This window comes from Roseovarius salincola (assembly GCF_026891095.1).
In the GTDB taxonomy this organism is placed as follows: Bacteria; Pseudomonadota; Alphaproteobacteria; order Rhodobacterales; family Rhodobacteraceae; genus Roseovarius; species Roseovarius salincola.
The window spans coordinates 1-53,045 of record NZ_JAPTNL010000021.1 but is presented as its reverse complement, the minus strand read 5'-3'; the positions used below and the strand labels follow the sequence as shown (position 1 = coordinate 53,045).

At 63.2% G+C, this 53,045-nt stretch carries 49 protein-coding genes, 5 tRNA genes and 1 other RNA gene; 22 read left to right on the top strand and 33 right to left on the bottom strand.

Annotated features, from left to right (window positions below; translation table 11 throughout):
* Positions 1–241 precede the first annotated feature (241 nt).
* Positions 242–460, top strand: a complete 219-nt coding sequence (locus tag N5A93_RS17310) for a GDCCVxC domain-containing (seleno)protein (RefSeq protein WP_268956348.1) — start codon at positions 242–244, stop codon at positions 458–460.
* A 65-nt stretch (positions 461–525) separates the two neighbouring features.
* Here N5A93_RS17310 and N5A93_RS17305 read toward each other — a convergent pair whose 3' ends face one another.
* Positions 526–858 (bottom strand): SHOCT domain-containing protein, encoded by a 333-nt coding sequence (locus N5A93_RS17305; protein ID WP_268956347.1) that lies wholly within the window; start codon positions 856–858, stop codon positions 526–528.
* A gap of 293 nt (positions 859–1,151) precedes the next feature.
* On the opposite strand from N5A93_RS17305, the gene N5A93_RS17300 reads away from it, so the two are divergent.
* Positions 1,152–1,745 (top strand): EF-hand domain-containing protein, encoded by a 594-nt coding sequence (locus N5A93_RS17300; RefSeq protein WP_268956346.1) that lies wholly within the window; start codon positions 1,152–1,154, stop codon positions 1,743–1,745.
* Between the two features lie 68 nt (positions 1,746–1,813).
* On the top strand, positions 1,814–2,200 hold the full coding sequence (locus N5A93_RS17295) for a DUF302 domain-containing protein (protein ID WP_268956345.1): 387 nt from the start codon (positions 1,814–1,816) through the stop codon (positions 2,198–2,200).
* Between the two features lie 23 nt (positions 2,201–2,223).
* On the opposite strand, the gene N5A93_RS17290 is transcribed toward N5A93_RS17295, so the two are convergent.
* The 11 genes from N5A93_RS17290 to N5A93_RS17240 all read right to left on the bottom strand — a co-directional run bounded on the left by N5A93_RS17290 (position 2,224) and on the right by N5A93_RS17240 (position 15,274).
* Positions 2,224–2,571, bottom strand: coding sequence for a c-type cytochrome (locus N5A93_RS17290; RefSeq protein WP_268956351.1), 348 nt, complete (start codon positions 2,569–2,571; stop codon positions 2,224–2,226).
* A gap of 798 nt (positions 2,572–3,369) precedes the next feature.
* Positions 3,370–3,459, bottom strand: a tRNA-Ser gene (locus N5A93_RS17285).
* 115 nt (positions 3,460–3,574) lie between these two features.
* The gene (locus tag N5A93_RS17280; RefSeq protein ID WP_411289505.1) at positions 3,575–6,025 is read right to left on the bottom strand and encodes a DUF3772 domain-containing protein; all 2,451 of its coding nucleotides are present in this window, start codon (positions 6,023–6,025) and stop codon (positions 3,575–3,577) included.
* Positions 6,026–6,057: 32 nt separating this feature from the next.
* Positions 6,058–7,089: a cysteine synthase A gene (locus tag N5A93_RS17275; protein WP_268956343.1), complete on the bottom strand. Its 1,032-nt coding sequence runs from the start codon at positions 7,087–7,089 to the stop codon at positions 6,058–6,060.
* A gap of 57 nt (positions 7,090–7,146) precedes the next feature.
* Positions 7,147–8,220, bottom strand: a complete 1,074-nt coding sequence (locus tag N5A93_RS17270; RefSeq protein ID WP_268956342.1) for an NUDIX domain-containing protein — start codon at positions 8,218–8,220, stop codon at positions 7,147–7,149.
* 49 nt (positions 8,221–8,269) lie between these two features.
* Positions 8,270–8,728, bottom strand: a complete 459-nt coding sequence (locus N5A93_RS17265) for a TrgA family protein (protein WP_268956341.1) — start codon at positions 8,726–8,728, stop codon at positions 8,270–8,272.
* Positions 8,729–9,937, bottom strand: a complete 1,209-nt coding sequence (locus N5A93_RS17260) for an SAM-dependent methyltransferase (RefSeq protein ID WP_268956340.1) — start codon at positions 9,935–9,937, stop codon at positions 8,729–8,731.
* Between the two features lie 77 nt (positions 9,938–10,014).
* Positions 10,015–11,436 carry a cryptochrome/photolyase family protein gene (locus N5A93_RS17255; protein ID WP_268956339.1) on the bottom strand — a complete coding sequence of 474 codons (1,422 nt, stop codon included), beginning with the start codon at positions 11,434–11,436 and terminating at the stop codon, positions 10,015–10,017.
* A 52-nt stretch (positions 11,437–11,488) separates the two neighbouring features.
* The gene (locus N5A93_RS17250) at positions 11,489–12,709 is read right to left on the bottom strand and encodes an aminotransferase class V-fold PLP-dependent enzyme (RefSeq protein WP_268956338.1); all 1,221 of its coding nucleotides are present in this window, start codon (positions 12,707–12,709) and stop codon (positions 11,489–11,491) included.
* A gap of 129 nt (positions 12,710–12,838) precedes the next feature.
* On the bottom strand, positions 12,839–14,551 hold the full coding sequence (locus N5A93_RS17245; RefSeq protein WP_268956337.1) for a BCCT family transporter: 1,713 nt from the start codon (positions 14,549–14,551) through the stop codon (positions 12,839–12,841).
* Positions 14,552–14,878: 327 nt separating this feature from the next.
* Positions 14,879–15,274: a VOC family protein gene (locus N5A93_RS17240; protein WP_268956336.1), complete on the bottom strand. Its 396-nt coding sequence runs from the start codon at positions 15,272–15,274 to the stop codon at positions 14,879–14,881.
* A 159-nt stretch (positions 15,275–15,433) separates the two neighbouring features.
* Here N5A93_RS17240 and ssrA point away from each other — a divergent pair.
* From ssrA to N5A93_RS17210, 6 genes are all read left to right on the top strand, one after another.
* Positions 15,434–15,788, top strand: a transfer-messenger RNA (tmRNA) gene (gene ssrA, locus N5A93_RS17235).
* A gap of 98 nt (positions 15,789–15,886) precedes the next feature.
* Entirely contained in the window at positions 15,887–17,140 is a 1,254-nt protein-coding gene (gene chrA, locus N5A93_RS17230; protein ID WP_268956335.1) for a chromate efflux transporter, read from the top strand.
* A 70-nt stretch (positions 17,141–17,210) separates the two neighbouring features.
* Positions 17,211–17,684 (top strand): SspB family protein, encoded by a 474-nt coding sequence (locus N5A93_RS17225; RefSeq protein WP_268956334.1) that lies wholly within the window; start codon positions 17,211–17,213, stop codon positions 17,682–17,684.
* Positions 17,685–17,809: 125 nt separating this feature from the next.
* Positions 17,810–19,204, top strand: coding sequence for a class II fumarate hydratase (gene fumC, locus N5A93_RS17220; protein WP_268956333.1), 1,395 nt, complete (start codon positions 17,810–17,812; stop codon positions 19,202–19,204).
* 94 nt (positions 19,205–19,298) lie between these two features.
* On the top strand, positions 19,299–19,481 hold the full coding sequence (locus N5A93_RS17215) for a DUF4169 family protein (protein WP_268956332.1): 183 nt from the start codon (positions 19,299–19,301) through the stop codon (positions 19,479–19,481).
* 22 nt (positions 19,482–19,503) lie between these two features.
* Positions 19,504–19,740: a ribbon-helix-helix domain-containing protein gene (locus tag N5A93_RS17210; protein WP_268956331.1), complete on the top strand. Its 237-nt coding sequence runs from the start codon at positions 19,504–19,506 to the stop codon at positions 19,738–19,740.
* Positions 19,741–19,743: 3 nt separating this feature from the next.
* Here N5A93_RS17210 and N5A93_RS17205 read toward each other — a convergent pair whose 3' ends face one another.
* The 7 genes from N5A93_RS17205 to N5A93_RS17175 form a co-directional block, all read right to left on the bottom strand.
* Positions 19,744–20,385, bottom strand: a complete 642-nt coding sequence (locus tag N5A93_RS17205) for a class I SAM-dependent methyltransferase (RefSeq protein WP_268956330.1) — start codon at positions 20,383–20,385, stop codon at positions 19,744–19,746.
* 59 nt (positions 20,386–20,444) lie between these two features.
* Positions 20,445–21,227, bottom strand: coding sequence for a DUF2189 domain-containing protein (locus tag N5A93_RS17200; protein ID WP_268956329.1), 783 nt, complete (start codon positions 21,225–21,227; stop codon positions 20,445–20,447).
* A gap of 69 nt (positions 21,228–21,296) precedes the next feature.
* Entirely contained in the window at positions 21,297–22,709 is a 1,413-nt protein-coding gene (locus tag N5A93_RS17195; protein WP_268956328.1) for an amidase, read from the bottom strand.
* Positions 22,710–22,798: 89 nt separating this feature from the next.
* The gene (gene prfB / locus N5A93_RS17190) at positions 22,799–23,926 is read right to left on the bottom strand and encodes a peptide chain release factor 2 (RefSeq protein WP_268956327.1); all 1,128 of its coding nucleotides are present in this window, start codon (positions 23,924–23,926) and stop codon (positions 22,799–22,801) included.
* A 72-nt stretch (positions 23,927–23,998) separates the two neighbouring features.
* Positions 23,999–26,524: a penicillin-binding protein 1A gene (locus tag N5A93_RS17185; RefSeq protein ID WP_268956326.1), complete on the bottom strand. Its 2,526-nt coding sequence runs from the start codon at positions 26,522–26,524 to the stop codon at positions 23,999–24,001.
* 91 nt (positions 26,525–26,615) lie between these two features.
* On the bottom strand, positions 26,616–27,839 hold the full coding sequence (locus tag N5A93_RS17180) for an N-acetylmuramoyl-L-alanine amidase (protein WP_268956325.1): 1,224 nt from the start codon (positions 27,837–27,839) through the stop codon (positions 26,616–26,618).
* A gap of 151 nt (positions 27,840–27,990) precedes the next feature.
* Positions 27,991–29,142, bottom strand: coding sequence for a pyridoxal phosphate-dependent aminotransferase (locus tag N5A93_RS17175; protein WP_268956324.1), 1,152 nt, complete (start codon positions 29,140–29,142; stop codon positions 27,991–27,993).
* A 62-nt stretch (positions 29,143–29,204) separates the two neighbouring features.
* On the opposite strand from N5A93_RS17175, the gene N5A93_RS17170 reads away from it, so the two are divergent.
* The 3 genes from N5A93_RS17170 to N5A93_RS17160 are packed head-to-tail and all read left to right on the top strand — an operon-like array spanning position 29,205 to position 31,842.
* On the top strand, positions 29,205–30,545 hold the full coding sequence (locus N5A93_RS17170) for a M48 family metalloprotease (protein WP_268956323.1): 1,341 nt from the start codon (positions 29,205–29,207) through the stop codon (positions 30,543–30,545).
* 5 nt (positions 30,546–30,550) lie between these two features.
* Positions 30,551–31,297, top strand: coding sequence for a DsbA family protein (locus N5A93_RS17165; RefSeq protein WP_268956322.1), 747 nt, complete (start codon positions 30,551–30,553; stop codon positions 31,295–31,297).
* A 14-nt stretch (positions 31,298–31,311) separates the two neighbouring features.
* Positions 31,312–31,842, top strand: coding sequence for a thioredoxin family protein (locus N5A93_RS17160; RefSeq protein ID WP_268956321.1), 531 nt, complete (start codon positions 31,312–31,314; stop codon positions 31,840–31,842).
* Positions 31,843–32,115: 273 nt separating this feature from the next.
* On the opposite strand, the gene N5A93_RS17155 is transcribed toward N5A93_RS17160, so the two are convergent.
* From N5A93_RS17155 to hemA, 4 genes are all read right to left on the bottom strand, one after another.
* Positions 32,116–33,930 carry a peptidoglycan-binding protein gene (locus N5A93_RS17155; RefSeq protein WP_268956320.1) on the bottom strand — a complete coding sequence of 605 codons (1,815 nt, stop codon included), beginning with the start codon at positions 33,928–33,930 and terminating at the stop codon, positions 32,116–32,118.
* Positions 33,931–34,184: 254 nt separating this feature from the next.
* A complete protein-coding gene (gene ispG, locus N5A93_RS17150) occupies positions 34,185–35,321 on the bottom strand; it encodes a flavodoxin-dependent (E)-4-hydroxy-3-methylbut-2-enyl-diphosphate synthase (protein ID WP_268956319.1) in 1,137 nt (378 codons plus the stop codon).
* 129 nt (positions 35,322–35,450) lie between these two features.
* Positions 35,451–36,686 (bottom strand): helix-turn-helix domain-containing protein, encoded by a 1,236-nt coding sequence (locus N5A93_RS17145; protein ID WP_268956318.1) that lies wholly within the window; start codon positions 36,684–36,686, stop codon positions 35,451–35,453.
* A gap of 111 nt (positions 36,687–36,797) precedes the next feature.
* Positions 36,798–38,021, bottom strand: a complete 1,224-nt coding sequence (gene hemA / locus N5A93_RS17140; RefSeq protein WP_268956317.1) for a 5-aminolevulinate synthase — start codon at positions 38,019–38,021, stop codon at positions 36,798–36,800.
* 220 nt (positions 38,022–38,241) lie between these two features.
* Between hemA and N5A93_RS17135 the strand changes: the two genes are divergently transcribed.
* Both N5A93_RS17135 and N5A93_RS17130 read left to right on the top strand, forming a co-directional pair.
* Positions 38,242–39,618: a M20/M25/M40 family metallo-hydrolase gene (locus N5A93_RS17135; RefSeq protein ID WP_268956316.1), complete on the top strand. Its 1,377-nt coding sequence runs from the start codon at positions 38,242–38,244 to the stop codon at positions 39,616–39,618.
* Entirely contained in the window at positions 39,615–40,481 is an 867-nt protein-coding gene (locus tag N5A93_RS17130; protein WP_268956315.1) for an alpha/beta fold hydrolase, read from the top strand. Before N5A93_RS17135 ends, N5A93_RS17130 begins: the two co-directional genes overlap by 4 nt.
* On the opposite strand, the gene N5A93_RS17125 is transcribed toward N5A93_RS17130, so the two are convergent.
* The 9 genes from N5A93_RS17125 to tgt form a co-directional block, all read right to left on the bottom strand.
* Positions 40,462–40,731 (bottom strand): RND transporter, encoded by a 270-nt coding sequence (locus N5A93_RS17125; RefSeq protein ID WP_268956314.1) that lies wholly within the window; start codon positions 40,729–40,731, stop codon positions 40,462–40,464. The genes N5A93_RS17130 and N5A93_RS17125 overlap by 20 nt on opposite strands.
* Positions 40,732–40,743: 12 nt before the next feature.
* Positions 40,744–40,820: transfer RNA gene (locus tag N5A93_RS17120), tRNA-Asp, on the bottom strand.
* A 35-nt stretch (positions 40,821–40,855) separates the two neighbouring features.
* Positions 40,856–40,932, bottom strand: a tRNA-Asp gene (locus N5A93_RS17115).
* 162 nt (positions 40,933–41,094) lie between these two features.
* A tRNA-Val gene (locus N5A93_RS17110) sits at positions 41,095–41,170 on the bottom strand.
* Positions 41,171–41,228: 58 nt separating this feature from the next.
* Positions 41,229–41,807, bottom strand: coding sequence for a hypothetical protein (locus tag N5A93_RS17105; RefSeq protein WP_268956313.1), 579 nt, complete (start codon positions 41,805–41,807; stop codon positions 41,229–41,231).
* A gap of 147 nt (positions 41,808–41,954) precedes the next feature.
* Positions 41,955–42,029, bottom strand: a tRNA-Val gene (locus N5A93_RS17100).
* 19 nt (positions 42,030–42,048) lie between these two features.
* Positions 42,049–42,519 (bottom strand): HU family DNA-binding protein, encoded by a 471-nt coding sequence (locus N5A93_RS17095; RefSeq protein WP_268956312.1) that lies wholly within the window; start codon positions 42,517–42,519, stop codon positions 42,049–42,051.
* Between the two features lie 172 nt (positions 42,520–42,691).
* Positions 42,692–45,103, bottom strand: coding sequence for an endopeptidase La (gene lon, locus N5A93_RS17090; RefSeq protein ID WP_268956311.1), 2,412 nt, complete (start codon positions 45,101–45,103; stop codon positions 42,692–42,694).
* A gap of 233 nt (positions 45,104–45,336) precedes the next feature.
* Entirely contained in the window at positions 45,337–46,461 is a 1,125-nt protein-coding gene (tgt, locus tag N5A93_RS17085) for a tRNA guanosine(34) transglycosylase Tgt (protein WP_268956310.1), read from the bottom strand.
* Positions 46,462–46,567: 106 nt separating this feature from the next.
* On the opposite strand from tgt, the gene N5A93_RS17080 reads away from it, so the two are divergent.
* The 8 genes from N5A93_RS17080 to tpiA all read left to right on the top strand — a co-directional run bounded on the left by N5A93_RS17080 (position 46,568) and on the right by tpiA (position 52,394).
* Complete coding sequence (locus N5A93_RS17080; RefSeq protein WP_268956350.1) at positions 46,568–47,461, top strand: SPFH domain-containing protein; 894 nt, start codon at positions 46,568–46,570, stop codon at positions 47,459–47,461.
* Positions 47,458–47,730 (top strand): NfeD family protein, encoded by a 273-nt coding sequence (locus tag N5A93_RS17075; protein WP_268956309.1) that lies wholly within the window; start codon positions 47,458–47,460, stop codon positions 47,728–47,730. The genes N5A93_RS17080 and N5A93_RS17075 overlap by 4 nt, the downstream gene beginning before the upstream one ends.
* Before the next feature lie 92 nt (positions 47,731–47,822).
* Entirely contained in the window at positions 47,823–49,244 is a 1,422-nt protein-coding gene (gene rimK / locus N5A93_RS17070) for a 30S ribosomal protein S6--L-glutamate ligase (RefSeq protein ID WP_268956308.1), read from the top strand.
* 164 nt (positions 49,245–49,408) lie between these two features.
* Positions 49,409–49,771: an SUF system Fe-S cluster assembly protein gene (locus tag N5A93_RS17065; RefSeq protein ID WP_085816562.1), complete on the top strand. Its 363-nt coding sequence runs from the start codon at positions 49,409–49,411 to the stop codon at positions 49,769–49,771.
* A gap of 78 nt (positions 49,772–49,849) precedes the next feature.
* On the top strand, positions 49,850–50,497 hold the full coding sequence (locus N5A93_RS17060; protein WP_268956307.1) for a MarR family transcriptional regulator: 648 nt from the start codon (positions 49,850–49,852) through the stop codon (positions 50,495–50,497).
* A complete protein-coding gene (locus N5A93_RS17055; RefSeq protein WP_268956306.1) occupies positions 50,497–51,216 on the top strand; it encodes a DUF3307 domain-containing protein in 720 nt (239 codons plus the stop codon). Before N5A93_RS17060 ends, N5A93_RS17055 begins: the two co-directional genes overlap by 1 nt.
* A gap of 28 nt (positions 51,217–51,244) precedes the next feature.
* Entirely contained in the window at positions 51,245–51,595 is a 351-nt protein-coding gene (locus tag N5A93_RS17050; protein ID WP_268956305.1) for a HesB/IscA family protein, read from the top strand.
* A gap of 52 nt (positions 51,596–51,647) precedes the next feature.
* A complete protein-coding gene (tpiA, locus tag N5A93_RS17045; RefSeq protein ID WP_268956349.1) occupies positions 51,648–52,394 on the top strand; it encodes a triose-phosphate isomerase in 747 nt (248 codons plus the stop codon).
* 4 nt (positions 52,395–52,398) lie between these two features.
* Here tpiA and N5A93_RS17040 read toward each other — a convergent pair whose 3' ends face one another.
* Entirely contained in the window at positions 52,399–52,860 is a 462-nt protein-coding gene (locus N5A93_RS17040; RefSeq protein WP_268956304.1) for an Lrp/AsnC family transcriptional regulator, read from the bottom strand.
* Positions 52,861–53,045: the final 185 nt, after the last annotated feature.

The following is a 53,045-nucleotide window of genomic DNA, read 5'->3' as shown; positions in this document are numbered from 1 at the left end:
TCATCGAAGGCGTCACATTCACCGACGGTGTCGCCACAAACGACACTGCAAACCGCGCCGCTTGATCAGGCCGCGTCACCCAAAATCACGCATAGCTCTCTGACCCTGCTTGTCAGGCCGACGCGACCGGCCCAGAGCCGCCGTTCGTGACTTACGCCGTGAATGACGCGAATTAGCCCAGAGAGAACGTTGAAGCCCGCTAAGAAGTATACTGTCTATCCTTTTATGATATTATTAGATTATGTCGGAGATTACAGTTGTCTTAGAAAGCACTATCACCTGCCCACAATGCAGCTTTTCTGCGATCGAGACGATGCCGACCGATAGCTGCCAGTGGTTTTACGAGTGCAAATCCTGTGGATCGATCTTGAAGCCGCTCCCAGGTGCTTGTTGTGTTTTCTGCTCCTATGGCACGGTGCCGTGCCCACCGATCCAACAAGGCGATAGCTGCTGCGGGTAAATCGCGTCCGTGGCTTCCCTCGAAAAAAAGCCGTTCCAAACACTGGTCTTCAGGTCGCGAGCAAGTCAGCTGTCTTCGCGTAGGGTTTTCATCCGCTCCCGGTATTCCTCCGGCTCGATTTCACCTTTCGCAAGCCTGTCCTGCAAAATCTGCTCGGCTGAACTATTACCTTGGCCGCTAGAGCTCCCATTGTCGCGATCGATGAACCACTTAACAGCCAGTATCGTGATTACGATCAACGCGCCCCAGAAGAGCAGCATGAACATTCCTCCAAAAAAACTGTGACCGTAACCGCCACCCCCCCACATATGGCCATAGTACTCTCGGCCATCTCCCGGTGAGGCATAAGCGGGCAGACTGGCGACAAGGGCTGCTGTTGTGAATGCGAAGAGTTTCATTGCAGGATTCCTTTTGTTTTTCAGAAAAGGATCCGCTTGGTGTCAGACACTAAGCGCGATCCTTCGCGCAAAATCTCATACAGGGAGCAGGCTCTGCGCTTGGCTTGCAAGACAGCTCACGTAATCGTGTGCGAAAAGATGAGGCCACTTAAGTTCTCCACGATCATACCTTTGATGGACCTGCGGATATCGGAGTGAAGCACACAAATCGCATTTTTTGAATGCGAGGGGTTGGGGCGCCCAGATGCGTTTCATACGTGATAAGCTACGAACGCAATAAAGGAGGAGCTGCTATGAAACGGATCACCACACCGACGCTTGCCCTGGCCGCGCTTTTGGCCATGGGCTTTTCAGCCGGGTCCGCGATGTCCCATGAAACTGGCCGGGAGGGATCTGTCGCCACAATGCCAATGCACGGCATGGGCATGGGTGATGCCCACGGATGGGAGCATGGCCAAGGCTACATGCATGGGTCCGGAATGATGCAAGGCTACGGTATGATGGGCGGTCCCGGCATGATGGGTGGCCCTGGCATGATGGGAAACATGTTCAGCCGCTTTGACAGTGACGGCGATGGAAGAATGTCGCCAGGTGAAATGCGTGAAGGGTTTGCTGAACGTATGAAAGAGTTCGACAGCGATGGCGACGGCAGCATGACTCTCGAAGAGTTCGAGGCCTTCCACGCTGCGATGATCCGCAACATGGTCGTGGATCATTTCCAGGCACTTGATGAAAATGGTGACGGCCGGATCACCGGCGACGAGATGAGTGCGCCAGCGGACCGGATGGAACGCTTTCAGAACATGCAACAACGCTGGCGTGAAAATCACATGCAGGGTGGTCAGCCGCGCGGCATGGGCAATGGTCGCATGATGAACGACGACTAAGCCTTTCCACACGAAACACGATTACGGACCGCCTCAGCGCGGTCCGTTTTCCTTAAAGGAGAACCAAAATGAGCTACACGATAAACCGCACCATCACCGAAGCCACGATCGAAGATATTGATACGCGGACCCGGTCGGCGCTGTCAGACCACGGCTTCGGGGTGCTGACCGAAATCGACGTCAAGAGCACTTTGAAGAAGAAAATCGGAGCCGAAATTGATGGCTACCGTATTCTTGGCGCGTGCAACCCAAACATGGCCTATGAAGCACTGCAGGTCGAACCGCAAGTCGGGGCAATGCTGCCCTGTAACGTAATCCTGCGGAAGGTTGACGATGGTGTGGAGGTCAGCGCTATCGACCCAGTTGCCTCGATGCAGGCAATCGACAACGATGACCTTAAGCATGTAGCGGGCCAGGTGCGAGAGATGCTCTCACAGGTCGTGAACGAAATCTAACGCGGTGCCGCGCTTTCCCAGGGCTATCTTGGCTCTGGGAAGCCTGCCCGCATGTAGGTAATGATTTTCCAAATTTCTGACCGTGACAGGGTATGCTTAAACGCCGGCATGTCCGTGCCGAAGTTCGCCCCTTCTTCGGAGATGGCCCACATAAGATATCCGTCAGCCGCCATTGGCGACTGCACGAAGTAGGTCAGGATCGCCGGCGACGGTTCCAAACTGCGGGCCGCCATGCCATTTCCAAGGCCGCGCGGCCCATGGCAGGAAGCGCAGTTCTGACGATACAGCGCCGCGCCCGATCGTACGGAGCTCTCAGTCGCCTGAAATGGGTTCCGCGCACGTTGGTAGGCACTCGGAACACCTTGGTTCATGTAGGTCCAATGACGAATGGCGCGCTGTCGCTGGCTTCCATGCATCTCTTGCCATTGCCAGCCATGGTGGTGTCCCATGGGTCCAGGCCCCATGTGGCCCCCTCCCCACCAGTCGGACGAGTGACGAATGCGCTCTTGATTGCAGCCAGCGATTGTCACCGAGCTGATTGAGAGCGCTGTCAGTAAAGAAATTCTTTTAAGAGTTCGAAGCATCTCGCCCTCCCTTCGAGCAGAATTTGCGTCAGGACAGAAATATCCAAACGCATGATTGCTCTTCTTAATGGTGCCGGTTTTGGAGGCTTAAAGCAATCTCGCATGTTTTTTCACTTGAAATGCTTGGATTTCACTACAAATGGCACACCGCGAGTTGAAAGCCCGGCATTTCGACGGCTGCGGCCAGAAGCTAGTCGATGTAAATCTCATCGATCAAAACCTACGCCCGACAAGTCCGCTGAGCCGCCATTGGTGCAGAGCGCAGCGAACGACTAGTGTCCGCCCGAGTGACCACTTCGCCTGCATTCCTGCGACAGTGAATATTCGATTTCTGTTCCACATGACCGGCTGCCACCGGGGTCGAAGTGCTCAGCTTAGGTGCGCACAAAACCCTTAATTTCAGTGTCCTACAGGCTCTGCACCAAACCGGGGGGAGTCATGAGGTTCGGAGAATACCCAGCCTATGAGACCGCATCCGGGCCTCCTGCCGCATGGGCCAGTACTCAGTCCCTCCCGCATAACCCTCGAAAACAACGAGAAAATCCGGCTGCAGCCGGATCGGGAGAAGTCTTTCGCGAGGGCAAGTGGCGGAGAGACAGGGATTCGAACCCTGGAGACGGTTACCCGCCTACACGCGTTCCAAGCGTGCGCCTTCGACCACTCGGCCACCTCTCCGTGCGGCTCTCTTTAAACGTCCACAAACGGGCAGTTCAAGGGGTTTCTGTCACTCGGCTGTATTCCCCCTGCCGCCACCCGACGCGGCCTGCGCGGGGAAACCGGCGGGGCGCGATCAGCGCCCGTCGCCGCCACCGTCCGCGCCATCCTCGCCCTGGCCCGCATCCTGGTCACGCTCGGTCTCCTCCAGATCGCCTTCGTTCAGATGCGCCGTGGTATCGGTCCGCGATATCTTGCCAGCCTCGCGCGACGCGTTGGCGTCGCGTCTCAGGGTCTCGGGATTTCGCAGCCACAGATCCTGCTGCGGGAACGGAATCTCGACACCTTCCTCGGCAAAGCGGCGGGCGATCTCGTGGTTCATGTCCGACCGGACATTCAGAACGAAATTCACATCCCGCAGGATCGCCCGGATCTCGAAATCCATCGAGCTGTCGCCGAACCCCTGGAACACCACTGCGGGCTTGGGGTTGGCCAGAACCATCGGATGCGCTTCGGCGATCTCCTGAAGGATTTTCTCGACCTTGCGGGTATCGGTGCCATAGGACACGCCGACCGGCACAATGACCCGCCCCACCGTATTGCCACGGGTGTAATTGGTGACGGTTCCACTGACGAAATCCGCATTGGGCACGATCACATCCGTGCGGTCAAACGTCTCGATCCGGGTCGAACGCACCGAAATGTCGCGCACATAACCGTGCTGGCCGCCCACCTCGATCCAGTCGCCTTCCGAAATCGGACGCTCGATCAACAGGATGATCCCCGAGACGAAGTTCGACACGATATTCTGCAAGCCGAAACCGATCCCGACCGACAGAGCACCGGCGACAATGGCCAGGCTGCTCAGGTCGATCCCGGCACTGGTGATGGCGATGATGGCCGCAAGGAATATCCCCAGGTAGCCCACACCTGCGACGATCGCATTGCGCCCGCCGGGATCCATCCTTGTCTTGGGAAGGATCGAATTCTTAAGCGCCCCCTGCGTCAGGCGCGTCACCAGATACCCAAGCGCGAACACCAGCGCGAAGGTCAGGAAGATCGTTGGCGAAATCCGCGTTCCCCCGATCGAGACACCTTCCACGAAGCGCGTCCAGAGTTCGGTCAGGTCGGCCACCCGCGCGCCCCAGATCAGCGCAAAGAGCGGCATCGACAGCAGCACCAGCACAAAGCCGACCATGACCGGGATCAGCGACTCCGCCGCCCCTTCGACATTGCCCGTCAAAAGCGCATAGAGTTCAAGCACGACCCGCTGAAGCACCAACAGCGCCGCAATCAGCATCAGCGACAGAAGCGACGGGAACAGCAGGAATTTCGCAAGTGAGAAATACCCCGCCGCCCCCAGAACCGGCACCAGCACCGCCAAAATGATCATGGTGCGTGTCATGATCCCGGCAAGCCGCGAATTGTGGGCTTCCTCGCCCGCTGCCGCATCTTCTTCGCTTCGCGCATGCGCCCCCAGCAAGCGACCCAGCCGCCACAACAGCAGAGACGCGATCACTATGGCCGGGAACAGGATTACATTGCCTGCCGCCTCGGACCAGTCGAAGATCTCGCGCATCCCGTTGCCCAGGTTCAGCGCCGCGATCAGCAATCCGAGCGACGCCCCATACCAACGCCCCCTCAGGCGCGCGTCGGGCTCGAGGTCCAGCAACGGTCTGCGCGTGTCTTCGGCGGGGAATACCCTTGTCGCCAGCCAGCGCGCCACGAGAAAGATCAATGACGCGCGCACGATCTCTTGCAATAGCTGCTCACCCTGCTGCCCCAGGAGCCCGGAAACCATCATCAACACGCTGATCGCGACAAGGCCGAAATAGGGCAGAGCGAAACTGCCCAGCGACACGACGAACCCCGCGATCCAGCGCCCCGCGCTTTCACGATCCCGAAGGATACGCCGGCTCAGCCGCCGACTCCAGCGCCGCCCCTTTGTGATCAGAACAAGTCCAATAACGAACAGCGGCACCGTTACCGGCAGGCTGTCCCCGATCGATCCCCGTTCCACCGCATTGTTGAATGATGTGCGCGTTTCGCTCATGAGCGAGGTGCCTGTGGCGTAAAGTTCGCTCAGTGCGTCGGGCCAGTGGACCGGATTGACAGGCGATGGCCCGATCTGCAACAGCGCCTCGGTCTGGCGATCCCGGATTGTTTGATCAATGCTGCGGATCAGCCCATCAGCACGGCTATAGGCCAGCTCGGCCCGTTTACCCGGCGCCTGAAGCTCGGTCAGCCGCGCATTGAGATGTTCGCGCTCCAGCGCGATCTCGCGAGATTCCCCGCCCTCCTCGGGCGCCGGTCCAAGCGCTTCAAGTTGGCGTTGCACCGTTGCGATACTGCCCGCATTGACGCTTTGCGCCTCAAGGAACCTTTCGCGCCATTCTGTCAGCTGCTCACGCAGCCGCTCAAGCTCATGGCTCGCAGTATCGCCCGCCTCCAGGGCATTCTCGGCGGTGGTGGCAAACTGCTCCCAGCGGTCAAAATCGGGGGCTCTGTCAGATGCGCTGGCGGCTTCCTGCGCAACGGCCGCCGTCACAGCAAATCCGCCGCCGCTTCCGGTAAAGATGGCCAGCATCAGCGCCAGCAGAACCTGACGGAAGATGCGTGTCACTCGACGAAGACTCCCGGAATGCTGCGGGGCGCCTCATCCAGCCAACCGGGTGTGGGCAGGCCCTTTTCGCGCAGGAAATCCGGATTGAACAGTTTCGACTGATAGCGCGTGCCGTAATCGCACAGCACCGTCACGATCGTGTGCCCCGGTCCCATTTCTCGCGCGAGGCGGATCGCGCCCGCAAGATTGATCCCCGACGACGCGCCAAGACAGAGCCCCTCATGCTCGAGAAGATCGAACACGAGCGGCAGCCCCTCTTCGTCGGGTACTTGGTAGGCGAAATCGGGGCTGAAGCCTTCGAGGTTGCGGGTGATGCGCACCTGCCCGATCCCTTCCGCGATCGAGCTGCCATCCCCCTCCAGTTCTCCGGTCTTGTAATAGGAATAAAGCTTCGCACCCATCGGGTCGGCGAGGCCGATCTTCACGTTCCTGGGCTGCAACGCCGCGGCGACACCGGCCAGCGTGCCCCCCGACCCGACCGCGCAGCAGAACCCGTCGACTTTGCCGCCGGTCTGCTCCCATATTTCGGGGCCTGTGGTTTCCACATGCGCCTGGCGGTTCGCGACGTTGTCGAACTGATTGGCCCAGATCGCGCCATTTGGTTCGGTTTTGGCAAGTTCTTTAGCTAACCTATCAGAATATCGAACAAAATTGTTTGGATTTGAATAGGGCGCTGCCGGCACCTGGACAAGATCAGCGCCCGCAAGGCGCAGCATATCCTTCTTTTCCTGGCTCTGCGTCTCGGGAATCACAATCACCGTCTTGAAGCCCAACGACGCGCCGACCAAAGCCAGCCCGATGCCGGTATTGCCTGCGGTGCCCTCGACGATGGTGCCGCCGGGTGCCAGTTCACCGCGCGCCACAGCGTCACGGATGATATAGAGCGCGGCACGGTCCTTCACGGACTGGCCCGGATTCATGAACTCCGCCTTGCCGAGGATCTCGCAACCGGTCTCCTCGCTGGCACGGCGCAACCGGATCAGTGGCGTTTTGCCGACCGCTTCGGCCAGATCCTTCGCGATACGCATTGACGCTGCTCCTCTCTCCGCTCGTTCCCCAAGACTTAGTGCCCGGCGCAATGGAACTCAAGCAGACGCGCGCAGCCGGGCACGTTCACGTGAAAGCCAGATCAGCGACAGGACCAGCGGCCCGTTATCCGCCTCGCCCGAGGTCAACAGCTCCATGGCGCGCTCGAATGATATCACATGCGTTCGGATGTCCTCATGTTCGCTTTCCAGCCCCCCGTGCCCCTGCCCTTCGTCGGGCAGATCGCACAGGCCAAGATAAAGGTAGAAGTATTCAGTCGAACACCCCGGCGAGGAATAATGCCCCGCAATGAACTCCATCCGCTCAAGATCGAGTCCCGCCTCCTCCATGCACTCACGCCGTGCAGCGGCTTCGGGTGTTTCACCCGCATCGATGCGTCCCGCCACAGGTTCCAGCATCCATGGACGCGGATCGCCCCGCGCATAAAGCCCCATGCGGAACTGCTCGACCAAAAGCACACGGTCTCGTCGCGGATCATATGGCAAAACCAGCGCGGCATCGGCGGCAACGAACACTTCCCGGCGCAGCGGGGGGCTCATGGTCCCGTCGAAACCGGGATACCTCAGGGTATATTCGCGGGTCAGGAAATAGCCTTCATGGGGCGTGTGGCGCGCAAGACAGGAGACCTCGCTTGCCGGAGTCGCGCTGCGCAAATTGGCCGGGGCACCATCGGCCGCGGCCTGGCGCGATCCGGCGCGCGACAGGATCATGGGCATCCGCCATGCCAGCCCGGCGGCATCCATACGCCCGAAATAGCGCATGGCCTCTGCGCTGGCATCAAGTGCCAGCGCGCCCCATCGCGATTCCCAGGCTGCCATCGACCATGCCCCGACCTCCGCCTGCACCGTGTCTGCCTGCGCCGCGACGAAGGCCAGCGCGGCAGTGCCATCCGCCAATCTGACAGGGCGCATTTCGTGCCCCAAGCCTTCGGCAAAGAAAGCCAGACGCGCAGCGGCCGCCTCCGGAGGTGCTCGCAGCACCAAACCTTCGACCTCAGCGCCCGGCGCGTCGGCAAGCACGGGAAAACAAGCCATTCCCGCATCATTGAGCGCATGTCCGGGCAATGTCGCGGGCAAGGCCTCGAGGTCGGCACGTCCCGCTATCACCGTCATCAGCGGAGACCATGCCATCGGGCCTGCAATGAACAAGGCCTCCGTCTGATCAGGACCAGCGATGCGACACCCATTCTCCGAAAAGACCAATTACAACTCCGCCTCCCACCAGCAGGCCGATCAACGGCCCATGAAGCAGCAACAACGCATATTCGGTGGCGATGTCGAAAATCATCACCAACCCTTCCATCACGCCCTGCACACGACGGTCCAGCGCCAGTTCCAGCATCCTGTAAAGGCTCATCAGGAACAAAGACACGATCACCAATGCCGCCATCCCGGTCAGGCCCGCGCTCAACCCGTTCGACCAGCCATAACCAAGGCGCTTGCCGGTCACCCGCCACCCGCAGATCAACCCGAGCGCCGCATTCACCTCCCTGAATATCCCAAAGCTGGTCCCCTCTGGCATCAGCGGCGGGATCATTCCCGAAGCCACCCAGCCAAGCGCCGCCAGCATCAGGGCGGCAACGGCGCGGGCCGCGGTGGGCATGGTGTCTGTGACGGGCATTCAGCCGGGCCTTGCAATCGTGATCTGTGTCACATCGCAATTACCCCCGCGAAAGGCCCCTGCACAAGAGGTGAGATAGAAATTCCACATCCGCCGGAAGCGCTCGTCGAACCCAAGACGCGCCACATCGTCCCAACGGGTGTTGAAACTTTCGTGCCAGCGCCTCAGCGTCTGGCTGTAGCTCTGGCCGAACTCGTCCGAGCTCAGGATTTCAAGCCCGCTGCGCCGGACCTCTTCGCTCAGGATCTGTGGACTGGGCAGCATCCCCCCCGGAAAGATGTATTTCTGGATGAAATCGACGCCCGTGCGATAGGCATCCCAGCGGGCATCGGCGACGGTGATGATCTGCAACACTGCTTGCGCGCCGGGGCGCAGACGTTCATGCAGGCTGCGGAAATAGACTGGCCAGTAACGCCGACCCACCGCCTCGAACATCTCGATGCTGGCGATGCCGTCATATGTGCCGCGCTCGTCGCGATAATCCTGCAACTTGAACTGTACCTGCTCAGACAGCCCGGCCTTTGCGATCCGCGCACAGGCGTAATCATATTGCGCGCGGCTGATGGTCAACCCCGTCACCCTGAGCCCGCGCTCACGCGCGGCATATTCGGCGAAACCGCCCCAGCCACAGCCGATCTCCAGCACATGATCGCCGGGGCGCACCCCCAACCTGTCCACAAGCCGCGCGTATTTCGCGCGCTGCGCCGCCTCCAGGCTTTCCTGCCCGCTCTCGAACAACGCGCTGGAATAGGTCATCGTTTCATCCAGCCACAGCTGATAGAACGCGTTGCCCAGATCATAGTGATGGCTGATATTGCGGCGCGCCTGCTGGCGCGTGTTGCGCTGCAACCAGAAGCGCAGCTTCTCGTAAAGCTGCACGAGGCTCTGGCCGGGATAGCTATTGTACATCTCATCATTATCGGCGTTCACAAGGTCCATGAAGGCCTGAAGATCGGGCGTTGACCAACCGCCTTCCAGATAGGCCTCGCAAAACCCCAGATAGCCTTCGCGCACCATGCGGGTAAAAAGATCCGGGTCATGCACCACCACTTCAGCCACCGGGCCGGGTGCGGCGCCTTCGGCGCGAAACACCCGCCCGTCGGGCAGACGGATGTCCAGCCGCCCGTTTCTGAGCGTGCGCGCAGCAGCGAAACATCGGGCGAAATAGCGTGGCAGATCGGTCTGCCCGGCGGTTTGCGTCAGGATCATATGCTGGGTTCCGTTAACTCTTTTAGCACCAACGCTATTGCGTGCCGCCCCGATTGGGCAAGGATTTTCGCCCATGATCAGCCCTTTGCCGCCTCGTAAGCCGCCAGCGCGCGCGCGCGCCCCTCCTTCAAGCCGACCACGGGCGCGGGATAGGGATCATCGGGGCTGAGACCCCAGCTGCGTGGAATCGCCCTAAAATACGACAGCGCCTCGGGCGCGGGATCATGCCGACCCTCGGCGATCCAGCGATCCAGATAAACGCCCTCCGGGTCGAACTTCTCGGCCTGCGTTTGGGGGTTGAACACCCTGAAATAGGGCGTCGCATCGGGGCCGGACCCGGCACTCCATTGCCAGCCCATTGCATTGCTGGCCGGATCCCAATCCGTCAGGCAGGTCTCGAACCAGGCCTGGCCGATACGCCAATGGCTCATCAGGTGCTTCGTCAGGTAGCTCGCCACGATCATTCGCGCCCGGTTATGCATCCGCCCGGTCACATACATTTCGCGCATCGCGGCATCGACAAAGGGCATACCGGTGCGTCCCTGTTTCCAGGCGATCACTTCGGGGCAGGTCTCGTCGTTACTCCAGGGAAAGGCATCCCATTCGCTGCGCCAGTTCGCATCAACGATGCGGGGCGTGTGCCACAGGAGATGATAGGCGAATTCGCGCCAGACCAGCTCCTTGAGCCAGGTTTCCGCGCCCGCCCTGCCCTCGTTCAGCGCCCGCAGCCCCGCCTGCCAGCAGCGCCGCGCCGATATCTCACCAAGCGCCAGATTCTCGGAAAGGCCCGATGTCCCATCCTCGCCCGGCAGATTGCGCCGCTCCCTGTAATCGTCTATGGCGCCGCTCGCGAAACCACCCAGACGCCCAAGCGCCGCCGCCTCGCCAACGCGCTGCCAGGGGCGGCAGACATCGGCGCCGCGATTCATTGCCGCCCCCATTCGCCAATCTGTCAGCGCATCACTCTGCGGCCATGATTCGGGCGCCGGGATGCTCTTGGGCGCGGGTTCGGGCGCGGCCACGCTGCGATCCCTGACGGCGTTCCAGAACGGCGTATAGACCTTGTAGAAACTCCCGCTGCCGGTTTCGACGCTCCAGGGTTCGAACAACAGATGCCCCGCATGGCTGCGTGCCTCGAGCCCGTCATCCGTCAGCGCCGCCTTGACCGCCTTGTCGCGCGCCACGCTTTCGGGATCATAGGCGCGCGACCAGAAAACCGTGCGCGCCCCGGTTTCACGGGCCAATTCGCGCAGCACCTCAAGCGCCTCGCCCCGGCGCAGGATCAAGCGGCTACCCATCGCTTCGAGCCGCGCCGACAGATCTTCCAAAGACAGTCCCAGCCGCCATTTCGGCGCCGCGCCAAGCCCCTCGACAAGCGGGTCGTGGATGAAGACCGGGATCACCGGCCCGCCCTGCGCCAGCGCCGCCAGCAATGCGGGTTGATCGCTCAGCCGCAAATCGCGCCTGAACCACAGCAATGTGGGATGTGCCTGTTGCATGCGCTGCCTCTTGTTCCTTGTCCAGTCTTTACGGCGGCCCTGCCGCCACGGATCAAAGAACCTCGTCCAGCGCCTCGATCAGCCGGTCGATCTCGTCCTGGCTAGTGTAATGCACGAAACTCAACCGCAGCACGCCATTTTCCGGGTCGACACCAAGCGCCTTGAGCGGGCGCACCGCGTAGAAATCGCCGCCGCCCGCCATGATCCCGCGCGCCGCAAGCGCAGCCGCGGCCTCCGCCCCCGGCTGTTCCAGCGCCAGCGCCACCGTGGGCGCGCGCTCCGCCGCATCCGCCGGACCGATCAGCCGCACCCTGTTGCGGTCGCGCAGATGATCCAGCAGCGGCTGCAACAGCGCCGTCTCGTGCGCCCGCATCAGGTCGTGCACGCCCCGCATCCGCGCGCCGGCGTCGCCGTCAATCCCGTGATGCGCCGCCAGCGCATCGAAATAATCCGCCATGCCCGCGCTGGCCGCGACCTGCGCATGATCCGGCCCCGCCGGGGTGAATCGCTTGTAAAGCACGTCAGCATTGAAGAAATGCGCCTGATTGGGCAGCAGCTCGCCCAACTCGCGACGCATCACCATGATCCCCTGATGCGGGCCATAGGTCTTGTAGGCGGAGAAAAGATAGATATCCGGACCCATGCCGCCCACATCGGGCAGACCGTGAGGGGCATAGCTGACCCCATCCACGCAGACGAAAGCGCCCGCGGCATGGGCTGCGGCGGTGATCTCGACCACCGGGTTCAGCGCGCCCACCACGTTCGAGCAATGCGGGAAACAGACCAGCCGGACGGATTCGTCCAGCAGGTCGTTCAGGTCCTCCAGCCTGAGCAACCCTGTCTCGGGATCGATCCGCCACTCGCGGATCTCGATCCCTTCATCGGCCAGCCGCCGCCACGGCCCCGAATTGGCCTCGTGATCCTGATCTGTGACGATGATCGCCTCGCCCGGTCGCATCCACTGCCGGAAGGCCTGCGCCAGCACATATGTGTTCTGCGTCGTCGAAGGCCCGAAACTCAGCTCATCCGTGGCCACGCCCAGCATCGCGGCCAGCCGCGCGCGCGCCTCGTCCATTTCCTCGCCCGCCAGTCGGCTTGCTTCATAGAGGGCGTAGGGCTGCACCTTGCGCTGGCGGTAATAGCGCTCCAGCCGGGCAATGACCGGCGCACAGGTATAAGAGCCCCCGGCATTCTCGAAAAAGGCCTGGCCCTTGAGCGAAGGTTCTGAAAAGGCGGGAAACTGTGCCCGCACGAAATTGATGTCCATCTGCATGACGCCACCAAAACCCGCGCCGCGCCGGGCGTCAAGCGCGATACGCCCCCCGCCCGCAGCGCAAAAGCGAAAAGGCCCCGGACAATGCCGGGGCCTCTTGCGTTCCTTTTGCGAAAGCGCTGGCGCGTCTCAGCCGCGCTTCTCGTTCGAAAGGCCTTTCCAGATCGCATAGCACATCACCAGAAGCACCAGCGTGAATGGAAGACCGGTCGATATGACGGCCGATTGCAACGAGGCCAAGCCACCGCCGATCAGCAGCACGATCGCGACCGCACCCTCGAAGATGCACCAGAACACACGCTGCGAGACCGGCGCATCCACCTTGCCACCGGCAGTAATCGTGTCGATCACCAGCGACCCCGAGTCCGACGAGGTGACGAAGAACACCACCACCAGCACGATGCCGATCACCGATGTGATGGTTGCCAGCGGAAGCTGCTCGAGCATGTAGAAGAGCTTGAGTTCCAGTGCCGCGTCCTGCGCCCCGGTGTAGCCATCGCTGACCACCTGGTTGATCGCCGTGCCGCCAAAGACGGTCATCCACAGCACGCAGACCAAGGTCGGGATCAGCAGCACGCAAATGATGAACTCGCGCACGGTCCGCCCGCGGCTGACACGGGCGATGAACATCCCCACGAAGGGTGACCAGCTGATCCACCACGCCCAATAGAACGAGGTCCAGCCCTGGCTGAAGTTCACATCCTCGCGCCCGAACGGGTTGCTTAGCGCAAAGAGGTTTTGGAAGTAGGCCCAGAGACTGTCGAAGAACAGCGTGATCAGGAAGATCGGTCCACCCACCAGGAACACGAACAGCAACAGCATTGCCGCCAGCCCCATGTTGATCTCCGACAGGACCTTCACACCACCATCAAGGCCGCGCACCACCGAGATGAGCGCGACCGCAGTGATGGCCGAGATCAGAATCACAAGCAGCAAGGGGTTGTTGGCCACGCCACTGTCCTCGCTGTTGCCATAGGTGATCCCCATGAAAGCGCGCGTGCCCTCTGCGGCATCGCCCGATCCGAACAGGAATGTGAGCCCCGAGGCCGTCTGCTCTGCGCCAAAGCCCAGAGACGTGGCAAGGCCGAACAGCGTGGCGAAGACCGCCAGCGTGTCGATGATATGGCCGGTCCAGCCCCAGACGCGCTCACCGAACAACGGATAGAACGCCGAACGCAGAGTCAGCGGCAAGCCCTTGTTATAGGAAAACAACGCCAGCGCCAGCGCGACGACCGCGTAGATCGCCCATGGATGCAGACCCCAGTGAAAGATCGTGGCTGCCATGCCAAGGCGCTGTGCGGCGGCCTGATCGCCTTCGGACGCACCGATCGGTGCCCAGTCGGTGCGCGCCCCGTCCTCGCCGACGGATATGCCACCCATGGACGTCCCGAAATGGCTCATGGGTTCGGACACGCCGAAGAACAGCAGGCCGATGCCCATTCCAGCGGCGAACAGCATCGAGAACCACCCCAGATAGCTGTAATCCGGCGTCGCGTCCGCCCCGCCCAGCCGAACGCTGCCATATGGCGTCACGATCAGCAGCAGGCAGAAGATCACGAAGATGTTCGCTGCCCCGAGGAAGAACCAGTCAAACCCCTTGGTCACGGCCGAGAACAGCCAGCTGAACACATCGCTTGCCTGATCGGGTAATGCGAGCGAGTAGAATACGAACAGCACCACCGCAAGACCCGAGATGAAGAAAACCGGGTTGTGGATATCAAGGCCGAACGGACCGACCCTGGCTGTGATATTGTCCTGACCGATCTCGTAATCGGTCTCGATGAGATCCGCGTGCCCCTCGGGCGCGGGTATCCCCTGCATGTCTGTGTCGTCGTCGGCCATGCAAGAAGGCCCCCTTTTTTCTTGGCAAATCAGGTCAGTCACGCCGAATCGGAAGTTCGCGCATAGACACCCTAGCGGGCTTGATCCGGACGCCGCCCGTTGCTCCCTGACTGTGCGGGTCACCGCAAACAAGCGCCCGCGTTTCCCTCAGTTTTTCACAGAGAAGGTGACTTTTCAGCTCACCCTGTTCACTCTCCTGTGGCCAAGCGTAACAACCGGCTTCACCGGAAGGCAAGCAATTGCGCCCATTTTTTAGCCGAATACGACGCTGGCGCGGTTTGATCTTTGTCCACCCGCCAAGGCCGCGCCGCATGGATCGCGGCTTCGTTATCTATAACGGCCGCCGCGTTGCAGGACCTCGATCTGATATCCATCGGGGTCGGTGACGAAGAAGAATCTGGCGATCACCTCGCCCCCGGGCGCAAACTCCACCAGTTTTCGCGGCGCCAGCCCCTGGGCCTCGAACCGCGCATGTTCTGCATCCAGATCATCGACCGACACGGCCAGATGGCCATAGCCGTCGCCATGATCATAGGGCGCGCCGCGTCCCTTGTTTACCGTCAGCTCCAATTCGAACCCGCTTTCGGCATTGCTGAGATAGATCAGGGTGAAATCATCGAAATCGAGCCGCTCCGCGACCTCGAAACCGAAAGCCTTGCGGTAGAATGCGACCGACCTCTGCTCGTTCAGAACCCGGATCATGCTGTGGATCATCTTGGCCATGTTGCCCCCTTGGTTGTCCTATACTCTCGCGCACCCTGTGCGCTGCGGGCCGGAATATGAGCTTTGCCGCCCCCTGAAAACCCGCCTTGCGATAATGACGGCGCGCCGCACTTGTCCTGACAGCGCGCGCCCCGTCGCGCGGACATTCAATGCAACTCACCCCTTTGCAAATCGCGCAGCCCTGCCTATATTCCAACTGTCCCATCTGGGACTATGGACATAAACGCGCTCGTAATAAGCGGATCGGACCCGGGGGCGGTACCCGGCGGCTCCACCAATAAACCTTTCGTTGGAGGTGGTTATGGGGCCGAAACAGGATCGACGAACGTCTAAAGGGGTTAGCTTTGTCCCGGTGAGATACCACCGTTATCGGTTCGCTAAAGCATAATTGCCAACGACAATCGTGCTCCGGTCGCCGTTGCTGCGTAAGCAGTAACAAGACCGAAATCTTAAGCCCAGTCCTCTAGCAAGGGCTGGCGGGGTTCGCAGGCACCTGGCAACAGAAGCCTGCATTTTATCTTAAAAAAGCAGTTCAAGAACCTGTTTTTATGATGTTTTTGCGAAATAAGTGAAAGCTCTTGAATTTACCATGCAGCGCGGTATCACCCTTGCATGGGACCAGACCTCCTACATCTCGTGCGTGTCTTCGGCCGCATCGGCGTGCTCTCTTTCGGCGGCCCTGCGGCGCAGATATCCCTGATGCACAATGAATTGGTCCTGCGCCACAAGTGGCTGGAGGAAAAACAGTTTCTTGGCGCCCTCTCGTTTTGCATGCTGCTGCCCGGCCCCGAGGCCATGCAGCTTGCAACCTATGCCGGCTGGCGGCTGCGCGGGGTTCCCGGCGGATTGATTGCCGGGCTTCTGTTCGTGTTGCCGGGGGCGGCGGTGATCCTCGGCCTGGCGCTCGGATATGCCAGCTTTGGCCAGATGCCGGCGATCCAGGCGATCTTTGCCGGGATCAAGGCGGCGGTGATCGTCATCGTGCTTCAGGCGCTTCTTTCTCTTGCGCGCCGCGCGCTGTCGGGTTGGGATGACTGGGCGCTGGCGCTGACGGCCTTCGCTGCGATGTTCTTTCTTTCGCTGCCCTTCCCGCTGATCATCCTCGCCGCTGCGCTCTGGGGGCTTGTTCGCGCAGGGTCAGCCGCGGCCCCCTCGCCCGCATCAACAGTTCCCGCGCGCGTTCCCCTCGCTCAAACCCTCGGCACTGTAGCTCTCTGGGGCACGCTCTGGGCGGCGCCGATCCTGCTGGCGTGGGCGATGGGCGCGACATTCCTGACCGAAATCGCGCTTTTCTTCTCGCAACTCGCCGTCGTCACCTTCGGCGGCGCTTATGCGGTGCTGGCCTACATGACGCAGGCCGTCGTCGAAACCCATGGCTGGTTGACCACGCCCCAGATGATCGACGCGCTGGGGCTGGCGGAGACCACGCCGGGGCCACTGATTCTGGTGACCCAGTTCGTGGGCCTTCTGGCGGGCTTTTCGCAGGGCGGCCTCCCTCTGGCTCTGCTGGCCGGGGCGCTGACGCTCTGGGTCACCTTCACACCCTGCTTCCTCTGGATCTTCGCCGGGGCGCCCTATGTCGAGGCGCTGCTTGCACGCCCGCGCCTCAAGGGCGCGCTTTCAGGGATCTCGGCGGCGGTGACCGGCGTAATCCTCAACCTTTCGGTCTGGTTCGCGTTGCATGTGCTATTCGATAGCATCACCCGCACCCCATTCGGCCCGCGCCCCGAACTCGCCACCTTCGTGCCGCTCAATGCCGCGCTGGTGGTGCTTGCGGCGGTCTTTCTGCTCGTCCTGCGCCTGCCGATGATCGTCGGTCTTGCCCTCATGGCGGCGGCGGCGGGCGGCTTGCATCTTCTGGCTTGAAACCACGCAAGAGGGCCTTTTGTTTTAAATCGAATCCCCTATGCTGACCCGCAGGAGGTTCGGGAAACAGATGTCTCGATCGATCGATTATGGAAAACTGATGCACGAGGCGATGCGCGGGCTGATCCAGCGCGTACTTGTCGGCGTGCAGGATAACGGTCTGCCAGGCGCGCATCATTTCTTCATAACCTTCGATACGACCCATCCCGACGCACGCCTCGCCGACTGGCTGAAGGAACGTTATCCTTCGGAAATGACCGTTGTCATGCAGCACTGGTTCGACGATCTCGAAGTGACCGTCGACGGGTTCTCGATCACGCTCAACTTCGGCGATGCGCCCGAGACGCTGTATATCCCGTATGACGCGATCAAGACCTTCGTCGACCCCTCGGTCGAATTCGGCTTGCGCTTTGATTCGCAGGATGACGACGAAGAACTCGATTCCGAGGCGGACGATGCGCCCGATGAAGATGACAGCGACCCGGACACGCATTCCACAAGTGGCGAGGCCGAGGTCGTGAGCCTTGACAGTTTCCGCAAATAGCGCCGCCGTTCTCGCCTACCTGAAGCGCCACCCGCAGGCGCGCGGTATTCCATTGCATACATCATTGATCTTTCCGCACCGTCCGCTATGAGAGGGACGGCCTTTTTCGCGAGGGAGATCCATCCATGACCGCCACCCGCACCGAAACCGACAGCTTCGGCCCGCTCGAGGTTCCGACCGACAAATACTGGGGCGCGCAGACGCAGCGCTCGATCATGAATTTCCCCATCGGCTGGGAAACGCAGCCGGTCGCCATCGTGCGCGCACTCGGCGTGATCAAGAAGGCCTGCGCGCAGGCCAACAAGGAAAGCGGCGCGCTTGACGCGAAACTGGCCGACGCCATCATCGCCGCCGCAGGCGAAGTGGTCGAAGGCAAGTTCGATGACAACTTCCCGCTCGTGGTCTGGCAGACCGGCAGCGGCACCCAATCGAACATGAATGCCAACGAGGTAATCGCCAACCGCGCCATCGAGATGCTGGGCGGCGAGATCGGCTCCAAGGATCCGGTCCATCCCAACGATCACTGCAACATGGGGCAAAGCTCGAACGACACCTTCCCGACCGCGATGCATATCGCCACCGCCATGAGCCTGCGCGACGTGCTGATGCCCGGCCTTGAAAAGCTGCTCCGCGCGCTCGAGGCCAAGCAGGAAGAATTCAAGGACATCATCAAGATCGGCCGCACCCATACGCAGGACGCCACGCCGCTCACCCTCGGTCAGGAATTCTCGGGCTATGCCCAGCAGATCCGCCAGGGCATTGCCCGCATCAATGCCGCCCTGCCCGGCATCTACGAACTCGCCCAGGGCGGCACCGCCGTCGGCACCGGGCTCAACACCCGCAAGGGCTGGGGTGAAAGCGTCGCCGCCAACATGGCCGAGATCACCGGCCTGCCCTTCGTCACCGCGCCCAACAAGTTCGAATCCCTCGCCGCCCATGACGCGATGGTGTTCATGTCCGGCGCATTGGCGACGGTGGCGGGATCCTGTTACAAGATCGCCAACGACATCCGCTTTCTGGGTTCCGGCCCGCGCTCGGGCTTGGGTGAGTTGATCCTGCCCGAGAACGAACCCGGCTCCTCGATCATGCCCGGCAAGGTGAATCCCACCCAGGCCGAGGCCCTGACCCAGGTCGCCGCGCATGTCATGGGCAACGATGCCGCCATCAAGTTCGCAGGCTCGCAGGGGCATTTCGAACTGAATGTCTACAACCCGATGATGTCCTATAACCTGTTGCAGTCGATCCAGCTTCTGGGCGACGCGACCGACAGCTTCACCGAACGGATGCTGAACGGCATCGAGGCCAACGAGGAACGCATCGGCAAGCTGATGCGCGAGTCGCTGATGCTGGTGACGGCCCTTGCGCCCGAGATCGGCTACGACAACGCCACCAAGGTCGCGAAGACCGCCCACAAGAACGGCACGACCCTCAAGGAAGAGGCGATCCGCCTCGGCTTTGTCGATGAAGAGACCTTCGAACGCGTGGTGCGCCCCGAACAGATGATCGGCCCGCGCGACTGATTCCGCATCGAAACGGCGGGCTTACCTTCGGGGCGGCCCGCCCTGGCCTTTCAAAACAGTGGACGAATGGCGCCAAGCCGGTATTCTTGCAACCATGAGCAAGGTCATCAACCTCAATCAGGTCCGCAAGCAGAAGGCGCGCACCGCCAAACGCGCAAAGGCCGATCAGAACGCCGCCCGCCATGGCCGCAAGAAGGCCGACCGCGCGCTTGATGCGGCGCAGAGCGACAAGGCGCTTCAGGATCACGAGGCCCACAAGCGCGACGAAGACGAATGACGCCACCGCTGAACGCCAGATGATGTCGCATCCCGCCAATGCCCGCCCGGTGAAACATTCGCTCACCCTGCATGGCCACCGCACCAGCGTCTCCCTCGAAGATGAGTTCTGGCAGGCTTTCCGCGCCATCGCCGCCGCGCGCGGGCAACCGCTCAACGCGCTGGCCGCTGAAATCGACGCCGCGCGCGGGGTGGATACGGGCCTCGCGTCGGCGATCCGGCTTTTTGTGCTGCGCCACTACCGCAACGCGGCGCGCTGATCCTCAGCTTTCAGACGGATCGACCGGCTTGCGCGCCACGATCAAATGCGCACGCGGGCGCGCCGGGTAATCGCCGGTTTCCTCTATGACGAACCCGGCGGCGCGCACGGCGCCCTGCACGTCGTCAGGATCGAGGAAATGCAGATCAGGCGGCACCTTGCCCAGCAGGCGCAACACCGCGATAAGCGCCCGGAAATGCCAGGCATGGCGCCCAAGGCAGATGGTCTTGCTGATGAATACCCCACCCGGCTTCAAGATTGCCTGCACCCGCGCCAGCGTCGGGTTCATGTCGTCCAGCAGATGCAGGAAATTGAAGGCCAGAACCGCATCGAAGCTGCCCGGCGCAAAGCCCGCGTCAAACACATCGCTCTGGCGGAACTCAAGGTTGCCGCCCTCGAAATCAGCCAGCTTTTCATTGGCGATGGCGATCATCTCGCCCGAAAGATCGCTCGCCGTCAGATGTCCCACATCCGGCGCCAGCAACAACGCCGTGCTGCCCGTGCCGCAGCCCAGTTCCAACACCCGGTCGGCTTCATTCAGATAGGCGCGCGTGCGCGCGAGCGTGGTTTCATACGCCGCTACATTACCGATCGGGCGCGCCGCATAGCGCCGCGCAACCCTGTCCCAGAATTGCGTCTCACCCATGCCCGACCCTTTCCTGACGCAGGCGCCACATCACAGGTGGCCAGCCTATCGCGCGTAAGCTAGCAGGTGCCACCCGCCTTGCAAATCTGACGGTACAGATGCCATGTCGCATGCCCCAGAAGCGGCAAGGCAATGAACAGGCCAAGAAAGCCCGGTATCAGCGCGAGAAATGTCAGCATCGCGATGAACACGGCCCAGGCCAGCATCGGCAGCGGGCTTGCCAGCACGGTCTGGAAACTGCTGATCATGGCGGTCACGAAATCCACCTCCCGATCCAGCAGAAGCGGCAACGACACGACCGTGATCATATAGAGCAACAAAGCGAACCCCGCCCCCACCAGCGTGCCGACCGCCAACATGCTCATGCCCTCGCGGGTCATGAACACCTCGAATGAACTCGAGACATTGGTCATGGTCGAAAACCCCATGAAGAGCGCAAAGATCATGTGGCCAAGAAAGAACCAGAACAGGAACAACAGCACAATCACGGCGCAGATCGACGGCAATTGCCGCCGGCTCTGGCTGAAGATCACCCCGAAGACCGCGCCCGGCTCCAGCGGCACGCCCATCTCGCGCCGATGGCTCACCTCGTAGAAACCGACCGCCGCGAACGGCCCGATCAAGGGAAAGCTGACGGCCGCGAAGATCAGCCAGTAGCTCTGCCCGGTCATCCAAGTGATCCAGGCCATGAACCATCCGATCGCCACATAGACCCCGGCAAAGATCACCGCATAGCCCGGCGCGCGGCGCATGTCCTCCCAGCCACGCCGTAGCGCCTCGCCCAGCATTGAGAATGTCACCGGTCCAAGCTCGGGCACGCCAAGCGGCTTGCTTTCATCCATTGCGCGATGTCCTCTCTGCTGGCGCAAGCCTAGCCAAGGCCGATCGCTGCGCAAAGATGCATTTTCCGCTCAGCTTTCAGGCGGGTGCCGCTCCGGCCAGCGCGTCGCGTCGTGATAGGCTTGCCCGAGTTCCAGCAATGCGCGGTCCGCGCCGCGCCGCCCGATCAACTGCACGCCCATCGGCAGGGTCTCAGCGCCAAAGCCCGCCGGAACCGCCAGCGCCGGCAGGCCCGCAAGGCTCGCGGGCACCACCACTTCCATCCAGCGATGATAGCTGTCCATCGCCTGCCCCGCGATGTCCTTGGGCCACTCCCATTCAAGGGGGAACGGCCAGACCTGCGCCGTCGGCATCACCAGCGCGTCATACCGGTCGAAAACCTCGGCGGCGCGCGTGAACCATTGCGACCGGATCACGCTGGCGCGATGCACCTCCAATGCGCTCATCGCGCGCCCGCGCTCGATCTCCCAGATGGCATCGGGCTTCAGGCGGTCCCGCGTTCCTGGCGATTCCAGCAGCGGCGCAAGATTGCAGGCCACAGACCAGCTGCGCAGCGTGGTCCAGCTCTCCCAGAGCGCATCGCGGCTGAACGGCGGCGCCACGTCCTCGACGACGCAACCCAGCTCCGCGAACACCGCACAGGCCGCGCGGCCCAGATCGGCGATGCCCGCCTCCATCGCAAAGGCGCCGCCCCAATCGCCCAGCCATCCGATCCGCCGCCCCGCGATCGCTCCGGAACCATCCAGCTTCAGGTCCGGCGCCGCACCCCCGTGCGGCTGGCGCGGGTCCGGCCCCGCCATCACCGCCAGCAACAGCGCCAGATCGTCTGGCGTGCGCGCCATCGGCCCCAGCGTCGCAAGCTGGTGCAGGAACGTATCGCCAGCCGGCTCGCTCGGCACAAGCCCCCAGCTCGGGCGCATCCCGTAGACATTGTTCCAGCCCGCCGGATTGCGCAGGCTGCCCATCATGTCCGATCCATCCGCGATCGACAGCATCCGCGCCGCCAGCGCCACCGCCGCGCCCCCCGACGACCCGCCACAGGTGCGTGCCCGGTCATAGGGGTTGCAGGTCGTGCCATGCACCGGGTTGAAGGTATGGCTGCCCAGGCCGAATTCGGGCGTGTTGGTCTTGCCGATCACGATCGCCCCGGCCGCGCGCATCCGCGCCACATGAATATCATCCTGCGCCGCGATCTGCCCCGCCAGCGTCGGCGACCCTTTCGAGGTCGCCAGGCCCGCCGCGTTCGACAGATCCTTGACCGCCACCGGCAAACCGTGCAGCACGCCGCGCGCCGGGCCAGCATCGGCCCTGCGCGCCTCGTCCAGCAGATCCGCCTCCCCGCGCATCGACACGATGGCATTGAGCGCCCCGTTCACCTGCCCGACCCGCTCCAGCGTCGCGCGCATCAATGCCTCGGCGCTCATCTCGCCGCTCGCGATCCGCGCCGCCTGAGCGCGCGCCGAAAGGTTCAGAACCTCATCCATGCCTTGCCTCCCTGCCCGTCCGGGCCACTGCTTCATCTTGCCGAAAATACTCTGCGGAGGTGTGGGGGTGCAAAACCCCCACGCGCGCCTCACGCCTCACCCTGCGCCTCGGCCCGCGACTTGCCACTCACGTTCATCGCCAGCGTCGCGGCCATGAACTGATCCAGATCGCCATCCAGAACCCCCTTGGTGTCGCTGGTCTCGACCCCGGTGCGCAGATCCTTCACCATCTGGTAGGGTTGCAGCACATAGGAGCGGATCTGGTTGCCCCAGCCGGCATCGCCCTTGGCCTCATGGGCCTCGGCAATGGCCTCGTTGCGCTTGTCCAGCTCAAGCTGGTAAAGCCGCGACTTCAATGCCTTCATGGCGATGTCGCGGTTCTGGTGCTGGGATTTCTCGGAACTGGTGACCACGATACCCGTGGGATGGTGGGTGATGCGCACCGCCGAGTCGGTCTTGTTCACATGCTGCCCGCCCGCGCCCGAGCTGCGAAAGGTGTCCACGCGGATATCGGCCGGGTTCACCTCGATCTCGATATTGTCATCCACCACCGGATAGACCCAGACCGAGCAGAACGACGTATGCCGCTTGGCGGCCGAGTCGAAGGGCGAAATCCGCACCAGACGATGCACGCCGGATTCCGATTTCAGCCAGCCGTAAGCATTGTGCCCGCTGATCTTGTAGGCGGCCGATTTGATCCCCGCCTCGTCGCCCGAACTTTCGGATTGCAACTCCACCGTATAGCCATGGCTTTCGGCCCATCGCACATACATCCGCGCCAGCATAGCCGCCCAGTCGCAGCTTTCGGTGCCACCCGCGCCGGCGTTGATTTCCAGGAAGGTGTCATTGGCATCGGCCTCGCCATCCAGCAGCGCCTCCAGCTCCTTGGCCGCCGCCTTGCGCGCCAGCGCCTTGAGCGCCGCCTCGGCCTCGGCGATCACCTCGCTGTCGCCCTCCATCTCGCCCAGTTCGATCAACTCGATATTGTCGCGCATGTCGCGGCTGATCGAATCATGGGTCTCGATCGCGTCGACCAGCGCCTGACGGTCGCGCATCAGCTTCTGCGCCTTGGCGGGATCGTCCCACAGGCTGGGATCCTCGACGCGCGCATTGAACTCCTCAAGCCGGTGCTGCGCGGTCTCCCAGCCCATCCGCTGACGCAACAGCTCCAGCGAATTCTCGATTTCGGAAACAACGGTCTGGATCTCGGCGCGCATGAATATGTCCCTGCTCTGGCTCGGATGCCGGTGATACCGCAGCCACGAGGCCCCGGCAAGATCACACGGCTGTCAGTAAAGCCCGCCTGAACTCATAGACCCGAAACTCGCCTTGTCACCGACCTGCCCCTTGCGGCCGGTCGACGTGGTCACCTCGCGTACCTCTTCGGTCTCGCCGCGCTCGAAAAGATTGAGATCGTTGCCCATGGCAAAGCCGCCCGAGACGCTGAAGCCGAAAATCGGCTCCTCGCCATCGCGGAAATACTCGGCCACCACGAACTCGCCGTCCGAGTCGTCGGCCAGCCGCGCCCCGGTATAGCGGTCGATCTTGATGAAATGCCCGCCCGGCGGCACCTCGAACTGCCCGCCACCGTATTTCTTGATCGCCTCGCTCATGAACTCCTGGAAAACCGGCCCGCACATGGACGCGCCATAGGCGCTGCGTCCCAGGCCCCGCGGCTGGTCGTGTCCGATATAGCAGCCCGCAGCGATGTTGCTGGTGAAACCCAGGAACCAGACATCGCGCGCATCATTGGTGGTGCCCGTCTTGCCCGCAACGGGCACCGGCAGCTTGATCGCCCCCGATGCGGTGCCACGATCGACCACCCCCTTCATCATCGAGGTCAGCTGATAGGCGGTGATCGCGTCCATCACCCGCTCACGGCTCGACACGATCCGCGGGCCGCGGTTTTCGGGGATACCGGCATCATCACAATCCACGCAATCGCGCGGGTCGTGCTTGTAGACGGTGCGCCCGTCGCGGTCCTGCACCCGGTCGACCAGCGTCGGCTCGACCCGCTCGCCACCATTGGCGAACATCGAATAGGCGGACACCATCTTGTAAAGCGTCGTCTCCTCGGACCCCAGCGAATTGGCCAGGAACTGGCCCATGTCGTCATACACGCCGAAGCGCTCGGCATAATCGGCGACCACATCCATGCCGACCTCCTGCGCCAGCCGGATGGTCATCAGATTGCGCGACTGTTCGACCCCTGTGCGCAGCGGCGTCGGCCCGTAGAACTTGTTGGACGAATTGCGCGGCCGCCACAGCCCCTGCGGCGTGTCGATCTCGATCGGCGCATCGATCACGATCGTGGCCGGGCTGTAGCCGCTGTCCAGCGCGGCGGCATAGACAAAAGGCTTGAAGCTCGACCCCGGCTGGCGCTTGGCTTGCGTTGCGCGGTTGAACACCGAATGCTGATAGGAAAACCCGCCCTGCATCGACAGAACGCGCCCGGTATGGACATCCATCGCCACGAACCCGCCCTCGACCTCGGGCACCTGCCGCAAGGTCCAGCGCAGGAACGCGCCATCCTCGTCACGCGTCATCTTGCGTACGAAAACGACCTCGCCGCGCTTGAACGTCTCCTGAAAATTGCCGGGCAGCCATCCGATATCGGCGCGCGGCACAACATGGGGCGCATCCTCATCGGGCGCGATACCCTCGATGCCAAGACGCATCTGCTGGTCCTCGATCTCCAGGATCACCGCCGGATACCATTGGCCGTCCAACTCGATATCGCGCGCCACATCGGCCTGCTCCAGCGCCGCGCGCCAGGCGTCGTCGCTGCCCTCCAGCACCTCCTCGGGCAACACAACCCCCGTGCCGCGCCACTTGCCCCGACCACGATCATACTGCTCAAGCTGGCGGCGCAACGCGACCGCCGCCACTGCCTGCATCTCCGGGTCGATCGTGGCGCGCACGCTCAGCCCGCCGCCAAAGAATTCACCCTCGCCGAAATTTTCGCTCAGTTGGCGGCGAATCTCGTCAGTGAAATAGTCACGCGGCGGCAGGCCCAGGCTGTGGGCCTCAAAATCGCCGTTCTGCACCGAGCGCAGCGGCTGCGCCACTTCCGCTTCATAGCTGGCTTCATCAAGATACCCGTTTTCATACATCTCCTCCAGCACGAAGTCGCGCCGCTGAAGCAGACGCTCGGCATTGCGCACCGGGTGGTAATCCGACGGCGCCTTGGGCATCGACGCCAGGAAGGCAGCCTCATGCGGGGCCAGTTCGCGCAGTGACTTGTTGAAATAGGTCTGCGCCGCCGCTGTCACCCCATAGGAATTCTGCCCCAGGAATATCTCGTTGAGATAAAGTTCCAGAATCCCTTCCTTGCTCAGCGTCTCCTCGATCCGCGTCGCCAGGATGATCTCCTTGATCTTGCGCTCGATTCGCCGGTCCCCCGACAGAAGGAAGTTCTTCATCACCTGCTGGGTGATGGTCGAGGCCCCGCGCATCGTTTCGCCCCGCGTGCGCACCGCCTCGAAGATCGCCGCCGCGATCCCGCGCGCGTCATAGCCGCCATGCTGATAGAAATTCTTGTCCTCGGCGCTGATGAACGCCTGCTTGACCAGCACCGGGATATCCTCGGCCGGGGTGAACAGGCGTCGCTCGCGCGAAAACTCGTCGATGATCCGCCCCTCGCCCGAATAGATCCGGCTGATCGTGGGCGGCTTGTAATTGGCCAGCGACTCGTGGCTCGGCAGGTCGCGCCCATAGATATGCAGCACCGCACCTATGCTCAGCGCGACCAGCATCAGCCCCAGTGTAACCAGGCTGAAGATCGTGCCGAAAAATGTTCCTATCGCTCTGAGCACACGCGCCCCCGCTCGGTTGCACCGCACCATATAGGCATCCCGCCGCAAGCCGTCAAAACACATCTTCCCGGCGCGCGGAGCGCCGCTCCTTTCATTGCCGCACCAGGTCCGCGGCGGCCGCATCGGAATCGCGCCAGGCTTCCAGCCCGTCGCGCAGCGCCTGCGCCATGTCGGCGCGCCAGCCAGGATCGGCCAGGTTGGCCAGATCGCGCGGACTGGACATGAAGCCAAGCTCAACCAGCGCCGAGGGGATGTCGGGCGATTTCAGCACCGAAAACCCCGCATGGCGCAGCGGGCGCGAATGCAGAGGCAGGCCCTTTGCCCCGATGGCCGCGCGGATTTCACCGGCCAGCCGCTCGGCGCGCGGCTGGGTCTCCATCCGCGCCAGATCCATCAGCACATCGGCCACCACGTCATCCTTGCCGCTCAGATCGATCCCCGCCAGGATATCGGCGCGATTGTGGCGCTCGGCCAGCGCCGCGCTGGCCTCGTCGCTGGCGCTCTCCGACAGCGTATAGACCGTGGCGCCATGGGCGCGCCCCTCGTGCAGCGCATCGGCATGCAGCGACAGGAACAAGTCCGCCCGCATCCTGTGAGCGATCGCCACACGCCGCTCGAGCGAGACGAAACTGTCATCCTCGCGCGTCAGCACCACGTCGAAACCACCGGCGCGCACCAGAACCTCCTTCAACTCCAGCGCGAAGATCAGCATCATGTCCTTCTCGGCCAGCCCGTCCACCTCGGCCCCCGGATCGATCCCGCCATGCCCCGGGTCAAGCACCACCACCAACGGCACCTCGCCCCGCTGACGCGGTCGCTTCTCGGCCTTGAGGCCGCGCCCCGGCGCCTCCCATCCCGGCAGCGCCGGGGCACCCGCATCTGCGGCGAAATCCTCGCGCGACACGGGGCGCAGCCCCACCTCAAGACGCGCCGCGCCACTTTGGTCGTCAATCTCCATCCCGGCGCGCGCGACCGCCATCGGCGCGCCCAGATCGACCACCATGCGCGACCAGCCGGGACGGAAACCGCCGACCCTGACATCCTTCACCGCCGCGTCCTGCATCAGCGCGCGCCCATCGATCCCGCTCCAGTCCACTTCCTTGAAGTCCAGAACCAGCCGCTCGGGCGCATCCAGCGTAAAGATCCGGTACGGCACGCCCTGGCTCAGGCCAAGGGCGATCACCACGCCATCCCCGGACGCCTCTATCCCGCTTGCCTGCGCATCAAGCCGCGCCAGCCCGCTGAAATCACGCTCCTGTGCCGCCGCCAACACGGCCCAAAGGCCAAGGAACCCCGCCAACACTATCCTGATCATCTGCTCACCCGCCGCTCAACCGGTCGTCGTCGCACGCCAGACTACACGATGCGCGCAGCGATTGCACAGCCCCCGGCTTCATCTGGCCGCAAATACCTTGGGGGAGTCGCAGCTTCGCTGCGACGGGGGCAAAGCCCCCGCCTCGCGCGGTTCAGATCGCGCCGCGCGCCGCCATGAACCGGCGCAGCCGCTCCAGCCCCTCCTCGATATCGGCGCTGGCGCGTGCATAGGAAAACCGGATCGTGCCGCCCCCGCGCGCCGGGTCAAAATCAAGGCCCGGCGTCACCGCGACCCCCGCTTTCTCCAGAATTTCCGCGGCGAAGGCGCGGCTGTCATCGGTGATATGGCTGACATCGGCATAGACGTAAAAGGCGCCATCAGGCGGCGCGATCCGGTCAAACCCGGCTTTGGGCAAACCCTCCAGCATCAGCGCGCGGTTCCTGCGGTAGACCGTCATGTTGGCCTCAAGCTCGGCGCCGCATTCCATCGCCGCCAATGCGGCCACCTGGCTCGCATGGGGCGGGCAGATGAACAGGTTCTGCGCCAGCCGCTCGATCACCCGCACATGATCCCCGGGCACCACCATCCAGCCCACGCGCCAGCCGGTCATGCTGAAATACTTGGAAAAGGAGTTGATCACATAGGCCTCGTCGCTCAGCTCCAGCGCGCTCACCGCCTTCGCCTCGTACTCGATCCCGTGATAGATCTCGTCGCTGATGAAGCTCGCACCCTGAGCCGCCGCTGCCTCCATCAGTGCCGCGATCTCGGCGCGCCCCAGCATCGTGCCCGAAGGGTTGGCCGGACTGGCCACCATCAACCCCCTGAGATCACGCCCCTCCAGGTCGCCCGGCACCGGCTGCAGGCGGTTTTCCGCCGCCGTCTCGATATCCACCGGCACAAGATCCAGCGCGCGCAGGATCTGGCGATAGCTCGGATAGCCCGGCGCGCCGATTCCCACCCGGTCGCCCGCATCAAAGAGCGCCGTGAACGCCAGGATGAACGCCCCGGACGAACCCGGCGTGATCACCACGCGCCCCGGATCGAGATCGACGCCATACCATTCCCCGTAAAGCCGCGCGATACGCTGGCGCAGCGCCGGCAGGCCAAGCGCCACGGTATATCCCATCGCATCCTCGCCCATGGCGCGGGACAATGCTGCGCGCGCGCCCTCGGGCGCGGCGGTGCCGGGCTGACCCACCTCCATATGGATGATGTGGCGCCCCGCGGCTTCGGCGCTGCGCGCCGCTTCCATCACGTCCATCACAATGAAGGGATCGACCTTGGACCGGGTTGAGTTCCGCATGTCTTTCTTCCTAGAGTGTCTCCGTCACGCCCAGCTTTCACTTGGAACAGGCCCCGCCGTCAATGCAGCTTCTCCGCGCCCTCGGCCCCTTTCTCGGGCTTTTCGCCCTGATCGCCCTGACGCTCGCCAGCCCTGCGCGCGCGCTCACGCTGCTGCGCGATCCCGATATCGAATACGCGCTCAAGCAACTGGCCGCGCCGGTGCTCAAGGCCGCCGGGCTCAGCCCGACGCGGGTCGATATCCTGCTGATCGACGACCGCCGTCTCAACGCCTTCGTGGTGGATCGCGACAATATCTTCATCCATTCCGGCCTGATGCTGAAGATGAACAATCCCGCGATGCTGCAATCCGTCATCGCCCACGAGGCCGCCCATATCACCAATGGCCACCTGGTGCGCCGCCCGATCAACATGCGCAACGCCCGCACCGCCGCCGGGCTGGGCTCGGTGATGGCCGCCGCCGCCGCCATCGCCGCGGGCGCGGGTGAGGCTGCGGGCGCCGTCGCGCTTGGCGCGCAGACCACCGCGCAGCGGCTGTTCTTCGCCCACACCCGCGCCGAGGAAAACGCCGCCGACCAATCGGGCCTGCGCTATCTCGCCACCGCCGGGGTCGATCCGCAGGGCGCCGTCGAGGTGATGAATATCTTCCGCGGTCAGGAGGCCCTCTCAAGATACCGCCAGGACCCCTATGCGCGCACCCATCCGCTGTCCGCCGACCGTTTCCGCGTGATCAAGCGGCTCGCCGAAGCCCACGGCGACAAGGCCCGCGACAATCCCGAAGCCGACTATTGGTTCGCCCGCGCCAAGGGCAAGCTCTCGGCCTTCCAGCGCTCGCACAAATGGACACTGACGCGCGCCGGGGAGTCGGGTTTCGAGGATGTGAAACTGATGCGCCAGGCCGTGGCCCATCACCGCAGCGCGCAAACCTCCAAGGCCGTGGCCGCCATTGACCGCGCCATCGCGCTGCGCCCCGAGGACCCCTTTCTTTATGAGCTGAAGGGCCAGATCCTGATGGAAAGCCGCAATTTCCGCGCCGCCACAGCCGCCTATGGCCGCGCCGTCAATCTCGCACCGGGAAACGCGCTGATCCTGGGCTCCTACGGGCGCGCCCTCATGGCCGAGGGCAAGGTGTCCGAGGCTCAGCAATATCTCGAGAAATCCCGCGCGCGCGACGGGCGCGACGTCCGCGTCATGCGCGACCTCGCGGCGACCCATGCGCGCCAGGGCAATAACGGCATGGCCTCGCTGGTCACGTCGGAACGCTACGCGATGATGGGACGGCTCGAAGACGCCGGAATCCACGCCAAACGCGCCTCGGACCTTTTGCCGCGCGGCTCGACGGGATGGCTGCGCGCGCAGGATATGCTATCAGCCGCCAAAGCCGCTGAAAACAAACGGAGATGACATCCATGAAATTCGCCCCCCTGACCGCGTTGGCCGCGGTCGCCGCACTGGCCCTGCCTGCGCAAGCCTTCGACCTCCAGGACATGAGCGACGCCGAACGCGACGCCTTTCGCGCCGAGATCCGCACCTATCTTCTGGAAAACCCCGAAGTCATAATGGAAGCGGTCGCCGTGCTCGAACAGCGCCAGGCCGAGGAACAGGCCCGCGGCGACAGCGACATGATCAAGGCCCATGCCGGGGCGCTCTTTGATGACGGCCATTCATGGGTGGGCGGCAATCCCGATGGCGACATCACGCTTGTCGAATTCATGGATTACCGCTGCGGATATTGCAAACGCGCCTTCCCCGAAGTCGAATCCCTGATCGAGGCCGATGGCAATATCCGCCTCATCGTCAAGGAATTCCCGATCCTGGGCGAACAATCCGTGCTCGCATCGCGCTTTGCCATCGCGACGCAGCAAGTGGCGGGCGATGACGCCTACAAGCAGGTGCATGACGCGCTGATGACCTTCCGGGGCGACATCTCGCAACCCGCGCTTGACCGTCTCGCCGAAGGCTTCGGCCTCGACGCCGGCGCGATCACAGCGCAGATGGACAGCGACGCGGTGACCGAGGTGATCACCAAGAACCGCGAACTGGGCCAGCGGCTCAACATCACTGGCACGCCTTCTTTCGTGATGGAAGACCAGATGCTGCGCGGTTACGTGCCGCTCGACGCGATGCAGCAGATCGCCGACGACATCCGCGGCTGATGCCGCGCCTGCGCTTGACGATATCTTTTCGGGGCCTGCCGCTTGCGGCGGGCCTCCTGCTGGCGCTCTCGCACGGCGCGGCCAGCGCCGGAACCGATTTCACCGATCTTTCGCCCGCCGAACGCACGATTTTCCACCAGGAGATCCGCGAGTCGCTCCTCGGCCTGCCCGAACTCTTGCAGGATGCGCCCGCCGCACCCGCCGCCAGCCCCTATCAGGACGCCATCGACCAGGATCTCGCGCGCCTTTCGGAACGTGACCAGGCGCTGTTCGGCCCCCGCCTGCCGGGCTTTGGCAATCCCGACGCGGCGCTGCGCATCGCGCTTTTCACCGCGCCGGACTGCCCCGATTGCGCCCGCGCCGAGGCCGATCTGCGCGCGCTTGTGAAAACCCACGACCTGCGCGTGACGCTGCTTGACATCACCCGTCACAGCGCGCTGGCCGAAACGCTCGAACTCGACATGGCACCCTCCTATGTGCTGCCCGACATGATGCTGCGCGGCCACATCCCGCCGATCGTGCTGGAACGTTACCTCGCGCGATAAGTGGCACATGCGACACGGCCCGGCGCGCTGGCCGGGCCATTCTTTACCCGTCGCGCGCCTCAACCACCTCCTCGTCCCCCGTGCCCGGCCCGCGGCTCCTTATGGCGCGCGCCTGCGCGCTTTCGATCAGGCCGTTATTCACGACGCATATGTTGCCATCCCAGTGAGTGCCGCGGATGGCGCACTTGCCCCTTGTTCGCTCCGCGCCTTGACACGCAAGCCGCGCACCTCTTTTTGCACGGCACGTGCCGCTTCGCCGCGCAAGGGCGGCGATCAGCGTGGCAGCGGCAACCCGTCAGCGATCATCCGGTTCAGCGTCCTGCGATCGACATAGCCGGTCACCGGCAACCCACGCGCCTCCTGGTAACGCCGCAGCGCCGCGCGCGTGTTGTCATCGAACTGACCATCCGAGCGCCCGGGATTGAACCCCTGCGCCAGCAATTGCGCTTCGACAAGGCTGCGCGAGATCTGATTGAGCCCCAAGGCGGCTTCGGCCTCGCGCGCCTCCGCCCCGCTTGGCGCCTCGTCCCCGGTCGCCTCACTCCCCGTCAGTTCCGCCTGACGGCGCCTGGCCCGCTTCGAGAACGCGCCCTCGGGAAAATCCTCCAGGTATTGCGCATAAGCCTGCGCGCTGTCAGCCTCCCGCGCCTCCTCCCAGGCCGCTTCGTCGGCGGCCTTGGCGTCGCTTTCGACCAGTTCGCTCAGGCGTGAACGGGCGCGCCCGGCGAATTCACCATCCTCATGACCTTCAAGATACCGGCGATAGGCGGCCTTCGTGTCCTGCGCCTCGGCGCGCTCCCAAGCCTCACGGTCGCGTTCCGCCCCGATCTCCGACAGCCGCGCCCTGGCAACATCCGAAAACGCCCCGTCCGGAAAACGCTCAAGATAGGCGCGCAGACCGGCTTCGTCCTGACCACGCCCGATATCTTCCCAATAGGCGCGATCCTCGCGCTCGCGCTCGCGATCCTGTTGGCGCGCCTCCTCTTCCTGCGCGGCGCGGCGCGTGGCCGCCATCTCGCTCAGGGTGTCGATCTGCACCGCGGTCAGAAAGCCGGTGGGCTCGAAACCGTTATCGCGTTGCCAGCGCCTGATCGCACTGCGCGACCCTGGGCCAAAGATACCATCCACCCCGCGCGTATCGTGATCCAGCAGCACAAGATCACGCTGGATCTGCTGTCGTTCGGCGACCCGTAGCTCAAGCGCCGCCTCGATGCGCTCGGGGTCGCGCTCGAACCTCTCGATCGCGGCGCGCGCCTCGTCGGCAAATGCGCCCTCGGGGTATTCGCCCAGATAGGCCTCATACGCCTTGATCGTGTCCGTCTCCCGGCTCTCGCGCCAAAGCGCGCGCTCGCGCGCCGCCGCCTCATCTGCCTCGTCTGCCTCGCCCGTCGGGTCCGGGGCGACCGGCCGGTCCTGCACCAGAAAGGTCACGAGCCGGGAAAGAAAACCATGCGCCTCAAGCTCCGGTGCATCCTCAAGCATCTCGGGCAGGCTCCGGCCCGACTCGACCAGATGCCCTCCGGCAAAATCCAGGATATCGGGGATTTCGCCCGTGATCACGGTGACGCCCTGCGGCGGGTCCAGCGTGCCAATACCCTGCTCGAGTCCGACCCCAAGCGCCACGGTCACGTCCTCGGACGCGTCCTCGGGCGCGTCGCGCAGCGGCGATCCCAGCAGCACCACCGCTCCTCCCGGCGAGCGGCCCGCGATTTCCATCACCGTGTCCAGCGACAGCGCGCGCCCATCCACCGTGGCCAGCGACGGCGCATCAGCCTCGCCCGGCAGATACCAGCCCGACCCGCCCGAATGGGCGAACCGCCCGGTCAGCAGGATCACGCTGCGCTCGGGCGCTTCTTCGCCCAGCAGGCTGCCCAGGACCTCGCGCAACGCCCCGATCTCCAGATCGACACCCGACACCACCTCGAACCCGGCCGCTTCCAGCGCTTTGGCCGCGCCGGAAATATCGGCTGCGGCAGTCGCTCCGGCCTGGCCCCCATAATCCTGCGCTCCCAGGACGACAGCGCGTTTCTCGGCCAGCGCCGCTGACGCGGTGATGCAGGCGCAGGTAATCAACAGGCTCAATCTCATGGTATGAACTCCTTTCGCTCAGGGCTGGCCGCGGGTGCCAGGCACATGACCGCACCGCCCCACAGGTGTAACGCGCAACCGGGCGAATGGTTTCAATGACCCGCTACCCCGAAGGACGGGGCCCCGTGGACGCCCCCGCAGAACACCCCCTTCGCGAACAGCGCGGACAGTGCTCCCTGCCCGCCACGCTTCATCTTGCCTGAAATAATCCCGCCGGAGGCTCCCGTCCGTGCCGCCGGCGCCACGCCCGCAGGTTACTCGGCCGCAGGGCGCCCGGAGTCAGCCTCCTCGGCCTCGATCTCCGCTGCCCGCGCCTCGACCTGCGTGACGATATGGTCGATCATCTCGGCATTGGACATCTTGTGGCTGGCCTTGCCCGCAAGATAAACCATGCCGCTGCCCGCACCGCCCCCGGTAAAGCCCACATCGGTCATCAGCGCCTCGCCGGGGCCGTTCACGACGCAGCCGATGATGCTCAGGCTCATCGGCGTCTTGATATGCTCAAGCCGCTCCTCCAGCGCCTCGACCGTCTTGATCACGTCGAACCCCTGGCGCGCGCAGCTCGGGCACGAGATGATATTCACGCCGCGATGACGCAGGCCCAGCGATTTCAGGATCTCGTAGCCGACCTTCACCTCCTCGACCGGATCGGCGCTCAGGCTGACGCGAATCGTGTCGCCGATACCCATCCACAAGAGATTCCCCAGCCCGATCGACGATTTGATCGTGCCGCTGGTCAGCCCGCCGGCCTCGGTGATGCCCAGATGGATCGGCGCATCGGTGGCGTCGGCAATGCCCTGATAGGCAGCCGCGGCCAGAAACACGTCGCTGGCCTTGACGCTGATCTTGTAGTCGCGAAAATCATTGTCCTCGAGGATGCGGATATGCTCCATTCCGGATTCCACCATCGCCTCGGGGCACGGCTCGCCGTACTTCTCCAGCAAGTGCCGCTCCAGACTGCCCGCATTGACCCCGATCCGCATCGAGCAGCCATGATCGCGCGCCGCCGCGATCACCTCGCGCACGCGCGCCTCGCTGCCGATATTGCCCGGGTTGATGCGCAGGCAGGCCGCGCCTGCCTCGGCGGCCTCAATTCCGCGTTTGTAATGAAAATGGATGTCCGCGACGATCGGCACCGGGCTTTCGCGCACGATCTCCTTCAGGGCCTTCGCGCTGGCCTCGTCAGGCACCGAGACCCGCACGATATCGGCGCCCGCCTCGGCGGCGGCCTGCACCTGCGCCACCGTCGCGGCCACATCGGTCGTATCGGTATTGGTCATGGTCTGCACGGTGATCGGCGCATCACCCCCGACCGGAACATTGCCCACCATGATCTGGCGGCTCTTGCGGCGATAAATATTGCGCCACGGGCGGATTGGGTTCAGCGACATGGAATAGGCCCCCGGGGGATTCGCGTGGATCAGTCCTCGGCCCATAGATAAGGCGCATGGCGCCGCGCCGCAATCACCGCCGCCGGATCGGACCGACCGGAGCGCACTCAACCAGCCGCCCCGCGGGCGTCAATCCTGGACCACCGTATCGGTGCGAAGCTCGGCCACATAGCGCGACAGATCCTCGTCGCGCGTCATGTCGGCGACGCTGTAGGCGCCGGTCAGCTCGCCCGCCTCCAGCGCCAGATCGGCCGTCACCGCGCCGCGCGGGCCTGCGGGGCCGTAATGCTTGCCGTTCACCGCGAAATAGATCGCGCCCGATTCCCCGACGCGCAGCGTCGGCGGCTCTTCGGTCGCGGGCACGTCATACGTGTCGCCGCCATTCATGATGCCTTCGAAGATCACGCTGCCATCCGCGGCGCGCACCCGCACCCATGCCGGGCGCACCGCGACCACGCGCACACCGGGCAGAGGCTCTTCCACCACCTGAGGACTGGGCACGATCTCGGGCTTTGCTGCACTGGCATGATAGCTGCTCGAGCGATCCGCCTGGGGCAGGTCGGGGCGCAACGTGCCGACCTGCGCGGGATCGAGCGTCGAGATCGGCGCATCGCGGGCCACCATCACCGGCACGTCCAGCGCCTCGGGACGATAAAGCCGGTCCAGCCGGTCAAGATCGGGGGCGCGGAACTCGCCATCCGCCTGCGCCAGTTCGTCGGCGTCATCCTGGCCCGACCGGCGCGCGGCGTTGTCCAGCGGATCGAGATCGGCCAGAACGTCGGGCGTGTTTTCGACCGGCGCGAATTGCACGCGCTGCACTTCGTTCAGCACCGCCCAACCGCCATAGCCGATGGCCGTTATCAGGGCGACCAGCACCATGACCGACCCGATCGCACCGGGCTCGATCCTCGACAGCACCCCTTCGGAAACGGGCGCAAAGGGCGTGTTGGGTGATATCAGCGGATCGGCATTGCGCGCGGGCTTGTCACGTTTCGCGGCAAGGCCCTCGCCCATCGGCTTGCGGATCGACGACGCCTCGGCCGACATGCCATGCGCGGTGGAGAATCCGCTTTCGCTGCAGAATGCCTGGAAGGCGCGGTCGGGATCCATGCCCAGGTAACGCGCATAAGAGCGCACGTAGCCCGGAATGAAGCCGGGCGTATCGAAAGCGTCCGGGTCGGCGTTCTCGATCGCGGCCACATATGCGGCCCTGATGCGCAGTTCGCGTTCCACATCCAGAAGGGATTTCCCAAGGGTTGCGCGTTCGCCGCGCATAAGGTCGCCAAGGCGCAGATCGAAGTCGTCGAACCCGCGGGGTTCAACTTCCTGTTCTTCGGCCTTGCGCGAAAAACGGCGCCCTATCATGCAGCCTGCCCCTCGAAACGTCTGGATGTTTCCGAACGTCCCGATTCGAAAACTCCACTCTTGTTCACACAAAAATAACACAACACAAGGGAGATTGCACCTGAGCTTGTCTCAGCCCGTCAAATCGGCGCGATTCAGCGCGCAATGGCTCCAGAGTGCATCCATAGCATGCACCAATGCATCCATTTCCTTTGGCCCATGCACCGGCGAAGGCGTGAAGCGCAACCGCTCCGTGCCGCGCGGCACGGTCGGGAAATTGATCGGCTGCACATAGATGCCATGCCCGTCCAGCAACATGTCGCTCAACTTCTTGGTGTGAACCGGATCGCCGACGATGACCGGAACGATATGACTTCCATGGTCGATCAGTGGCAGGCCCATCCCCTTCAGGCGGGTCTTGAGGATCTTCGCCTGGGTCTGGTGGCGTTCGCGTAGCCCCGGATCCCGCTTGAGATGCGCGACACTGGCCGCGGCCCCCGCCGCCACCGCGGGCGGCAGCGACGTGGTAAAGATGAAGCCGGGCGCATAACTGCGCACCGCGTCGCACATTTTCGCCGATGCGGCGATATAGCCGCCCATCACGCCATAGGCCTTGGCCAGCGTGCCGTTGATGATGTCCAGACGGTGCATCAGGCGGTCGCGCTCCGCGACACCCGCGCCGCGCGGCCCGTACATGCCCACCGCGTGAACCTCGTCGATATAGGTCAGCGCGCCGAATTCGTCGGCCAAATCGCAGATCGCCTCGATCGGGCCGAAATCGCCATCCATCGAGTAGACCGATTCAAACGCAATCAGCTTGGGCGCGCCGGGATCGTCGGCCTCCAGCAGCTCGCGCAGATGCGCCACATCGTTATGGCGGAAGATGCGCTTGGCACCGCCATTGCGGCGCACGCCCTCGATCATCGAGGCATGGTTCAGCGCATCCGAATAGATGATGAGGCCGGGAAACAGCTTGGGCAGGGTGCTCAGCGTGGCGTCATTGGCGATATAGGCGCTGGTGAACAGCAGCGCCGCCTCCTTGCCATGCAGATCGGCCAGTTCGGCCTCCAGCCGCTTGTGATAGACGGTCGTGCCGGAAATGTTGCGCGTGCCGCCCGAGCCTGCGCCGGTGGCGTCCATCGCCTCGTGCATGGCCGCCAGAACATCGGGGTGCTGACCCATGCCAAGGTAGTCATTGCCGCACCATACGGTGATGGGCTGCTCGCTGCCGTCCGGCTTGCGCCAGATCGCATGCGGAAATTGCCCCTTGCGGCGTTCGATGTCGATGAAGGTCCGATACCGTCCTTCGTCATGCAGACGGTTGATCGCGTCGTCCAGCTTCGCCCCGTAATTCACTGGCGTCCCCTCCCTGGTCAGTCACCGCCCCCGTTCCGGGCGGATGTCGCGCGTCAGGCGACATATTCATCAAGTCAGATGCATATAGATCGCGCACCGCTCACGCAACAGGCTACAAATTGCCGCTCCCCGCCACCTTGACCTCGATCAAGCGCGCTGGACAGTCCGGCCTCACCTGTTACCCTCGCGACGACTTCATTTTAATACATAAGGAGCGCCCATGTCACTGGATGCCGTGCTGGCCCGAATCGACGAACAACTGCCCGAGGCCACGGCGCGGCTGCTCGATCTTCTGCGCATACCGTCGATCTCGACCGACCCGGCCTTTGCGGGCGAATGCGACAAGGCCGCCGACTGGCTGGTCATGGACCTGCAAAGCCTTGGCATCAAGGCCGGGAAACGCGCCACCCCCGGCCACCCCATGGTCGTGGGCCATGTCGAAGGCGATGGGCCGCACCTGCTGTTTTACGGGCATTACGACGTGCAGCCGGTCGATCCGCTGGATATGTGGACCAATGATCCCTTCGACCCCCGCATCGAAGAAACGCCGAAGGGCCGGGTGATCCGTGGCCGGGGCAGTTCCGACGACAAGGGCCAGCTCATGACCTTTGTCGAGGCCTGCCGCGCCTGGAAGGCGGTGAACGGCACCCTGCCCTGCGCGATCACCTTCTTCTTCGAGGGCGAGGAAGAATCAGGCTCGCCCTCGCTCGTGCCCTTCATGAAAGAGAACGCCGACGAACTCGGCGCCGATATCGCGCTGATCTGCGATACCGGCATGTTCCAGTCGCGCACACCGGCCATCGTTACCATGCTGCGCGGCATGGTCAGCGAGGAACTGACCATCAAAGGCCCCGACATGGACCTGCATTCGGGCTTTTTCGGCGGGCTGGCGATGAACCCGATCCGCGCGCTTGCGGGCATCCTGTCCGATCTGCATGACGATCACGGCCGCGTCACCATCCCCGGTTTCTATGACGGCATCCCCGATTTGACCGACGAGGTGCGCGCCCAGTGGGAGGGGCTCGATTTCGACTGGCGCGGCTTTCTGGGTTCGGTCGGCCTCAGTGTACCCGCCGGAGAACAGGGGCGCATGCCGCTTGAAATGATCTGGTCGCGCCCCACAGCCGAGGTCAACGGCATCTGGGGCGGCTATACCGGCGAAGGCTTCAAGACGGTGCTGCCCGCCAAGGCCCATGCCAAGATCAGCTTTCGCCTCGTGGCCGGTCAGGACCCCGACACCATCCGCGACAATTTCCGCGCCTTCGTGCGCGCCCGCCTGCCCGAGGATTGCAGCGTCGATTTCAAGGCCCATGGCGGCTCGGCGGCCTCGGTCATGTCCACCGAAGACCCCGCCTTCGAAGCCGCGCGCCGGGCGCTCTCGGATGAATGGCCCGAAACGGCGGCCTATGTTGGCTGCGGCGGCTCGATTCCCATCGCCGGACATTTCCGCCAGATCCTCGGCATGAACGCCATGCTGATCGGCTTTGGCAAGAATGACGACGCGATCCATTCCCCCAACGAGAAATACGACCTCGAAAGCTTCCACAAGGGCACCCGCAGCTGGGCGCGCATCCTCGACGCGCTGAGCCAGAAGTGAGCATCCCAGGCTTCAACGACCAAAGCGCGCGCCTCAACGGCGTCGAGCTGGCGTTTTCCGTGGGGGGCGACGGGCCGCCGCTGCTGTTGCTGCACGGCTTTCCCCAGACCCGCACCATGTGGGCGCGCATCGCGCCTGCACTGGCTGCGCGCCACCGGGTCATCTGCCCGGATCTGCGCGGCTATGGCGCCTCGGGCAAACCGGCAGAGGTCGGCGATTACAGCTTTCGCGCGATGGCCCGCGACGCAAGCGCGCTGATGGCGCATCTGGGGCATGACCGCTTTGCCGTTGCGGGCCACGATCGCGGCGCGCGGGTGGCGCACCGGCTGGCGCTCGACGCACCGCACCTGCTCGAGCGGCTCTGCGTGATGGATATCGTGCCCACCCATACCCTGCTGGACCGGCTCGATGCGAGAGTGGCGCAAAGCTATTACCACTGGTTTTTCCTGGCGCAGAATGAACCCTTTCCCGAAACCATGATCGGCCACGACCCCGACGCCTATTTCGAAAGCTGCCTGCTGGGCTGGGGCGCCTCGCAGCTCACGGATTTCGCCCCCGACCAGCTTGCCGCCTACCGCGCCGCATGGCGCGATCCCGACACGATCCGGGGGATGTGCAACGATTACCGCGCCACGCTGGCCCATGATTTCGCCGACGATTCCGCCGATCTCAATCAACGCATCGCCTGTCCGGTCCTGGTGCTTTACGGGGCCGGCGGCGCCATGGCGCGCCATTACGACATGGCCGCCACATGGCGCGCGAAATGCCTCGATATCGAAAGCCGCGCCATTCCCGGCGGGCATTTCTTTCCCGATACCGACCCGCTTGCCACCATCGAGGCGCTCAGCGCGTTCCTCGCCTGAGAAATACGCGCCCCAGCTTGGCCAGCAACAAGATCCACGGCAGCCCGTGCAACGCCAGATCGAACCAGTCGATCGCCGCCAGCGGATCGCCCGCGCGCAACATCATCAGCTTTTGCCAGATATGGGGCTCGGGCACATAGGGTGACAGGCCCAGCGTCGCACAAAGCACCACAACCAGCAGCCATGAAATCTGATCCAGAAGATGACCCATCGGCGTCTCGGCCTCGTCTTGAGCTTCGGGGGGTTGCACATCGGGGAAAAGTGGCGCGGTTGACGGGGCTCGAACCCGCGACCTCCGGCGTGACAGGCCGGCACTCTAACCAACTGAGCTACAACCGCGCATGCACGATGAAACGATCCGTCCGGGGCAGCGGTGGCGCGGTTGACGGGGCTCGAACCCGCGACCTCCGGCGTGACAGGCCGGCACTCTAACCAACTGAGCTACAACCGCTCACTGCCCGCCCGATCGCTCAGGCGTGATGAGCTTCTTAGGGGCAGCGCCGCGCGCCGTCAAGCGCCCGTTTGGTGAAAATGCGCATTCCCGCAGACGCGCCCCGTGCCCTGCCTTGCCGGGCGCCCAATCGGCGCGCCCACGGCGCATATATCGGAAGAATGGTGGGTCGTGAGAGGCTCGAACTCCCGACATCTTCGGTGTAAACGAAGCGCTCTACCAACTGAGCTAACGACCCGTCCCGCGCGTCTTAGCCAAGCTTCCCGCGCCTTGCAAGACCCCGCAATACCCCGCCCTCAGCCATAAAGCCGGCGGCTGAACCTGCGCCACATCAAGAGCGGCGTCACCAGCAGCACGAAAAAGAACGCGCCCCCCGCCAGCTGCACCCACCAGGGAATCTGCAACATCGTGTGAATCACCGTGAACAGCCCGAACAGGAATGGCGGGCTGACGAAGGACAGGACCACCGCCAGGTTGAAGATCCATTTCTTCAGCCGGAAGGACGCGGTCCGGTTCAACTGCTGGCGATACTCGAACCAATAGACATCGCCCCTGTCATCGACGCTGCGCTCCTTCCAAAGCAGGAAGCGGTCGATCCCCGCGATGCTCAGCGCATCGTCGATCCAGAACAGGAACAGCGTGATCGACACCACCGTCAGAACACACATCAGCGCAAAGACGAAAGCCGCATTCTCGGCCACCTTCTGCGCCACCTCGCCACCGCCCGCAACCACGCTGAAAATGCCGAAGAACGACAACACCCCGACATTGATCAGGCTCAGGCGCACATACTCGAATTGCTGGCGACTGCGCCGCGCCTTCTCCTCGCGCAGCATCGTCAGCTCGTGCAACAGGATGTCCTTCTCGATGTCCATGACCGCCCCCGACCCACACGCGTTTCACCTGCCCGATCATTGCCGCGCCGGCCAGCCAAGGCAAGCCACCAGCACCCTCAGCCCGACGAAATTCACCCCCAAACGACAACGGCGCGCCCGATTTCCGGGCACGCCGCTGCGTGTTCATGGTGGGTGATAAGAGATTCGAACTCCTGACATCTTCGATGTGAACGAAGCGCTCTACCACTGAGCTAATCACCCGTTGGCGCGCTATGTAGCGTCACTCGTCAGGCTCTGCAACACTCTCTTTCGCTTTATCGAGCGCGGGGGATGCCGATTTGCTCTGGCGTATCTTGGCGACCGTGATGGTGGCGTTTCCGGTCTCCTTGCGGCGCTGATGCTTGAGCTTGCCAAGGGGTTGCAGGTTCAGCCCGCGCCCCTCGGATATCGCCTCGCCGAGGATGTCGATCATCGCCTCGACCGCCGGCTTGGCAAAACGCTTGCGCACGCCCGAGCGCTCGACCACCTTGTCGATCAACTCGCGTTTCTTGAGATCCGCACCGGCCACCTCGACGCTGGTGTCGCGCACCAGTTCGGGCTTGGCGGTGACGGCGGCGGGCGCGGGGCGCACCGATGCGGTCTTGGCGGATTTCGCTATCGTGCTGCCTGTCTTGGCGCTGGCCGGAGTCTTTGAAGCGGTGCCAGCGGGCTTGGTTGCGGTGCTGGCGGTCGTCTTGCGACGCGTGGTCATATGATGCCTCGTTTCTTGCTGCTCTGGGCATCAGACTACGTTAATTGCGCCGCCAATGCCAGTGTCGCGTGCAATCGCCCCTTTCCTTTCGCGCATGAAAACCCCGCCGGCGCGGGCCGGCGGGGTCTGTTCGGTCGGCAGCTCTGATTGACGCGGCCGCGCGGGGCAAGGTTCAGTGCGCCGTGGCACCCTCGCCGCTGCTCTCGCCCTTGAGAGCGGCCTCGGCGGCGGCGGCCTCTTCGGCCTCCTCGTCCCATTCCACCGGCTCGGGCGTGCGCACCAGCGCCAGCTTGAGAACGTCGCGCACGTGATCGACAGGGATGATATCCAGCCCCTCTTTCACGTTGTCGGGGATCTCGGTCAGATCCTTCTCGTTCTCTCGCGGGATCAGCACCGTCTTGATGCCACCACGCAGCGCCGCCAGCAGCTTCTCCTTGAGGCCACCGATCGGCAGCGCATTGCCGCGCAGCGTCACCTCGCCGGTCATGGCGATATCCTTGCGCACCGGAATCCCGGTCAGCACCGACACGATCGACGTGACCATGGCCAGTCCGGCCGACGGCCCGTCCTTGGGAGTCGCGCCCTCGGGGACGTGAACGTGAATGTCCCACTTCTCGAAGCGCGGCGGCTTGACTCCGATCTCGGGCGCGATGGAGCGGACATAGGAACTGGCCGCATCGATCGATTCCTTCATCACGTCGCCCAGCGTGCCGGTGGTTTTCATCCGGCCCTTGCCCGGCAGGCGCAACGCCTCGATGTTCAGAAGCTCGCCACCGACCGACGTATAGGCCAGCCCGGTCACGACACCGACCTGATCCTTCTCTTCGGCCAGACCGTATTTGAACTTCTTCACGCCAAGGAAATCGTCGATGTTTTCCGCGGTCACTGTCACCGACTCGGCCTCGCCCTTGATGATCTGCGTCACCGCCTTGCGCGCCACCTTGGCGATCTCGCGCTCGAGGTTCCGCACCCCCGCTTCGCGGGTGTAATGGCGGATGATCGCGGTCAGCGCATCGTCCGACAGTTCGAACTCGCCCTTCTTCAAACCGTGATTCTTGATCTGCTTGGCAAGCAGGTGCTGCTTGGCGATCTCGCGCTTTTCATCCTCGGTGTAACCGGCCAGCGGAATGATCTCCATCCGGTCCAGAAGCGGCCCCGGCATGTTGTAGGAGTTCGCCGTGGTCAGGAACATCACGTTGCTCAGGTCGTATTCCACCTCGAGATAGTGATCGACGAACGTGCCGTTCTGTTCGGGGTCCAGCACCTCCAGCATCGCGCTGGCCGGGTCGCCCCGGAAATCCTGGCCCATCTTGTCGATCTCATCGAGCAGGATCAGCGGATTGGTGGTTTTCGCCTTCTTCAGCGACTGGATGATCTTGCCCGGCATCGAGCCGATATAGGTGCGCCGGTGACCCCGGATCTCGGATTCGTCGCGCACGCCGCCCAGGCTGATGCGGATGAACTCGCGCCCCGTGGCGCGGGCCACGGATTCGCCAAGGCTGGTCTTGCCCACGCCCGGCGGGCCGACAAGGCACATGATCGGCCCCTTCAGCTTCTTCGAGCGCTGCTGCACCGCCAGATATTCGACGATCCGCTCCTTGACCTTCTCAAGGCCGTAATGATCCTTGTCGAGGATCCGCTCGGCGCGGCCCAGGTCCTTCTTGACGCGCGATTTCACGCCCCAGGGGATCGACAGCATCCAGTCGAGATAGTTGCGCACGACCGTCGCCTCGGCGCTCATCGGACTCATGTTCTTGAGCTTCTTGAGCTCGGCCTCGGCCTTGTCGCGGGCTTCCTTGGACAGCTTCGTGGCGGCGATCTTCTCTTCCAACTCGGCGATTTCGCCTTCGCCATCCTCGCCGTCACCCAGCTCCTTCTGGATCGCCTTCATCTGTTCGTTCAGATAGTATTCGCGCTGCGTGCGTTCCATCTGCGACTTGACGCGGGTCTTGATCTTCTTCTCGACCTGCAGGACGCTCATCTCGCCCTGCATCATGCCATAGACCTTCTCCAGCCGCTCGCTGACCGAAAGCGTCTCCAGCATTTCCTGCTTTTGGGGCACATCAATGCCCAGATGCCCGGCCACGAGGTCGGCCAGCCGTGCCGGCTCCTCGGTCTCGCTGACGGCGGCCAGCGCCTCTTCGGGGATGTTCTTTTTGACCTTTGCATAGCGCTCGAACTCGTCGCTCACCGTGCGCAGCAGCGCCTCGATGGTGGCGCTGTCGCCCGGCATCTCGGTCAGGTATTCGGCGCGCGCCTCGAAGAAACTGTCATTCTCCAGGTATTCGTCGATGCGCACCCTTGCCACGCCCTCGACCAGCACCTTCACGGTGCCGTCCGGCAGCTTCAGCAATTGCAGCACATTGGCCAGCACACCGGTCCTGTAGATACCTTCGGCATCGGGATCGTCGATACTGGCGTCGATCTGGCTCGACAGCAGGATCTGCTTGTCGTCCTGCATCACTTCCTCCAGCGCGCGCACGGATTTCTCGCGTCCGACAAACAGCGGCACGATCATGTGGGGAAAAACCACGATGTCGCGCAGCGGCAGCACTGGATAGGATGCGTTGAGAGGCTCTTGCATGCTCGTTTCCTTGTTCTGGGCAGACGATCCGGACCCCTCGATCAGGCAGTCACGTCCGTCTCCGCGTTTCCTGCGGTGTAACTTGGGGCGGCGCTGCCCCCGTTTCAACCGATTTGACGCAGTTTGCCCCTCCCGCCGGGGCTTCACAAGGGCTCATTGCCCGCATTTGCGCGCGCTGCGTGCAACGCTTTGACGCAAGGCGCTTTTCGCGGGCGGTCACCGCCCGTCAGCACTCAAAGCGGCGCGATATCGCCCTGCGCCCGCGTCGCATGGAAATCCGCCTCCCAGGCATCAAACCGCGCTTCGGCGATGGCTTCGCGCATGCCCTGCATAAGCTCCTGATAGTAATGCAGATTGTGCCATGTCAGCAGCATCGAGGAAATGATCTCCTGGCTGCGGAACACATGATGCAGATAGGCGCGGCTGTAATTGCGGCAGGCCGGACAGGTGCAATCCTCATCGAGCGGCCTCGGATCGTCCTGATGGCGCGCGTTCTTGATGTTGATCTGCCCGCGCCGGGTAAACACCTGCCCCGTGCGCCCCGATCGCGAAGGCAACACGCAATCCATCATGTCGATGCCCCGTTTCACGGCCCCCACGATATCGTCGGGCTTGCCCACCCCCATCAGGTAACGCGGCTTCTCTTCGGGCAGAAAGCCGGGCGCGTAATCCAGCACGCCGAACATCGCCGCCTGCCCCTCGCCCACCGCAAGCCCCCCCACCGCGTAGCCGTCAAAGCCGATCTTCACCAGCGCCCCGGCGCTTTCCTCGCGCAGCTCGCGATTGACACCGCCCTGCATGATCCCGAACAGCGCGTGACCGGGGCGATCCCCGAAGGCGTCCTTCGAACGCGCCGCCCACCGCATGCTCAGCCGCATCGCGCGCGCCACCTCCGCGTCGCTGGCGGGCAGTGCGGGGCATTCGTCGAAACACATCACGATATCGCTGCCCAGCAGCCGCTGGATCTCCATCGACCGCTCCGGCGTCAATTCATGGCGCGAGCCATCCACATGGCTCTTGAAGGTCACCCCCGCCTCGCTCAGCTTGCGCAGCCCCGCAAGGCTCATCACCTGAAAGCCGCCGCTATCGGTCAGGATCGGGCGCTCCCAGTTCATGAAACGGTGCAATCCCCCCAGCCGCGCGATGCGCTCGGCGCCGGGGCGCAGCATCAGATGATAGGTATTGCCCAGCAGGATATCGGCGCCCGTCTGGCGCACGCTTTCGGGCATCATCGCCTTGACCGTCGCCGCGGTGCCCACCGGCATGAAGGCCGGCGTGCGCACATCACCCCGCGTCGTGCGGATCACGCCCGCGCGCGCCGCCCCGTCCCGTGCCGTCAACTCGAACCTGACTGTCACCTGATTTTCCCGCAATTGCCGTCTTTCGGCTTCCCTTAAAGCGGTTTAACCTGACTTGCAAAACGCCGCGTGGCCCGCGCGGCCCTTTTTCATGAGTGAGAATGATATGACCGAAGACCAAATCCTGAGCCTCCTGGGGTCGAACCTGATCTGGATCCTGATCGCGATCCTGATCTTCGTGGTGATCTTCAAGGGCATCCAGATCGTTCCGCAATCCGAACAATACGTGGTCGAACGTTTCGGCCGCCTGCGCGCGGTGCTGGGGCCGGGAATCAACATGATCGTGCCGTTTCTGGACGTGGTGCGCCACCGGATCTCGATCCTGGAACGCCAGCTTCCCAATGCCAGCCAGGACGCGATCACCCGCGACAACGTGCTGGTCGAAGTGGAAACCTCGGTCTTCTACCGCATCATTCAGCCTGAAAAGACGGTCTACCGCATCCGCGACGCCGATGCCGCCATCGCCACCACCGTCGCCGGTATCGTGCGCGCCGAGATCGGCAAGATGGATCTCGATGACGTGCAGGCCAACCGCTCGGCACTGATCACCACCATCAAGGAAGCGGTCGAGGACGCGGTCGAGAACTGGGGCATCGAAGTCACCCGCGCCGAGCTTCTGGATGTGAACCTCGACGAGGCCACCCGCGCGGCCATGCTCCAGCAGCTCAATGCCGAACGCGCCCGGCGCGCCCATGTGACCGAGGCCGAAGGCAAGAAACGCGCCGTCGAACTCCATGCCGATGCCGAACTTTACGCCGCCGACCAGGCCGCGAAGGCCCGCCGCATCCAGGCCGACGCCGAAGCCTACGCCACCCAGGTCGTCGCCCGCGCCATCGCCGAAAACGGCGTCGAGGCCGCGCAATATCAGGTCGCCCTGAAACAGGTCGAAGCCCTCAACGCGCTGGGCAACAGCCCCTCCTCGCAGACGGTCCTCGTGCCCGCTCAGGCACTCGAGGCCTTCGGCAACGCCTTCAACATGCTCAAGGGGAACAAGGCATGAGCGGCATCTGGACGCTCTGGTGGGCCTGGCTCGGGGGCGCGCTGGCGCTCGCCATTCTGGAAACGCTGATTCCGGGCTACGTGTTTCTGGGCATCGCACTGGGCGCGGCGCTCATGGCGCTGATCGTGGCCCTGCCCGTGCACCTTTCGCCAGCGGCGATGATCGCGATCTTCGCAATCCTGTCGCTTTTGTCATGGATCATCCTGCGGCGGGTCTTCCGGGCGCGCAACGACCAGAGTCGCGTGATCCATGACGACATCAACAAATAGCGCTTTGCCATGCCGGCTTGGCAGAATGGCTCCGATCAAGCTATGGTCGTCAGCCACGAGCCATTATTTTGAATGAAAAAAGGGAATTGCCCATGACCGACACACCCGATGAAACGCAACAATTGCAATTCGGGTGGGAAGAATGGGTCTCTTTGCCCGATCTCGGCGTCCCGGCAATCCGGGCCAAGGTCGATACCGGCGCGCGCACCTCTGCTCTGCATGCCTTCGACATCGAGACATTCGGCCCCTCCTCCAGACCCAAGGTCCGTTTCACCATCCACCCGATACCGGGGCGCGACGATTTCGTGATCCCCTGCTCGGCCCCGATCATCGACCGCCGCGAAGTGACCTCATCCAACGGTGAAAAGGAGCTGCGCTACGTCATCGAAAGCACGCTGCACGTCAACGGCGACAGCTGGCCTGTGGAACTGACCCTCACCAACCGCGCCACCATGCAGTCGCGGATGTTGCTGGGGCGTCAGGCGCTGAAGGATCACATCACCATCGTGGCGACGGACCGCTTCATGCAGCCCGAACTCAGCTATGATGTCTATCACACCGCCAAGATGCGCCACCAGGCACCGGCGCGCGCACTGCGCATCTGCGTGCTTTCGCGCGAAGACAATTATTCCACCCGCCGCCTTGTCGAAGAGGGCGAGAAACGCGGCCATTCGGTCGAGGTGATCAACACCACGCGCTGTTACATGGCGATCAACGCCATGGCCCCCGAAGTGCATTACGACGGCAAGCGCCTGCCGCGCTTCGATGCGGTCATTCCGCGGATCGGCGCATCGATCACGCCCTATGGCACCGCCATCATCCGCCAGTTCGAAACCATCGGCACCTATTGCGTGAACTCCTCGGCCGGGATCACCTCCAGCCGTGACAAGCTCTATGCCCATCAATTGATGGCCCGCGCCAAGATCGGCATGCCCAACACCGCCTTTGCCGCCTCGCCCAAGGACACCAACAATCTGATCGGCCTCGTCGGCACCGCGCCCCTGATCGTCAAGCTGCTGGAATCGACCCAGGGCAAGGGCGTCGTGCTGGCCGAAACCAAGAAGGCCGCCGAATCGGTGATCGACGCCTTCCGCGGCCTCAAGGCAAATTTCCTGGTGCAGGATTTCGTCAAGGAAGCTGCGGGCGAGGATATCCGCTGCCTCGTGATCGGCGGCAAGGTCGTCGCCTCGATGAAGCGCACCGGCGCCGACGGCGATTTCCGCTCGAACCTGCATCGCGGCGGCTCCGCCAAATCAGTGCGGATCACCAAGCAGGAACGCGAGACCGCGATCCGCGCCGCGCGCGCCTTCGATCTCAACATGGCCGGTGTAGACCTGTTGCGCTCCGAAGGCGGTCCCAAGGTGCTCGAGGTGAACTCTTCCCCCGGCTTCGAGGGGATCGAGAAATCGACCGGCAAGAACATCGTCGGGCGGCTCTATGATCAGATCGAAAGCCGCGTGCGCCCCGCCCCGATCCGCCGCCGCAAGACCGGCGTGAAGAAATCTTCCGGTTGATGCTTGGCGGCCATTCCGGGGGTTTTGTACCAACCTTTTCGGGCCGGGTCCGGCTTTCGTACAAAAGCCGCGTACAAAACAGACGTTTTGTACCGGCCCGCCCCTCTGGACGACCGCGGTCATAAATCTTATATCTTCGGTCAGGAACAGCGCAGGATTCAGCCATGACTCATAGCCCAGACCCAGTCGAAGGTGCGCCACTGATCGCGCCATCGAGCACCGAACATCCCCTTTACGATCAACTCGTCGAGGCTTGCCGGTCTGTCTATGACCCTGAAATTCCAGTGAATATTTATGATCTCGGTCTGATCTACACGATCGAGATCGACAGCGAAAACGCCGTCCGTGTGATCATGACCCTGACCGCACCCGGCTGCCCCGTCGCCGGTGAAATGCCCGGCTGGGTCGCCGAAGCCATCGAACCCGTGCCCGGCGTCAAACAGGTCGATGTCGAACTCGTCTGGGATCCCCCCTGGGGCATGGACATGATGAGCGACGAAGCGCGCCTTGAGTTAGGATTCATGTAAGGCAAGCTTTTTTGCTTGCTAGAATGTCAAGTGAATTTGCTTGCCTTTTCGATATGCAGGCATTATGACTTGCCAATCATGACCCGCGTCTGCGTCCTTTCCGGTGACCTTGTCGACTCCAGCGCGCTCAGCGCAGACCAGGTCGATACCGCCCTGCAATCGCTGGACTCAGCTGCCGGCGACATCTCGCAATGGTCGCCCGATCTCGTCACCGGGTTCGCACGCAGCGGCGGGGATGGTTGGCAATTTTCCATTTCAGATCATTATCTTGCGCTGCGCTCTGCACTCTATCTCCGGGCTGCGCTCCGGCGTCTGGGCAAGGCGTTTTCCACCCGCATCGCCCTCGCCTGCGGTGATGGCCACCTGCCCGACAACCGCGATCCCAACGCCGCCTCCGGCCCCGCCTTCACCGCCTCAGGCCGCTTGCTGGCCAGTCTTCGGGGGCCGCATATCACCATGGGTCACGCATCGGGCGGCACTGTCAACGCATTGATTTTGCTTGCAGACCACATCTCCCAAGGCTGGACCCCGGCGCAGGCCCGCGCGATCTTCACCATGCTGCCACCCGACTCCACCACCCATGCCGACGCCGCCGCCCGCCTCGGGATCTCCCGGCAGGCCGTCGATCAGGCCCTGACCGCCGCCGGATATCATTGGATTTCAGCCGCAATTCAATCGGATGAAGATCATTATTCATCTGTGAATCGCACGCCGGAGCAACGCTGATGCTGGAAACCGTCACGGCCTTGCTCTTCGCCCACGCCCTCGCCGATTTCACCCTGCAAACCAACTGGATCAACACCAACAAGGCCCGCCCGCATGTGATGGCGCTGCATGGGCTTCTCGTCTTGATCACCGCCCATCTGGCACTTGGCCATCTCTACGCCCCGGCGCTGGCAGTGCTGACGCTCGCCCATCTTCTGATTGACACCGCGAAAACATATAGCAAATTCAACACCCTCTCCGCCTTTCTTTTCGATCAGGGCGCGCATCTCGCCACGATTCTTGTCGTCGCCTTCTGGATGCCCGACCTCTGGCAATCCGGTCTCTGGTCCGCCCAGCCCACCCTTTTGCCGCTCATGGCGCTTGCCGCCGGGCTGATCCTCTGCCTCACCGCCGGACAATATGCCGTCGGGCTTCTGATGCGCCGCCACAGCAGTCGCATGCGCGGCGCCGGGCTTCGCGACGGCGGCCGCCAGATCGGACTGCTTGAGCGCGGTCTGATCTTCCTGCTGGTGCTGGCAAACCAGCCCATCGGCGTCGGTTTCCTGATCGCCGCCAAATCCATCCTGCGTTACGGCACCGCCAACCGCGACCAGCGCAGTGCCGAATACGTGATTATCGGCACACTGGCCTCCTTTGGCTGGGCCATCTTGATCGCTCTTGCCACCCAATCGCTCCTATCTGTGCTTCCCCCGCTTGAGATCGCGCCCCGAACGCCCTAGATTCAACCAAGACACATGAGGAGGCACAATGTTCGGCATCCCCGGTAAACAAGCCGTTACCATGACGCCCGCCGCGGCGGCCCGGATCGCGAATCTGATGGACAAGTATGGCCATCAGGGTTTGCGCATCGGGGTCAAGAAAGGCGGCTGCGCAGGCATGGAGTACACGATGGATTACGTGAGCGAGGTCGACCCCAATGATGAGGTGGTCGAGCAGAATGGCGCACGGGTGATGATCGCGCCGATGGCTCAGATGTTCCTGTTCGGCACCGAGATCGACTACCGCACCTCGCTTCTGGAATCCGGTTTCGTGTTCAACAATCCCAATGTGACCGAGGCCTGCGGCTGCGGCGAGTCGATCAAGTTCGAAAACATGTAAACCGCCACAGCCCATCAACATAACAATAAAAACAAAAGGTTGAGCCGGAATGATGCGCAAACTCGCTGCCGGAAACTGGAAGATGAACGGCACCCGCGAGGCGCTTGACGCGTTGCAGGCCATGACTGCCGCGCATCCAGATCCGGCGGTCGATATCCTGATCTGCCCGCCCGCGACCTTGCTCTTGCAGGCCGCAGCACTAAGCGCCGATACGCCGCTTTTGATCGGCGCGCAGGATTGCCACAGCGCTCCCTCCGGCGCGCATACAGGCGATATCTCGGCGCCGATGATCGCCGATGCGGGCGCGCAGGCGGTCATTGTCGGCCATTCCGAACGCCGCCAGGATCATGGTGAAACCGATGCGCTTGTGCGCGCCAAGGCCAGTGCGGCCCATGCGGCGGGGCTTATGGCGATCATCTGCCTTGGCGAAACCCTGGACGAACGCAACGCGGGCCGCACCCTTGATGTGATCGGCGCGCAGCTTGACGGCTCGACCCCCGACAGCGCGGAGTCCGCGAACACCGTCATCGCCTACGAGCCCGTCTGGGCGATCGGCACGGGCAAGATTGCGGACATGAAGCAGATCTCTGAAGTGCATGACTTCATTCGTGAAAACCTGATTTCACGGCTCGGCGAAACCGCCACCGGGATCCGCATCCTATATGGCGGTTCGGTGAAACCCGCCAACGCCGCGGATATCTTCGCTGTGGGAAATGTAGATGGTGCGCTGGTCGGTGGCGCCAGCCTTACTGCCGCGGATTTCTCGCCGATCATCGCCGCTCTCGAGGCCGCGACCTGAGCATTCAAAGCGGCAGCATGGTGGTGGATTTGATCTCTTCCATCGACAAGAGCGCCGTCACGTTATGCACCTTCACTTCGGAAATCAGCGCCTGATAGAAGGTGTCATAGGCGCGGGCATTGGCCACGCGTACCTTCAGGATATAGTCGATATCCCCTGCCAGACGGTGCGCCTCCTGAACTTCGGGGTGGTCGCGCAGGGCTTGCAGGAACGTTGCCTGCCAGCTTGCGTCATGCTCTGACGTGCGGATCAGAACAAAGAAGCAAGCCTCGAATCCAAGCGCCTCGGCATCCAGCAGAAAGGTCTGCTGCTTGATGATCCCGCCTTCACGCATCTTGCGAATCCGGTTCCAGACCGGCGTCTTAGAACTGCCCACGATCCGGGCGATCTCATCCAGCGATTGCCCACCGTCCTTTTGCAGCTGCACAAGGATTTTCCGATCCAGTTCATCGAGACGAACAGCCATTTTCCGATTTCCTTTCCGCATGGAACGCTTCGGCGCAATCTGACCTGAACAGGAACATCCGTCCTTATTTGGGTCAGCCTATAGCGCTTAAAGCGCCCCGCCAAAAACCTGAATCGCGGGGATTCCCACACGTGTGATTTTGTGATTCATCCTGTTTGGGAGGATGGATCATGTCAGCACCTTTG

What these genes read in the sequence shown, in the direction of transcription:
- N5A93_RS17310 (WP_268956348.1), top strand. Translation starts at nt 242, where the DNA reads ATGTCGGAGATTACAGTTGTCTTAGAAAGCACTATCACCTGCCCACAA.
- N5A93_RS17305 (WP_268956347.1), bottom strand. Translation starts at nt 858, where the DNA reads ATGAAACTCTTCGCATTCACAACAGCAGCCCTTGTCGCCAGTCTGCCC.
- N5A93_RS17300 (WP_268956346.1), top strand. Translation starts at nt 1,152, where the DNA reads ATGAAACGGATCACCACACCGACGCTTGCCCTGGCCGCGCTTTTGGCC.
- N5A93_RS17295 (WP_268956345.1), top strand. Translation starts at nt 1,814, where the DNA reads ATGAGCTACACGATAAACCGCACCATCACCGAAGCCACGATCGAAGAT.
- N5A93_RS17290 (WP_268956351.1), bottom strand. Translation starts at nt 2,571, where the DNA reads ATGAACCAAGGTGTTCCGAGTGCCTACCAACGTGCGCGGAACCCATTT.
- N5A93_RS17280 (WP_411289505.1), bottom strand. Translation starts at nt 6,025, where the DNA reads ATGCTGGCCATCTTTACCGGAAGCGGCGGCGGATTTGCTGTGACGGCG.
- N5A93_RS17275 (WP_268956343.1), bottom strand. Translation starts at nt 7,089, where the DNA reads ATGCGTATCGCGAAGGATCTGGCCGAAGCGGTCGGCAAAACGCCACTG.
- N5A93_RS17270 (WP_268956342.1), bottom strand. Translation starts at nt 8,220, where the DNA reads ATGACGGTGATAGCGGGACGTGCCGACCTCGAGGCCTTGCCCGCGACA.
- N5A93_RS17265 (WP_268956341.1), bottom strand. Translation starts at nt 8,728, where the DNA reads ATGCCCGTCACAGACACCATGCCCACCGCGGCCCGCGCCGTTGCCGCC.
- N5A93_RS17260 (WP_268956340.1), bottom strand. Translation starts at nt 9,937, where the DNA reads ATGATCCTGACGCAAACCGCCGGGCAGACCGATCTGCCACGCTATTTC.
- N5A93_RS17255 (WP_268956339.1), bottom strand. Translation starts at nt 11,436, where the DNA reads ATGCAACAGGCACATCCCACATTGCTGTGGTTCAGGCGCGATTTGCGG.
- N5A93_RS17250 (WP_268956338.1), bottom strand. Translation starts at nt 12,709, where the DNA reads ATGCAGATGGACATCAATTTCGTGCGGGCACAGTTTCCCGCCTTTTCA.
- N5A93_RS17245 (WP_268956337.1), bottom strand. Translation starts at nt 14,551, where the DNA reads ATGGCCGACGACGACACAGACATGCAGGGGATACCCGCGCCCGAGGGG.
- N5A93_RS17240 (WP_268956336.1), bottom strand. Translation starts at nt 15,274, where the DNA reads ATGGCCAAGATGATCCACAGCATGATCCGGGTTCTGAACGAGCAGAGG.
- chrA (WP_268956335.1), top strand. Translation starts at nt 15,887, where the DNA reads ATGGGACCAGACCTCCTACATCTCGTGCGTGTCTTCGGCCGCATCGGC.
- N5A93_RS17225 (WP_268956334.1), top strand. Translation starts at nt 17,211, where the DNA reads ATGTCTCGATCGATCGATTATGGAAAACTGATGCACGAGGCGATGCGC.
- fumC (WP_268956333.1), top strand. Translation starts at nt 17,810, where the DNA reads ATGACCGCCACCCGCACCGAAACCGACAGCTTCGGCCCGCTCGAGGTT.
- N5A93_RS17215 (WP_268956332.1), top strand. Translation starts at nt 19,299, where the DNA reads ATGAGCAAGGTCATCAACCTCAATCAGGTCCGCAAGCAGAAGGCGCGC.
- N5A93_RS17210 (WP_268956331.1), top strand. Translation starts at nt 19,504, where the DNA reads ATGTCGCATCCCGCCAATGCCCGCCCGGTGAAACATTCGCTCACCCTG.
- N5A93_RS17205 (WP_268956330.1), bottom strand. Translation starts at nt 20,385, where the DNA reads ATGGGTGAGACGCAATTCTGGGACAGGGTTGCGCGGCGCTATGCGGCG.
- N5A93_RS17200 (WP_268956329.1), bottom strand. Translation starts at nt 21,227, where the DNA reads ATGGATGAAAGCAAGCCGCTTGGCGTGCCCGAGCTTGGACCGGTGACA.
- N5A93_RS17195 (WP_268956328.1), bottom strand. Translation starts at nt 22,709, where the DNA reads ATGGATGAGGTTCTGAACCTTTCGGCGCGCGCTCAGGCGGCGCGGATC.
- prfB (WP_268956327.1), bottom strand. Translation starts at nt 23,926, where the DNA reads ATGCGCGCCGAGATCCAGACCGTTGTTTCCGAAATCGAGAATTCGCTG.
- N5A93_RS17180 (WP_268956325.1), bottom strand. Translation starts at nt 27,839, where the DNA reads ATGATCAGGATAGTGTTGGCGGGGTTCCTTGGCCTTTGGGCCGTGTTG.
- N5A93_RS17175 (WP_268956324.1), bottom strand. Translation starts at nt 29,142, where the DNA reads ATGCGGAACTCAACCCGGTCCAAGGTCGATCCCTTCATTGTGATGGAC.
- N5A93_RS17170 (WP_268956323.1), top strand. Translation starts at nt 29,205, where the DNA reads ATGCAGCTTCTCCGCGCCCTCGGCCCCTTTCTCGGGCTTTTCGCCCTG.
- N5A93_RS17165 (WP_268956322.1), top strand. Translation starts at nt 30,551, where the DNA reads ATGAAATTCGCCCCCCTGACCGCGTTGGCCGCGGTCGCCGCACTGGCC.
- N5A93_RS17155 (WP_268956320.1), bottom strand. Translation starts at nt 33,930, where the DNA reads ATGAGATTGAGCCTGTTGATTACCTGCGCCTGCATCACCGCGTCAGCG.
- ispG (WP_268956319.1), bottom strand. Translation starts at nt 35,321, where the DNA reads ATGTCGCTGAACCCAATCCGCCCGTGGCGCAATATTTATCGCCGCAAG.
- N5A93_RS17145 (WP_268956318.1), bottom strand. Translation starts at nt 36,686, where the DNA reads ATGATAGGGCGCCGTTTTTCGCGCAAGGCCGAAGAACAGGAAGTTGAA.
- N5A93_RS17135 (WP_268956316.1), top strand. Translation starts at nt 38,242, where the DNA reads ATGTCACTGGATGCCGTGCTGGCCCGAATCGACGAACAACTGCCCGAG.
- N5A93_RS17105 (WP_268956313.1), bottom strand. Translation starts at nt 41,807, where the DNA reads ATGGACATCGAGAAGGACATCCTGTTGCACGAGCTGACGATGCTGCGC.
- N5A93_RS17095 (WP_268956312.1), bottom strand. Translation starts at nt 42,519, where the DNA reads ATGACCACGCGTCGCAAGACGACCGCCAGCACCGCAACCAAGCCCGCT.
- lon (WP_268956311.1), bottom strand. Translation starts at nt 45,103, where the DNA reads ATGCAAGAGCCTCTCAACGCATCCTATCCAGTGCTGCCGCTGCGCGAC.
- N5A93_RS17080 (WP_268956350.1), top strand. Translation starts at nt 46,568, where the DNA reads ATGACCGAAGACCAAATCCTGAGCCTCCTGGGGTCGAACCTGATCTGG.
- N5A93_RS17075 (WP_268956309.1), top strand. Translation starts at nt 47,458, where the DNA reads ATGAGCGGCATCTGGACGCTCTGGTGGGCCTGGCTCGGGGGCGCGCTG.
- rimK (WP_268956308.1), top strand. Translation starts at nt 47,823, where the DNA reads ATGACCGACACACCCGATGAAACGCAACAATTGCAATTCGGGTGGGAA.
- N5A93_RS17065 (WP_085816562.1), top strand. Translation starts at nt 49,409, where the DNA reads ATGACTCATAGCCCAGACCCAGTCGAAGGTGCGCCACTGATCGCGCCA.
- N5A93_RS17060 (WP_268956307.1), top strand. Translation starts at nt 49,850, where the DNA reads ATGACCCGCGTCTGCGTCCTTTCCGGTGACCTTGTCGACTCCAGCGCG.
- N5A93_RS17055 (WP_268956306.1), top strand. Translation starts at nt 50,497, where the DNA reads ATGCTGGAAACCGTCACGGCCTTGCTCTTCGCCCACGCCCTCGCCGAT.
- N5A93_RS17050 (WP_268956305.1), top strand. Translation starts at nt 51,245, where the DNA reads ATGTTCGGCATCCCCGGTAAACAAGCCGTTACCATGACGCCCGCCGCG.
- tpiA (WP_268956349.1), top strand. Translation starts at nt 51,648, where the DNA reads ATGCGCAAACTCGCTGCCGGAAACTGGAAGATGAACGGCACCCGCGAG.
- N5A93_RS17040 (WP_268956304.1), bottom strand. Translation starts at nt 52,860, where the DNA reads ATGGCTGTTCGTCTCGATGAACTGGATCGGAAAATCCTTGTGCAGCTG.